The sequence below is a fragment of the Pseudomonas sp. TWR3-1-1 genome, assembly GCF_049896545.1.
Classification (GTDB): domain Bacteria; phylum Pseudomonadota; class Gammaproteobacteria; order Pseudomonadales; family Pseudomonadaceae; genus Aquipseudomonas; species Aquipseudomonas weihenstephanensis.
In genome coordinates this window covers 114,527-171,925 of record NZ_JAFCUO010000009.1, presented here as the reverse complement: position 1 = coordinate 171,925, position 57,399 = coordinate 114,527, and the positions used below count along the sequence as shown (strand labels likewise).

Annotated in this window: 56 protein-coding genes and 1 pseudogene (2 of these 57 only partly in view); 7 read left to right on the top strand and 50 right to left on the bottom strand. The window is 58.6% G+C overall.

Annotation, left to right across the window (positions count from 1 at the left end; all coding sequences use genetic code 11):
• From ACP7A4_RS18830 to idi, 3 genes are all read left to right on the top strand, one after another.
• On the top strand, positions 1–282 hold the 3' portion of the coding sequence (locus ACP7A4_RS18830) for an EscU/YscU/HrcU family type III secretion system export apparatus switch protein (protein WP_048366270.1). 39 nt of this gene lie to the left of the window's left edge; 282 of the gene's 321 nt are visible here — the last part of the coding sequence; its start codon lies off the left edge, out of view; it ends in the stop codon at positions 280–282.
• 682 nt (positions 283–964) lie between these two features.
• The gene (locus tag ACP7A4_RS18825; RefSeq protein ID WP_059763015.1) at positions 965–2,311 is read left to right on the top strand and encodes an FAD-dependent oxidoreductase; all 1,347 of its coding nucleotides are present in this window, start codon (positions 965–967) and stop codon (positions 2,309–2,311) included.
• Entirely contained in the window at positions 2,295–2,861 is a 567-nt protein-coding gene (gene idi / locus ACP7A4_RS18820) for an isopentenyl-diphosphate Delta-isomerase (RefSeq protein ID WP_203302445.1), read from the top strand. Before ACP7A4_RS18825 ends, idi begins: the two co-directional genes overlap by 17 nt.
• A gap of 87 nt (positions 2,862–2,948) precedes the next feature.
• Here idi and ACP7A4_RS18815 read toward each other — a convergent pair whose 3' ends face one another.
• From ACP7A4_RS18815 to ACP7A4_RS18685, 27 genes are all read right to left on the bottom strand, one after another.
• On the bottom strand, positions 2,949–3,341 hold the full coding sequence (locus ACP7A4_RS18815; protein ID WP_048366268.1) for a DUF2802 domain-containing protein: 393 nt from the start codon (positions 3,339–3,341) through the stop codon (positions 2,949–2,951).
• Entirely contained in the window at positions 3,342–3,821 is a 480-nt protein-coding gene (locus ACP7A4_RS18810; protein ID WP_048366267.1) for a chemotaxis protein CheW, read from the bottom strand.
• Positions 3,822–3,905: 84 nt separating this feature from the next.
• On the bottom strand, positions 3,906–4,757 hold the full coding sequence (locus tag ACP7A4_RS18805; protein WP_059763017.1) for a CheW domain-containing protein: 852 nt from the start codon (positions 4,755–4,757) through the stop codon (positions 3,906–3,908).
• 84 nt (positions 4,758–4,841) lie between these two features.
• Positions 4,842–5,630, bottom strand: coding sequence for a ParA family protein (locus ACP7A4_RS18800; protein WP_048366265.1), 789 nt, complete (start codon positions 5,628–5,630; stop codon positions 4,842–4,844).
• A gap of 51 nt (positions 5,631–5,681) precedes the next feature.
• Complete coding sequence (motD, locus tag ACP7A4_RS18795; RefSeq protein ID WP_203302444.1) at positions 5,682–6,572, bottom strand: flagellar motor protein MotD; 891 nt, start codon at positions 6,570–6,572, stop codon at positions 5,682–5,684.
• 15 nt (positions 6,573–6,587) lie between these two features.
• Positions 6,588–7,328 carry a flagellar motor protein gene (locus ACP7A4_RS18790; RefSeq protein ID WP_048366263.1) on the bottom strand — a complete coding sequence of 247 codons (741 nt, stop codon included), beginning with the start codon at positions 7,326–7,328 and terminating at the stop codon, positions 6,588–6,590.
• Positions 7,328–8,467 (bottom strand): protein-glutamate methylesterase/protein-glutamine glutaminase, encoded by a 1,140-nt coding sequence (locus ACP7A4_RS18785; protein ID WP_203302443.1) that lies wholly within the window; start codon positions 8,465–8,467, stop codon positions 7,328–7,330. The genes ACP7A4_RS18790 and ACP7A4_RS18785 overlap by 1 nt, the downstream gene beginning before the upstream one ends.
• 49 nt (positions 8,468–8,516) lie before the next feature.
• Entirely contained in the window at positions 8,517–10,673 is a 2,157-nt protein-coding gene (locus tag ACP7A4_RS18780; protein ID WP_059763020.1) for a chemotaxis protein CheA, read from the bottom strand.
• 11 nt (positions 10,674–10,684) lie between these two features.
• Positions 10,685–11,473, bottom strand: coding sequence for a protein phosphatase CheZ (locus ACP7A4_RS18775; RefSeq protein WP_059763021.1), 789 nt, complete (start codon positions 11,471–11,473; stop codon positions 10,685–10,687).
• A gap of 21 nt (positions 11,474–11,494) precedes the next feature.
• Positions 11,495–11,869: a chemotaxis response regulator CheY gene (locus ACP7A4_RS18770; RefSeq protein ID WP_162207815.1), complete on the bottom strand. Its 375-nt coding sequence runs from the start codon at positions 11,867–11,869 to the stop codon at positions 11,495–11,497.
• A gap of 204 nt (positions 11,870–12,073) precedes the next feature.
• Entirely contained in the window at positions 12,074–12,814 is a 741-nt protein-coding gene (fliA, locus tag ACP7A4_RS18765; RefSeq protein WP_048366258.1) for an RNA polymerase sigma factor FliA, read from the bottom strand.
• Positions 12,811–13,644: a flagellar synthesis regulator FleN gene (gene fleN, locus ACP7A4_RS18760; protein WP_059763022.1), complete on the bottom strand. Its 834-nt coding sequence runs from the start codon at positions 13,642–13,644 to the stop codon at positions 12,811–12,813. Before fleN ends, fliA begins: the two co-directional genes overlap by 4 nt.
• Before the next feature lie 120 nt (positions 13,645–13,764).
• Positions 13,765–15,078 carry a flagellar biosynthesis protein FlhF gene (gene flhF, locus ACP7A4_RS18755; RefSeq protein ID WP_059763023.1) on the bottom strand — a complete coding sequence of 438 codons (1,314 nt, stop codon included), beginning with the start codon at positions 15,076–15,078 and terminating at the stop codon, positions 13,765–13,767.
• 10 nt (positions 15,079–15,088) lie between these two features.
• Positions 15,089–17,218, bottom strand: a complete 2,130-nt coding sequence (gene flhA / locus ACP7A4_RS18750; protein WP_059763067.1) for a flagellar biosynthesis protein FlhA — start codon at positions 17,216–17,218, stop codon at positions 15,089–15,091.
• A 205-nt stretch (positions 17,219–17,423) separates the two neighbouring features.
• Positions 17,424–17,993, bottom strand: a complete 570-nt coding sequence (locus tag ACP7A4_RS18745) for a hypothetical protein (RefSeq protein WP_426247932.1) — start codon at positions 17,991–17,993, stop codon at positions 17,424–17,426.
• Positions 17,994–18,097: 104 nt separating this feature from the next.
• On the bottom strand, positions 18,098–19,234 hold the full coding sequence (gene flhB / locus ACP7A4_RS18740; RefSeq protein ID WP_048366254.1) for a flagellar biosynthesis protein FlhB: 1,137 nt from the start codon (positions 19,232–19,234) through the stop codon (positions 18,098–18,100).
• A gap of 2 nt (positions 19,235–19,236) precedes the next feature.
• Positions 19,237–20,019 carry a flagellar biosynthetic protein FliR gene (gene fliR / locus ACP7A4_RS18735; RefSeq protein WP_059763025.1) on the bottom strand — a complete coding sequence of 261 codons (783 nt, stop codon included), beginning with the start codon at positions 20,017–20,019 and terminating at the stop codon, positions 19,237–19,239.
• On the bottom strand, positions 20,020–20,289 hold the full coding sequence (fliQ, locus tag ACP7A4_RS18730; protein WP_059763026.1) for a flagellar biosynthesis protein FliQ: 270 nt from the start codon (positions 20,287–20,289) through the stop codon (positions 20,020–20,022).
• Between the two features lie 24 nt (positions 20,290–20,313).
• Complete coding sequence (gene fliP / locus ACP7A4_RS18725) at positions 20,314–21,057, bottom strand: flagellar type III secretion system pore protein FliP (protein WP_048366252.1); 744 nt, start codon at positions 21,055–21,057, stop codon at positions 20,314–20,316.
• Entirely contained in the window at positions 21,057–21,497 is a 441-nt protein-coding gene (gene fliO, locus ACP7A4_RS18720) for a flagellar biosynthetic protein FliO (protein WP_059763027.1), read from the bottom strand. The genes fliP and fliO overlap by 1 nt, the downstream gene beginning before the upstream one ends.
• Positions 21,498–21,965 (bottom strand): flagellar motor switch protein FliN, encoded by a 468-nt coding sequence (gene fliN / locus ACP7A4_RS18715; protein ID WP_048366250.1) that lies wholly within the window; start codon positions 21,963–21,965, stop codon positions 21,498–21,500.
• Positions 21,966–22,021: 56 nt separating this feature from the next.
• Positions 22,022–22,990, bottom strand: a complete 969-nt coding sequence (fliM, locus tag ACP7A4_RS18710) for a flagellar motor switch protein FliM (RefSeq protein ID WP_047275940.1) — start codon at positions 22,988–22,990, stop codon at positions 22,022–22,024.
• A 9-nt stretch (positions 22,991–22,999) separates the two neighbouring features.
• Positions 23,000–23,491 carry a flagellar basal body-associated protein FliL gene (gene fliL, locus ACP7A4_RS18705; protein WP_048402406.1) on the bottom strand — a complete coding sequence of 164 codons (492 nt, stop codon included), beginning with the start codon at positions 23,489–23,491 and terminating at the stop codon, positions 23,000–23,002.
• A 247-nt stretch (positions 23,492–23,738) separates the two neighbouring features.
• Positions 23,739–25,073 (bottom strand): flagellar hook-length control protein FliK, encoded by a 1,335-nt coding sequence (locus ACP7A4_RS18700; RefSeq protein ID WP_426247931.1) that lies wholly within the window; start codon positions 25,071–25,073, stop codon positions 23,739–23,741.
• Between the two features lie 77 nt (positions 25,074–25,150).
• The gene (locus tag ACP7A4_RS18695; protein WP_203302440.1) at positions 25,151–25,513 is read right to left on the bottom strand and encodes an Hpt domain-containing protein; all 363 of its coding nucleotides are present in this window, start codon (positions 25,511–25,513) and stop codon (positions 25,151–25,153) included.
• Between the two features lie 31 nt (positions 25,514–25,544).
• Positions 25,545–27,260 (bottom strand): ATP-binding SpoIIE family protein phosphatase, encoded by a 1,716-nt coding sequence (locus ACP7A4_RS18690; RefSeq protein WP_426247930.1) that lies wholly within the window; start codon positions 27,258–27,260, stop codon positions 25,545–25,547.
• Complete coding sequence (locus ACP7A4_RS18685; RefSeq protein ID WP_203302439.1) at positions 27,257–27,592, bottom strand: STAS domain-containing protein; 336 nt, start codon at positions 27,590–27,592, stop codon at positions 27,257–27,259. The genes ACP7A4_RS18690 and ACP7A4_RS18685 overlap by 4 nt, the downstream gene beginning before the upstream one ends.
• Positions 27,593–27,952: 360 nt before the next feature.
• Here ACP7A4_RS18685 and ACP7A4_RS18680 point away from each other — a divergent pair.
• Positions 27,953–28,860: pseudogene (locus tag ACP7A4_RS18680) on the top strand (DMT family transporter).
• On the opposite strand, the gene fliJ reads toward ACP7A4_RS18680, so the two are convergent.
• The 23 genes from fliJ to ACP7A4_RS18565 all read right to left on the bottom strand — a co-directional run bounded on the left by fliJ (position 28,854) and on the right by ACP7A4_RS18565 (position 55,353).
• A complete protein-coding gene (gene fliJ / locus ACP7A4_RS18675; protein WP_048366241.1) occupies positions 28,854–29,303 on the bottom strand; it encodes a flagellar export protein FliJ in 450 nt (149 codons plus the stop codon). The pseudogene ACP7A4_RS18680 and the gene fliJ overlap by 7 nt on opposite strands.
• Before the next feature lie 6 nt (positions 29,304–29,309).
• On the bottom strand, positions 29,310–30,668 hold the full coding sequence (gene fliI, locus ACP7A4_RS18670; RefSeq protein ID WP_048366240.1) for a flagellar protein export ATPase FliI: 1,359 nt from the start codon (positions 30,666–30,668) through the stop codon (positions 29,310–29,312).
• Positions 30,658–31,431 (bottom strand): flagellar assembly protein FliH, encoded by a 774-nt coding sequence (gene fliH / locus ACP7A4_RS18665; RefSeq protein ID WP_059763034.1) that lies wholly within the window; start codon positions 31,429–31,431, stop codon positions 30,658–30,660. The genes fliI and fliH overlap by 11 nt, the downstream gene beginning before the upstream one ends.
• On the bottom strand, positions 31,432–32,454 hold the full coding sequence (fliG, locus tag ACP7A4_RS18660; RefSeq protein ID WP_048366238.1) for a flagellar motor switch protein FliG: 1,023 nt from the start codon (positions 32,452–32,454) through the stop codon (positions 31,432–31,434).
• Positions 32,447–34,231: a flagellar basal-body MS-ring/collar protein FliF gene (gene fliF / locus ACP7A4_RS18655; RefSeq protein WP_048366237.1), complete on the bottom strand. Its 1,785-nt coding sequence runs from the start codon at positions 34,229–34,231 to the stop codon at positions 32,447–32,449. Before fliF ends, fliG begins: the two co-directional genes overlap by 8 nt.
• Positions 34,232–34,246: 15 nt before the next feature.
• Positions 34,247–34,576, bottom strand: coding sequence for a flagellar hook-basal body complex protein FliE (gene fliE / locus ACP7A4_RS18650; RefSeq protein WP_048366236.1), 330 nt, complete (start codon positions 34,574–34,576; stop codon positions 34,247–34,249).
• A gap of 200 nt (positions 34,577–34,776) precedes the next feature.
• Positions 34,777–36,180, bottom strand: a complete 1,404-nt coding sequence (locus ACP7A4_RS18645) for a sigma-54-dependent transcriptional regulator (RefSeq protein ID WP_203302656.1) — start codon at positions 36,178–36,180, stop codon at positions 34,777–34,779.
• 5 nt (positions 36,181–36,185) lie between these two features.
• On the bottom strand, positions 36,186–37,370 hold the full coding sequence (locus ACP7A4_RS18640; RefSeq protein ID WP_426247929.1) for a sensor histidine kinase: 1,185 nt from the start codon (positions 37,368–37,370) through the stop codon (positions 36,186–36,188).
• 160 nt (positions 37,371–37,530) lie between these two features.
• The gene (locus ACP7A4_RS18635; protein ID WP_059763036.1) at positions 37,531–39,006 is read right to left on the bottom strand and encodes a sigma-54 dependent transcriptional regulator; all 1,476 of its coding nucleotides are present in this window, start codon (positions 39,004–39,006) and stop codon (positions 37,531–37,533) included.
• 178 nt (positions 39,007–39,184) lie between these two features.
• Positions 39,185–39,478 (bottom strand): hypothetical protein, encoded by a 294-nt coding sequence (locus ACP7A4_RS18630; RefSeq protein ID WP_059763037.1) that lies wholly within the window; start codon positions 39,476–39,478, stop codon positions 39,185–39,187.
• A 27-nt stretch (positions 39,479–39,505) separates the two neighbouring features.
• Positions 39,506–39,895: a flagellar export chaperone FliS gene (gene fliS, locus ACP7A4_RS18625; protein ID WP_426247928.1), complete on the bottom strand. Its 390-nt coding sequence runs from the start codon at positions 39,893–39,895 to the stop codon at positions 39,506–39,508.
• A 138-nt stretch (positions 39,896–40,033) separates the two neighbouring features.
• A complete protein-coding gene (fliD, locus tag ACP7A4_RS18620; protein ID WP_048366231.1) occupies positions 40,034–41,395 on the bottom strand; it encodes a flagellar filament capping protein FliD in 1,362 nt (453 codons plus the stop codon).
• A gap of 82 nt (positions 41,396–41,477) precedes the next feature.
• On the bottom strand, positions 41,478–41,822 hold the full coding sequence (locus tag ACP7A4_RS18615) for a flagellar protein FlaG (protein ID WP_048366230.1): 345 nt from the start codon (positions 41,820–41,822) through the stop codon (positions 41,478–41,480).
• Positions 41,823–41,893: 71 nt separating this feature from the next.
• Positions 41,894–43,639, bottom strand: coding sequence for a flagellin (locus ACP7A4_RS18610; RefSeq protein WP_426247927.1), 1,746 nt, complete (start codon positions 43,637–43,639; stop codon positions 41,894–41,896).
• 232 nt (positions 43,640–43,871) lie between these two features.
• Positions 43,872–44,798, bottom strand: a complete 927-nt coding sequence (locus tag ACP7A4_RS18605) for a ketoacyl-ACP synthase III (RefSeq protein WP_048366228.1) — start codon at positions 44,796–44,798, stop codon at positions 43,872–43,874.
• Positions 44,799–45,161: 363 nt separating this feature from the next.
• Entirely contained in the window at positions 45,162–46,739 is a 1,578-nt protein-coding gene (locus ACP7A4_RS18600; RefSeq protein ID WP_059763040.1) for a flagellar hook-associated protein 3, read from the bottom strand.
• Positions 46,740–46,753: 14 nt separating this feature from the next.
• Entirely contained in the window at positions 46,754–48,799 is a 2,046-nt protein-coding gene (flgK, locus tag ACP7A4_RS18595; protein ID WP_426247926.1) for a flagellar hook-associated protein FlgK, read from the bottom strand.
• Positions 48,800–48,809: 10 nt separating this feature from the next.
• Positions 48,810–50,078, bottom strand: a complete 1,269-nt coding sequence (gene flgJ, locus ACP7A4_RS18590; protein WP_426247925.1) for a flagellar assembly peptidoglycan hydrolase FlgJ — start codon at positions 50,076–50,078, stop codon at positions 48,810–48,812.
• A 10-nt stretch (positions 50,079–50,088) separates the two neighbouring features.
• Complete coding sequence (locus tag ACP7A4_RS18585; RefSeq protein ID WP_048366224.1) at positions 50,089–51,198, bottom strand: flagellar basal body P-ring protein FlgI; 1,110 nt, start codon at positions 51,196–51,198, stop codon at positions 50,089–50,091.
• A gap of 44 nt (positions 51,199–51,242) precedes the next feature.
• Positions 51,243–51,938 carry a flagellar basal body L-ring protein FlgH gene (gene flgH, locus ACP7A4_RS18580; protein ID WP_048366223.1) on the bottom strand — a complete coding sequence of 232 codons (696 nt, stop codon included), beginning with the start codon at positions 51,936–51,938 and terminating at the stop codon, positions 51,243–51,245.
• Positions 51,939–51,987: 49 nt separating this feature from the next.
• On the bottom strand, positions 51,988–52,773 hold the full coding sequence (flgG, locus tag ACP7A4_RS18575; protein ID WP_048366222.1) for a flagellar basal-body rod protein FlgG: 786 nt from the start codon (positions 52,771–52,773) through the stop codon (positions 51,988–51,990).
• A 44-nt stretch (positions 52,774–52,817) separates the two neighbouring features.
• The gene (locus tag ACP7A4_RS18570; RefSeq protein ID WP_048366221.1) at positions 52,818–53,558 is read right to left on the bottom strand and encodes a flagellar basal body rod protein FlgF; all 741 of its coding nucleotides are present in this window, start codon (positions 53,556–53,558) and stop codon (positions 52,818–52,820) included.
• A 235-nt stretch (positions 53,559–53,793) separates the two neighbouring features.
• Positions 53,794–55,353 (bottom strand): sigma-54-dependent transcriptional regulator, encoded by a 1,560-nt coding sequence (locus ACP7A4_RS18565; protein ID WP_059763043.1) that lies wholly within the window; start codon positions 55,351–55,353, stop codon positions 53,794–53,796.
• 343 nt (positions 55,354–55,696) lie between these two features.
• Here ACP7A4_RS18565 and phhA point away from each other — a divergent pair, with 343 nt between their 5' ends.
• The 3 genes from phhA to ACP7A4_RS18550 form a co-directional block, all read left to right on the top strand.
• The gene (gene phhA, locus ACP7A4_RS18560; protein WP_048366219.1) at positions 55,697–56,488 is read left to right on the top strand and encodes a phenylalanine 4-monooxygenase; all 792 of its coding nucleotides are present in this window, start codon (positions 55,697–55,699) and stop codon (positions 56,486–56,488) included.
• 64 nt (positions 56,489–56,552) lie between these two features.
• Positions 56,553–56,909 (top strand): 4a-hydroxytetrahydrobiopterin dehydratase, encoded by a 357-nt coding sequence (locus ACP7A4_RS18555; RefSeq protein ID WP_048366218.1) that lies wholly within the window; start codon positions 56,553–56,555, stop codon positions 56,907–56,909.
• Positions 56,906–57,399, top strand: partial view of an amino acid aminotransferase gene (locus tag ACP7A4_RS18550; RefSeq protein ID WP_165599925.1) — the start only. Its footprint extends 706 nt past the window's final position; the window shows 494 of its 1,200 coding nt (coding positions 1–494); its start codon is at positions 56,906–56,908; the stop codon falls past the right edge of the window. Before ACP7A4_RS18555 ends, ACP7A4_RS18550 begins: the two co-directional genes overlap by 4 nt.

Sequence of the window (57,399 nt, the reverse complement as noted above, 5' to 3'; positions counted from 1 at the left end):
CTCAAATATGACGGCCAACAGGCTCCCACCCTCACGGCCAAAGGCGACGATGAATTGGCCGAAGCCATTCTCAAACTCGCCCGCGAGTACGACGTGCCGATCTATGAAAACGCCGAGTTGGTGAAACTGTTAGCGCGCATGGAACTGGGTGACAGCATCCCCCAGGAGCTTTACCGAACGCTGGCCGAGATCATTGCTTTTGCCTGGCAGTTGAAGGGCAAGTTCCCGGCGGGATTTGATCCGGATGCGCAGCCGGTAGAACGGGATGTAACGCCGCGATAATTAACGTCACAGGGTCAGCACGAGCCTTCGGCTTCGGGGGGGCAATCGTGTGCGTCAGTTTAATGACTTCAGACCATACATATTGTTCAGCCTCCAGCGTCAGTAGATAACTGAGTTCGAAGGTGGGCGTGATTTGAAATCAGCGGGGCAAGAATGACAAATGGATCACACTGCCTGGCGCCTCATCTGTAATCGTTATGGCCAAGCCTGGCTCGCCCACCATCCGTTCACGATCCCTGCACAACCGGTAGATATAGCCAGGGCTTACATCCGCGCCGAGCACGATCTCAACGTCAATGGCTTGCGTCACCGGGAACTATCGGTGCAAGGGGAACCGCCATTAGTCCAACCCTCATTGAACTCCCGTCATGAGTGATGCGCGCGGTTCTAATAAACCGGCGCATTCAACATTCAAAAGAACACGCTATACAGTGCCCTCTTTTCAGGGCATTGACTCAAATGACGCGTCATGTCGAACGCTGACTATCACTCATTCACTGGCCCCTGAACGACCCTGTTAAAAGCCGCCTCGCGCTGATTATTATCCCGCTGCGCACTTTGCACTACTGTCACTTCTGACAGTGGCGTGCCCGGGTGGCGCCCGTTACAGTCGGGCCATTGTTTGCACAGGCAGTGCTTGAACATGGGGCTCACCTTGCCCCCATTAAGGGAACAAAGCCCAGTGAAAAAAGCCGTGGTGATTGGCGGCAGCCTGTCAGGTTGCCTCGTGGCACAAGTGCTGTCAGAACACTTCAGTGAGGTGGTGATCCTGGAAAAGGATCAATTTGACGCCACGACGGCGCCCCGAAAAGGCGTCCCTCAAGAGCACCATCTGCATCTGGTGCTTAAACAGGGCATGGACATCATTGAAAGTATCTTCCCCGGCATTTCACATGCCCTGAATGCTGAGGGCGGCGTGCCGCTCAATCTGGGCCGCGATCTACGCTGGTTTCAGGGCGGCGAATGGAAAGTCCCCTACCTCAGCGGGCTTACATCCACGGTGTTCAGTCGCTCACTGCTGGACAAAACCTTGCGCCAACGCATCCTCAGTAACCCGCGCGTTACCGTCAGCCGCCATACCAGGGTGAGCGGCTTGATCTGCAATGGCACCCGCGTTGAAGGGGTCACGCTCAGTCGAGATGGGGTTGAGGAAGCACTGCGCTGCGAATTAGTGGTGGACTGCAGCGGCTTTGGCACTAAAACACCGCAGTGGCTAAAGGCCCATGGCTTGGGTGACGTGCAAATCAGCACCCTGAAAAAGCACACCCACTATTCATCGCAGCTTTACCGTTGCACAGGCGTCGTCGACACAAAAGCGGTCATGATCTGGGACCAGGGCAGTAACAAGCACGATGTAGGGCTGCTGTTTCCGATTGAAAAGGACATATGGCTCGTTTCGGCAGCCGGCTGCTTTGAGTCCAACCCCACACATGACGTGACCACCTACAAGGCCTTTATCGGCGCACTCGCGCAGCCCGATATCAGTGACTTCATCGCTCGAGCCGTTCCGGTGTCTGAACTCTCAAACTTTAGATTTGGGGGCAGCACTTGGCGCCACTATGAAAAAATGAGCCACTTCCCGGACGGGTTATTGGTGGTGGGGGCCGCCTTTTGCAACCTCAATCCATACTTTGCCCAAGGCCTGACGATGTGCGCCAGTCACGTCAAGGTTTTACGTGAGCACCTCACTCAAGGGCTGCCCGCACGGGCACTGCAAAAAAAACTGGCACGCGTCTCGCGCACGCCTTGGGACATGGCTGAAGTTGAAGACCTGCGTCACTCGCGCGTCGAAGGCCAGCGCACTCTTTTCAAGCGATTCTTGATGGCCTATGTCGGCATGTTCTACACACTCTCTAACCACAACACGTTCGCCAGGGAACTTCAGCTCAAGGTCATGCATCAAGTCGCATCGCCCTATGCACTCTTTCACCCGTCTATAGTCATGCGCATAGCGGGCATGGCCTGCTTGTCTGCTTGGCGGGCCAAATCATCAGTGCGAAAGGCGTCCTCCCATGACACTCCCCCCTGAAGAATCACTGATTCTAGTGAATGAACAAAATCGCAAGGTGGGCACCGGCTTTAAATTGGACGTGCACCAACGCGGCCTGTTACACCGGGCCTTCTCCATTTTTGTGTTCAATCAGTCAGGCCAATTGCTGCTGCAACAAAGGGCTGAGGGCAAATACCATTCCGGCGGTCTGTGGACGAATACCTGTTGTGGTCATCCACGGCCGGGGGAACTGACGGTCAACGCAGCGCGACGTCGGCTCCAGGAGGAGATGGGTTTCGAATGTCCACTCCTCAAAGTGGGCACATTGACCTATCACGCACGGGTGTCCAACGAGTTGATCGAGCATGAATTCGATTACGTCTATGTAGGGCGATATGAGGCTGAGCCGCGACCTGACCCCAACGAGGCGTGCGCCTGGAAATGGATAGACCTAGAAACCCTGAACGCTCAACTGGCCAGTCAACCCGAGCTATTTACGGTCTGGTTTAAACAGATCATTCAACAACCGGGCGCGCAACTGCACGCCTTGAAAGAGCGCGCAGCCCGCGCACCCACTGCCGCCGGCTAAAACCGCACGCAACAAAAAGGGCCACTGCAACACAGGTTGCAGTGGCCCTTTTCACGTGATCCGTTTACGCAGTTACAGGCTAAAAACTCAGCCTTTGTGCATCTTGCTCATCAACTCGGCCTCAGCCTGGGTCAGGCCACAGGACTCGGTCAATTCGTCGATGCTGGCACCCATGCCAACCAGGCGCGCTGCCTGGGAGAACGACAGGCTGGTCGGGTCGCGCTGTTCCAGTTGCGTGAGTTTTTCAGGCAGCGGCGCCACCACCGCGCGCAACTCGTGCAGGTCTTCACCCATTTGCACGCTGCCGTTCTGGTAGGTGTCCAACCGTCGACCCAGCTCTTTGATGCGCTGATCGCGCAGCGCATCGCCCGCTGCCTGCTGCGCCGCAATCAAGCGCTGGCTGCGTACGTAGGACACGAACATCCAAACCGTCAGCACCCAGAGCAGGCCCAGGACTATTACCGCCACCTCAAGCATCAATCAGATGTTCTCCAGATCCGACCATTCTTCTTCGCTCATCATTTTGTCCAGCTCAACCAGAATCAGCAGCTCGCCGTTCTTGTTGCACACGCCCTGGATAAACTTGGCGGATTCTTCGTTGCCCACATTCGGCGCGGTTTCGATCTCGGACTGACGCAGATAAACCACTTCCGCCACGCTGTCGACCAAAATGCCAACCACCTGTTTGTCGGCTTCGATAATCACGATGCGACTGTTGTCTGTGATTTCAGCGTTCATCAAGCCAAAGCGCTGACGGGTATCGATCACCGTTACCACGTTGCCACGCAGGTTGATGATGCCCAGCACGTAGGAAGGCGCACCCGGAACCGGGGCGATTTCGGTGTAGCGCAGCACTTCCTGTACCTGCATCACGTTAATGCCGTAAGACTCGTTGTCCAGCTTGAAGGTGACCCATTGCAGGATCGGATCTTCGGAACCCTTTGCACTTGACTGATTCATACCCCAAACCCCTGACTAAATACCGCTAAAACGGTGTGTGTGCTGTCTGACCGCGCCATTGGCCCGGCCGTTTGTTTTGTCTGTTTACGCCTGCGGCGCGGGTACAGCTTTGGCCATATGCTTGACCGCACCGCTGGCGATCAACTCGGCCAGCTCCGCTACGTCCAGCAGCGCGCACATGTGTTCAATCACCGTGCCCGCCAACCAGGGACGCTGCCCACGCTGGGTGCGCCATTTGATTTCGTTGGGGTCCAGACGCAGCGAACGGCTGACTTGATGCACTGCCAGGCCCCATTCATAGCCCTGAACCGAAATAACGTATTGCAGCCCTTCGCGAAAGTCATCGCGGTAACGGTCGGGCATGACCCAGCGTGCGGTGTCGAGCACCTTGAGGTTGCCACTCTGGCTCGGCAAGATCCCCAGGAACCATTCCGGTTGACCGAATAGCGGCGTCAGCTCACGCCCGGCCAGCGAATAAATCGACCCCAGGCACACCAGCGGCACGGCCAGCGTCAGGCCCGCCACATCGAACAACAAGCATTCGAACGGTTCGGCTGCCCACGCCGGGCGACCATCACTGAGGGCAGGCAAACGCCCACCGGGCGCCGTCGGCAAATGCACATCGACCAATGGCCGGGCCAATGCTTGCTCGACCTGCACCCCCTCAGGCAACTCAACCGCCAGCGCTGCCGGGGCACGAATGGGCACCACCACTGCGGGTGCGGGTGCAGGCACCGCCGCGTCGCGCACCTGCTCTTCCAGCACCGCCGCCGCAAAATCGTCCAGCGCGACGGTTTCAACCTCTGGCATGAGCAACGGCATGACCGGTTCAGGCTCAGCCGCCAATAGCTCCTCGGTAGCCTCTTGCAACAGGCCGTCGAGGTAGGACTGCAACGCCAATTGCGGGCGCGTCGGTATCAATACAGGTTGCTTCATAGAGTGGCCCACGCCCAGCCTTCACACCCGAGACCTGTAGAGGTTATCGGCCGCACAACTTTGATACTTGAATGCACACCCACCTCACGCCACCTGCGGTGCAAGTTGGCGGCTCAGCAAATGCTTGAGCAAGGCGCGATACGCCACCACACCCCGGCTTTTAGGGTCGAACTGCGACGGCGCAAGACCGGCGCGGCTGGCGTCACGCAAACGTGTATCGACCGGGATATAACCCTGCCAAATCGTTTCGGGATACAGGTCACGCAACACCCGCAAGGTGCTCATGGACGCTTGGGTACGCCGGTCAAACAAGGTCGGCACGATGCTGTACGGCAACTCTTGTTTGCGCGAGCGGTTGATCATCGCCAGGGTGTTGACCATGCGCTCCAGCCCCTTGACCGCCAAGTGCTCGGTTTGCACCGGGATCACCAACTGCTGGCTCGCCGCCAAGGCGTTAACCATCAACACGCCCAGCAACGGCGGGCTGTCGATGATCGCGTAATCGTAGTCTTGCCACAGTTGCGCCAGCGCACGGGCAATCACCAGCCCCAGGCCACTCTGCCCCGGCGACTGGCGCTCAAGGGTGGCCAACGCCGTGCTCGAAGGCAGCAACGAGATACGCTCGTTACTGGTGGCCAGCAACAATTGGGCGGGCATGCCTTCTGGCACCTGGCCCTTGTGCAAGAACAAGTCGTAGTTGCTGTGCTCAAGCGTATCGGGGTCGTAACCAAAGTAACTGGTCATGGAGCCGTGGGGGTCCAGATCGACCACAACCACGCGCTTGCCCGCCTCGGCCAGCAAACCGGCCAGAGCGATGGAGGTGGTGGTCTTACCGACACCACCTTTTTGATTGGCTACTGCCCAGACTCTCATTAGCGTGTTCCTCCCGGCGGCATGACCGCTTGGCCGAGAATTGACATTCAGTTATAGGGCCGGCGACGGAGAATTGACGGCATTCGCCCGAACCGGCGGCTTTGTCACCGGCGGTGCAGTTTGTGTGCCAGCACGCTTCAACGCCGCATCCGGGGTGGCATGCGCAGAGCCGGTGCCGGTCAGACTGCGGCGCACATCGAGGTTGCGCGACACCACCAACACCACGCGCCGGTTCAGCGCCCGGCCTTCTGGCGTGGCGTTATTGGCCACCGGCTGAAACTCGCCGTAGCCGACCGATGCCATGCGCGCCGGGTTGACCCCTTGCATGGCCAGCATGCGCACGATGCTCGACGAGCGCGCCGAGGACAGCTCCCAGTTAGTGGGGTACTGCGCCGTGCGAATCGGCAAATCATCGGTGAAACCTTCAACGTGAATCGGGTTGTCGAACGGCTTAAGGATCGTCGCCACTTTGTCGATGATGTTGAAGGCCACGTCACTGGGCATCGCGTCACCACTGCCAAACAACAAGCTGGAATTGAGTTCGATCTCAACCCACAACTCATTGCCACGCACCGTCAACTGATTGGACGCAATCAAATCGCCAAACGCGTTGGTGATGTCATCGGCGATGGTTTTCAGCGGGTCGCTGGTGATTTGACCAATGCCTGCGTCGGTCTGGTCGCTGTCTTTGACCAGCGGCTCGGCAGGCTTGGTGGTCAACGGCCGCTCATCACCGACCGGAATCGGTTTCATGGTGCGTTCGGCATCGTTGAACACCCCCACCAGCGCCTGGGAGATGATCTTGTATTTGCCTTCGTTGATCGAAGAGATCGAGTACATGACCACGAAAAACGCGAACAGCAAGGTGATGAAGTCCGCGTAGGACACCAGCCAGCGTTCGTGATTGACGTGTTCTTCAGGCTGCCGACGGCGACGGGACATAGCGCAAACTCTCCATTAATCCATGAAGCCCTGAAGCTTCAACTCAATGGAGCGCGGGTTCTCGCCCTCGGCAATCGACAATATGCCTTCGAGCAACATTTCGCGGTAACGCGACTGGCGCATGGCAATCGACTTCAGCTTGCTGGCGATCGGCAACAGAATCAGGTTGGCACTGGCCACGCCATAAATGGTGGCGACGAACGCCACGGCAATGCCGCTGCCCAACTGGCTGGGGTCAGCCAGGTTGCCCATCACGTGGATCAAACCCATCACGGCGCCGATGATGCCAATGGTCGGCGCGTAGCCACCCATGCTTTCAAACACCTTGGCGGCTTCGATGTCGCGGCTTTCCTGAGTCATGAAATCGACTTCAAGAATGCTGCGGATCGCCTCCGGCTCCGCGCCATCGACCAGCAATTGCAAGCCTTTGCGCGAGTAGTCGTCGGGTTCTGCGTCGGCCACGCCTTCCAGGCCGAGCAAGCCTTCCTTGCGCGCCGTCAGGCTCCAGTTGACCACGCGGTCAACGCCGCCAGCCAGGTCGATATGGGGCGGAAAGAAAATCCAGATCACGGTTTGCATGGCGCGTTTGAAGGCGCTCATGGGCGACTGCAACAACGCGGCACCCACGGTGCCACCGATCACGATCAACGCGGCCGGACCATTGGCCAACGCGCCCAGGTGGCCGCCTTCGAGGTAGTTACCGCCGATGATGGCCACAAAGGCCATGATGATGCCGATCAGGCTCAGTACATCCATCAGTGACACGCCTCAACCAAGTGCTTGCCGATGTCATCCAGGCTGTACACCGCGTCCGCCAGGTTGGCTTTGACGATGGCCATGGGCATGCCGTAAATCACACAACTGGCTTCGTCTTGCGCCCAGACACTGCTGCCGCCCTGCTTGAGCAGACGCGCGCCTTCGCGGCCGTCTGCGCCCATGCCGGTCAACACCACTGCCAACACTTTGTCGCCGTAAGACTTGGCCGCAGAACCGAAGGTGATATCCACACACGGCTTGTAGTTCAAACGCTCGTCGCCCGGCAGAATTCTCACCGTGCCACGGCCGTCGATCATCATTTGCTTGCCACCCGGCGCCAGCAGGGCCAGGCCCGGACGCAGAATGTCGCCGTCTTCAGCTTCTTTGACACTGATGCGGCACAGCTTGTCCAATCGCTCGGCAAACGCCTTGGTAAAGGCCGCTGGCATGTGCTGCACCAGCACGATAGGCGCCGGGAAGTTGCCCGGCAGTTGCGTCAACACGCGCTGCAAGGCCACCGGGCCACCGGTTGATGTACCAATCGCCACCAGCTTGTAGGCTTTACGTTTTGGCGCCGGTGAAGACGGCGCGGCCGCAGGCGCACTGCGACTGGCAATCGGCGTGGTGCGTGCCGGGGTTGGCGCAGGCGCCGTGGCGGCAGGTGCAAAACCGCTGACCGCGGGCCGCGAAGGCGCCACTGAAGGTTGCGCCGAGGGCTGCGGTGCGCTGGAAAAACGGCGGTTGCTGCGCGAAATGGTGTGCACCTTCTCGCACAGCAACTGTTTGACCTTATCGGGGTTGCGCGAAATGTCTTCGAAGTTTTTCGGCAAAAAGTCCACGGCCCCTGCGTCCAGTGCATCCAGCGTGACGCGGGCACCTTCGTGGGTCAGTGAAGAAAACATCAACACCGGGGTCGGACACTTCTGCATGATGTGACGCACGGCAGTGATGCCGTCCATCATCGGCATTTCGTAGTCCATGGTGATCACATCGGGCTTGAGCGCCAGCGCCTGATCAATCGCCTCTTTGCCATTAGTGGCAGTGCCGATCACCTGGATCGTCGGATCAGCCGACAGAATTTCCGAGACGCGGCGGCGGAAAAAACCCGAATCATCCACCACCAGGACCTTGACTACCATAAACACTCCGTTAGGCGGCGCGAGACGCTAGCGCCCCGCTCCACCAGATTCAAATACGCCGTGCGGCGTAGCGTTTGAGCATGCTCGGCACATCCAGAATCAAGGCAATACGGCCATCACCGGTAATGGTGGCACCCGACATGCCAGGCGTGCCCTGGAGCATTTTGCCCAACGGTTTGATGACCACTTCTTCCTGACCGACCAACTGATCGACCACAAAGCCGATGCGCTGGGTGCCCACCGAAAGAATCACCACATGCCCTTCGCGCTGCTCTTCATGGGCGGCCGAGGCCACCAACCAGCGCTTGAGGTAGAACAACGGCAGCGCTTTATCGCGCACGATCACCACTTCCTGGCCGTCAACCACATTGGTGCGTGACAGGTCGAGGTGGAAAATCTCGTTGACGTTGACCAACGGGAACGCGAAGGCTTGATTGCCCAGCATCACCATCAGGGTCGGCATGATTGCCAGCGTCAGCGGTACTTTGATCACGATCTTGGAGCCTTGGCCCAAGGTCGAGTAAATGTTCAGCGAGCCATTGAGCTGGGCGATTTTGGTTTTCACCACGTCCATGCCCACGCCTCGGCCCGACACATCGGAAATCTCGGTTTTGGTCGAGAACCCCGGCGCGAAAATCAGGTTGTAGCAGTCGGACTCGCTCAAACGGTCAGCGGCGTCCTTGTCCATCAAGCCTTTTTTCACCGCGATGGCGCGCAACACGTTCGCGTCCATGCCTTTGCCGTCATCGGAGATGGACAGCAAAATGTGATCGCCTTCCTGCTCGGCAGACAGGATCACCTTGCCGCAACGGGACTTGCCTGCCGCTTCGCGCTCTTCCGGGGTTTCGCAGCCATGATCGACCGCGTTACGCACCAAGTGGACCAGCGGATCGGCCAGGGCCTCGACCAGGTTTTTGTCCAGGTCGGTTTCTTCGCCCACCAGTTCCAGGTTGATTTCTTTTTTCAGCTGACGCGCCAAGTCACGTACCAGTCGCGGGAAGCGACCGAAGACTTTTTTGATCGGCTGCATCCGGGTCTTCATCACCGCGGTTTGCAGGTCAGCGGTCACCACATCAAGGTTGGACACTGCCTTGGACATGGCTTCGTCATTGCTGTTGAGGCCCAGGCGCACCAGACGGTTACGCACCAGCACCAACTCGCCGACCATGTTCATGATGTCGTCCAGGCGCGCGGTATCGACCCGCACCGTGGTTTCAGCTTCAGAGGCCGCCGGTTTGTCCGGGTGCGCCGCCGGTGCACGCGCAGGTGCCGCAGGGCGTGCGGGTTCAGGCTTTTTGGCCACCACAGCCGCCGGGGCGGGTGCAGGTTTGGCCGCAACGGCTTGGGTCGCCACTTCAGAGAACTGGCCCTTGCCGTGCAACTCATCGAGCAGCGATTCAAACTCGTGGTCGGTGATGTGATCCGGGCTGGCGGGTTTGGCCGCAGCGCCAGGTTCGGCGGCAGGCGCCTCTAGCGCATCGGCACTGAACGATCCTTTGCCGTGCAACTGATCGAGCAACGCTTCAAATTCGTCATCAGTGATTTCATTGCTGGCCGGCGCCGCAGCAGGCTCTGCGGCGGGCGCAGGTGCAACGGCGTCGGGCGCAAAGCTGCCTTTGCCATGCAACTGATCGAGCAGCGATTCGAACTCTGCATCGCTGATGTCTTCGCTGGCGGCGGGTGCATCGGCTGCGGCCTTGACCGCATTGAGCGAGTCCAGCAACAGCTCGAATTCGTTATCAGTGATATCACCGCCGTCGGCGGTCACGGCGGCTTGCACCACCGGCTCGGGTTCAGGCGCAGCGACCACGGCAGCGGCAGGTTCAGCCAAACGGGCCAATGCCGCCAGCAACTCAGGCGTGGCGGCGGTGACCGGTGCACGTTCGCGCACTTCGCTGAACATGCCGTTGACCGCGTCGAGCGCTTCCAGGATCACGTCCATCAGCTCCGAGTCGACGTGTCGCTCACCCTTGCGCAGGATGTCGAACACGTTCTCGGCGATGTGACAGCACTCCACCAGCTCGTTGAGCTGGAGGAAGCCGGCGCCCCCTTTTACAGTGTGAAAACCGCGAAAAATTGCATTGAGCAGGTCCGCATCATCCGGTCGGCTTTCCAGCTCAACCAGTTGTTCGGATAACTGCTCTAGAATTTCGCCGGCTTCAACCAGGAAATCCTGAAGGATTTCTTCATCGGCGCCGAAGCTCATGTACGTGCTCCTTAGAATCCAAGACTTGAAAGCAAATCGTCTACATCGTCCTGACCGGACACGACGTCATCACGCTTATCGGCATGAATCTGCGGACCTTCACCCTGCGCCAGGTTTTTTTGCGGATTATTTTCTGCCCGCAGTGCTTCGCGGTCATGTTCGATCCCCGCAAAACGGTCAACCTGACTGGCCATCAGCACCAGTTTGAGCAGATTGCTTTCAACTTCTGTAACCAGCTGCGTGACCCGCTTGATCACCTGACCGGTGAGGTCCTGGTAATCCTGAGCCAGCAAAATGTCATTGAGGTTGGCGGCGACCATGTGGCTTTCTTCTTCGCTGCGCGTCAGAAAACCGTCAACCCGACGGGCCAGCTCACGAAACTCCTCAGCACCGATTTCGCGACGCATAAAGCGCCCCCAATCTGCGCTCAGGGCTTTGGCTTCTGCCCCCAGGCCATTGACCAGTGGCGTACTGTTTTCCACCAGGTCCATGGTGCGGTTGGCCGCAGCTTCCGTTAAGCGCACAACATACGACAAACGTTCGGTCGCATCCGTGATCTGCGACACTTCTTCGGCTTGTGGCATGTGCGGGTCGATATGGAAATTGACAATCGCACTGTGCAACTCACGCGTCAGCTTGCCGACTTCCCGATACAAGCCACGATCGCGGGTCTGGTTCAATTCGTGAATCAGTTGCACCGCGTCGCCAAACTGACCTTTTTCAAGGCTGTCGACCAACTCGCGGGCATGTTTTTTCAGGGTCAATTCAAAATCGCCCTGTGTAGATTCTTTATGCTCCATAGCGCCCCCGTGACGACCCCATTAGTGGCCGATACGCTCAAAGATCTTTTCGATCTTCTCTTTGAGAGCCAACGCCGTGAACGGCTTAACGACGTAGCCGTTAACCCCCGCCTGGGCGGCTTCGATGATTTGCTCTCGCTTGGCTTCAGCGGTCACCATCAACACAGGCAGGCTTCTAAGCTTTTCGTCCGCGCGCACGTGGCGCAACAGGTCGATGCCCGTCATGCCCGGCATGTTCCAGTCAGTGACCAGAAAGTCGATGCTGCCGGTGTTCAGGATCGGAATCGCCGTGATGCCGTCGTCGGCTTCCACGGTGTTAGTGAACCCTAAGTCACGCAGCAGGTTTTTAATGATCCGCCGCATCGTTGAAAAATCATCAACGATGAGGATTTTCATATTCTTGTCCAATTCGACCTCCAAGCAGTCTTAAAACGCGCTCAGCACCTGAACGCGCCATTCAATCAATTCGGTTTGTGTTACACGCCATGAACCTGTAGGAGCGAGCGTGCGCGCGATAAAAGCGATGCGGTGTATCCCTCAACACCCATCGCTCGCATCACGCGCACGCTCGCTCCTACAGTAATTAAGCTGCTACAGAAATCAGCGCGCTCGCCACTCGGCCAGTCGCCCGCGCAACCGTGCGGCGCACTGGCTGTGCAACTGACTGACGCGCGACTCACTGACGCCCAGCACCTCACCGATTTCCTTGAGGTTGAGCTCTTCGTCGTAGTACAGCGCCAACACCAATCGCTCACGTTCGGGCAAGTTCGCTATCGCCTCGGCCAATGCGGCCTGAAAGCGCTCGTCTTCCAGGTCTCGCGATGGCTCAAGGTGCGCACTGGCGCCGTCCTCGTGCAGCCCTTCATGCTCGCCGTCCTGTAACAGGTCGTCAAAGCTGAACAGCCGGCTGCCCAAGGTGTCATTCAAAATGGCGTAATAATCATCCAGGCTTAAATTGAGTTCGGCCGCAACTTCGTGATCTTTAGCGTCACAACCGGTTTTTGCTTCAATTGCCCGAATGGCGTCGCTGACCATACGTGTGTTGCGGTGCACCGAGCGGGGAGCCCAGTCGCCTTTTCGCACTTCATCCAGCATCGCGCCACGGATACGAATACCCGCGTAGGTTTCGAAACTCGCCCCTTTGCTCGCATCGTATTTGGTCGAGACTTCAAGCAGGCCGATCATCCCGGCCTGGATCAAGTCTTCTACCTGCACGCTGGCGGGCAATCGCGCCAACAGGTGATACGCGATGCGTTTGACCAAAGGCGCGTAACGTTCGATCAGCTCATATTGGCTGTCACGCGACGACTTGCTGTACATGCGATAGCCGCTGGCTGTCATTGGGCCGTTCCCGCACTGGTTTGCTGCACCAGGCGCTCAACAAAGAACTCCAGGTGCCCACGTGGATTGGCTGGCAAAGGCCAGGTGTCAACTTTTTGTGCAATGGCTTTGAACGCCAGTGCGCATTTTGAACGCGGGAAGGCTTCGTAAACGGCACGCTGTTTTTGCACCGCTTTGCGCACGCATTCGTCGTACGGCACAGCGCCTACGTATTGCAGGGCGACGTCCAAAAAGCGGTCCGTGACTTTGGTCAACTTGGCGAACAGGTTGCGCCCCTCTTGCGGGCTTTGCGCCATGTTGGCCAGCACCCGGAAACGGTTCATGCCGTAATCGCGGTTCAACAGTTTGATCAGCGCATAGGCGTCGGTGATCGAGGTGGGTTCGTCGCACACCACCAGCAGCACTTCCTGGGCGGCGCGCACAAAACTCACCACCGATTCGCCGATACCTGCGGCCGTGTCGATGACCAGCACATCGAGGTTGTCGCCAATTTCGCTGAAGGCCTGAATCAGGCCCGCGTGTTGCGCCGCGCTCAGGTGAACCATGCTTTGCGTGCCCGAGGCCGCCGGCACGATTCGAATCCCGCCAGGGCCTTGCAGCAATACGTCGCGCAGCTCACACCGCCCCTCGACCACATCGGCCAGGGTGTATTTGGGCGTCAGGCCCAACAGAACGTCGACGTTCGCCAACCCCAGGTCAGCGTCCAGCAACATCACGCGCCTGCCCAGCTCGGCTAGCGCCAGCGACAAGTTGACTGAAACGTTAGTTTTACCGACGCCACCCTTGCCGCCGGTCACTGCGATCACCTGTACGGGATGCATGCTGCCCATGATCTTTCTTTACCTTGTCTTACTTAGACGCGGCTACATACGCTGGCTGCGGGTTCCTCAACGGGAACAGGACTGTGCAGACCATCAATGTAGGTACATTGCAACGTAATCGTCACTACCTCAGCCGACCCGTTTGGAGGGGCTGTGATAGATATCAGCGAACATATCGGCCATGGCCTCTTCGCTGGGTTCTTCCTGCATTTGCACACTGACCGCGCGGCTCACCAATTGGTGGCGACGCGGCAGATGGAGGTCATCGGGAATACGCGGACCGTCCGTGAGATAGGCCACTGGCAGCTCGTGACTGATGGCCAGACTCAATACTTCGCCAAGGCTTGCAGTTTCATCCAGTTTGGTCAGGATGCAACCGGCAAGCCCGCAACGTTTATAGCTGTGGTAAGCCGCCGTCAGCACTTGTTTCTGACTGGTGGTGGCCAAGACCAGGTAATTTTTGGCTTTGATACCGCGCCCGGCCAGGCTTTCAAGTTGCAGGCGCAGGGCCGGATCGCTGGCTTGCAGGCCCGCCGTGTCAACCAGTACTACGCGTTTGCGCAACAGGGGTTCAAGGGTTTGGCCCAATGACTGACCCGGCGCCACATGGGTGACCGGCACATTGAGGATGCGGCCCAGGGTTTTGAGTTGCTCCTGGGCACCAATGCGAAAGCTGTCCATGCTCACCAGCGCGATGTTCTGCGCGCCGTACTTGAGCACGTAACGCGCGGCCAGCTTGGCCAGCGTGGTGGTTTTACCCATGCCCGCGGGGCCGACCATCGCAATCACGCCGCCCTCTTCGAGCGGCTCGATTTCCGGGGTCGCGATCATGCGGGCCAGGTGCGCCAACAACATGCGCCACGCCTGACGCGGCTCTTCGATCTCGGCGACTTGCTCCAGCAGATCGCGCGACAGCGGACCCGACAAGCCAATGCGCTGCAAACGACGCCACAGGTTGGCTTGCGCCGGTTTGCTGCCTTGCAACTGGTTCCATGCCAACGAGCCCAACTGCACTTCCAGCAGTTCGCGCAAACCATTGAGCTCAAAGCGCATGGTGTCGAAGGCACGCTGGTCCATGCTCGGCGCGGCGGGCGCAGCCGGACGTGGCGGCTCATCAAAGGTTGGCTCGATCAACGGCTCGGCGGCGGTCAGCGGCAACCCGGCAAACAACTGCCGGCTCACGTCAGCCTCGCCTTCACCGCGCAGGCTCAGTTCGGCCTGGGCCGAAACGATCCGCGACTGGGTCTTGCGCAGCTCTTCTTCAAGCTCAACGTTAGGCACACGCGGTGCCAGCGCGGACAACTTGTAGTCCAGCGCGGCAGTCAACTCAACACCACCGGCAATGCGGCGGTTACCAATAATGGCGGCATCAGCCCCCAGCTCATCACGAACCAGTTTCATGGCCTGACGCATATCGGCGGCGAAAAAACGCTTCACTTGCATAAACCAAACCTCAGCCGTTCGGGCCTACTGTCGCAACGATGGTGACTTGCTTGTTGTCAGGGATTTCCTGGTACGCCAGCACATGCAGGTTAGGCACTGCCAGGCGGCCAAACCGCGAAAGCATGGCGCGTACCGGACCGGCGACCAAGAGGATCACCGGGTTGCCTTGCATCTCTTGGCGTTGGGCGGCATCGATCAAGGAACGCTGCAACTTTTCAGCCATGCTTGGCTCCAGCAGAACGCCCTCTTCCTGACCTTGTCCTGCCTTTTGCAGACTATTGAGCAATATCTGTTCCAACCTTGGCTCCAGCGTGATAACTGGCAGCTCAGACTCAACGCCTACAATGCTTTGGACGATGGCGCGGGACAAACCAACCCGCACGGCGGCCACCAAAGCGGCGGTATCTTGACTCTTGTGCGCATTGTTCGCGACGGCTTCGGCAATACTACGAATGTCGCGTACGGGCACCTGTTCAGCCAGCAGGGCCTGCAAGACCTTGAGCAGTTGCGACAGGCTCAACACCCCCGGCACCAACTCTTCAGCCAGTTTTGGCGAGGCCTTGGCCAGCAACTGCATCAACTGCTGCACTTCTTCATGCCCGATCAGCTCATGGGAGTGCTTGTACAAAATTTGGTTAAGGTGCGTGGCGACCACGGTGCTGGCGTCCACCACGGTGTAGCCCAATGATTGCGCCTGACTGCGCTGGCTGACCTCGATCCACACCGCTTCCAGGCCAAAGGCCGGGTCTTTGGCGGTAATCCCGTTGAGGGTGCCGAACACCTGCCCCGGGTTGATCGCCAGCTCGCGGTCCGGGTAAATCTCGGCCTCGGCCAGAATCACTCCCATCAGGGTCAGGCGATAGGCGCTGGGCGCCAGATCGAGGTTGTCGCGAATGTGCACGGTGGGCATCAAAAAGCCCAAGTCCTGAGACAGCTTTTTACGCACGCCCTTGATCCGCGCCAGCAATTGCCCGCCTTGATTGCGGTCCACCAGCGGGATCAAGCGATAGCCCACTTCCAGGCCGATCATGTCGATGGGCGTCACGTCATCCCAACCCAGCTCTTTGGTGTCTTGTGCACGGGCTGGTGAAGGCAGCAACTCCTGTTGGCGCTGCACTTCTTGCAGGGCCTGGGTCTTGACCACGTTTTGCTTCTTCCACATCAAGTAGGCAGCGCCGCCCGCGACGGCCGCCAAACTCAGGAAGGCGAAGTGCGGCATGCCCGGCACGGCGCCCATCACCCCCATCAAACCGGCCGAGACTGCCAGCGCCTTGGGCGATGCAAACATCTGGCGGCTGATTTGCTTGCCCATCTCTTCGGAGCCAGAGGCACGGGTCACCATGATCGCGGCTGCGGTGGACAACAGCAGGGAAGGCAATTGCGCCACCAAACCGTCACCGATGGTCAGCAAGGCATACACCTTGCCCGCCTCACCGAACGTCATGCCGTGCTGGAACATGCCCACGGCCATGCCACCGATCAGGTTGATAAACAGAATCAACAGACCGGCGATGGCATCACCGCGTACAAATTTGCTGGCACCGTCCATCGAACCGTAGAACTCAGCCTCTTGGGCGACTTCCTGACGGCGCGACTTGGCCTGGTTCTGGTCGATCAAACCGGCGTTAAGGTCAGCGTCGATCGCCATCTGCTTGCCGGGCATGGCATCGAGGGTGAAACGCGCGCTCACCTCGGAGATACGCCCGGCACCCTTGGTCACCACCACGAAGTTGATGATCATCAAAATCGCGAACACCACGATACCGACCACGTAGTTGCCGCCGATCACCACCTCACCGAATGCCTGAATCACCTTACCGGCGGCGCCGTGGCCTTCCTGACCGTGAAGCATCACCACCCGCGTCGAAGCCACGTTGAGCGCCAGACGCATTAGCGTGGCGACCAGCAAAATGGTCGGGAACACCGCAAAATCCAGCGGGCGCAAGGCGTACACACAGACCAGCAACACCACAATCGACAGCGCAATGTTGAAGGTAAAGAACACGTCCAGCAGGAACGCAGGGATCGGCAACATCATCATTGCCAGCATTACCAGCAACAACAGCGGCACACCCAACTGCCCCTGACCCAGACCGGCCAGACCGTTGCGTGCGGTGTTGATTAACTGAGAACGATCCAATGACATTGCAAGAAACCTTTAGCAAACTTTTGACGCCATATGCGCCGTGAAGCCTGCCTTTGCAAGAACCCTTCCAACTTTGGCAAATGGCCACATCAGATTCGAAAAGCCCTCTCCCGCAAGGTGAGGGCCGGGGTGAGGGTCGGGGCTTTTCGCAGGTCTAAGCTGCGTTGGCGTCAAGCACCTCCAACATGCCGCGCCTTACTCAGTTCCAGCGCCACTCACCCAAATCAATCACCAGGCAGGCACTGCTGCTGACGCCGAACACCACATCAATCTTGCGATTAGGCTCATAAAGCGCCGAACCGCACCCACCAATCAAAATATCCCCGCAACGCGGGTCTCGCGTAAAGGGACGGTTCGTCCACTGCGGCACTCTCTCCAACTTCAACGGGAATAAAAGATTGCCCAAGATATGGCTGCGTACACTCATCCCGCTGATGCCTTCGGAACTCAACGACTTGCGCATATAGTCCAGCAGGAGGACGCGGTCTTTTTCACAGCGCTCCAGCACCGCGGCGTAATAGTCTTCGCGCCCGTACCCCTGCGGCACGGTAGGCAAGGAGATCACCGCCAGCAAATTTTTACCTTCGGCACTAAAGCCCACCACATGCTGATCGGGCGCTTGATCCAGCCAAAAAATCGCAAAGGTGGCATCCAGCACGGGAAATGACGGAAACAAGCCCTCCAGCTCCGCCATCGCCAAACCGCGAGACCCACTTAATGCATAGGTTTTGACGCAACCATCAGGGATGAGGGTCAACTCGATAGGCATCGCGCATCTCCATTGCTAACGACGAAACGCCAGGGCGCGCTCTACCCCAAGTTAAGCAGGTTTGCGAAAACTCGATACTGGCAACATTGACAGCCTGTGGCGTGTTATTCGTCGCGACGTAAATCCGGCGGGATCGGCAGATCGCTCAGTGGATCAGGCCGCTTGCCTTTGCCCGCCTGGTGCTGGCGGATCTGGTAGACGTAGGCCAAGACCTGCGCCACGGCCAAGTACAGGCCTGCGGGGATTTCCTGATCCAGCTCGGTGGAGTAGTAGATGGAGCGCGCCAAAGCGGGCGACTCCAGCAGCAGGATGTCGTGCTTGGCGCCAATTTCACGGATCTTGAGCGCCAGAAAGTCGCTGCCCTTGGCCAGCAGCATGGGTGCAGCGCCCTTCTCCGGGTCGTATTTCAGAGCGACAGCAAAGTGGGTCGGGTTGGTGATGATGACGTCGGCATCCGGGATGGCGCTCATCATCCGGCGCTGACTCATCTCGCGCTGGGTCTGGCGGATTCGTTGCTTAACTTCCGGGCGACCTTCCTGATCCTTGTGCTCATCGCGCACTTCCTGCTTGGTCATCAGCAGTTTCTTGTGGCTTTCCCACAACTGCACCGGCACGTCCACGGCCGCAATCAGGATCAACCCGCAGGCCATCCACAAGGCACTCCACGCCACCACTTGCAAGCTGTGGATGACGGCCGATTCTAGGGGTTCGCGGGAGATGCGCTGCAAGTCGTCAATGTCGGACTTGAGCACCAACAACGCCACAATCAAGATGATAAAAAACTTGGCCAACGCCTTGAGCAACTCGACCAGCGCCTTGGCCGAGAACATGCGCTTGATGCCCGCCGCAGGATTCATGCGGCTGAATTTAGGGGCCAGGCTGCCCGCCGCGAACAACCAGCCGCCCAGTGCAATAGGCCCGATCAACGCCGCAATCAACAAGGTAATAAGTACCGGCTGCAACGCCACCAGGGCGATTTTGCCTGAATGCAGGAGGAAGGCGCCCATCGAGTCAGTGTTGAGCAGCACTTCACGGCTGATGCTGAAGTTGTAGCGCATGATTTCCATCATGTCCTGCGCCAGCGCACCGCCGAAGATGATCAGGCCGATGGAGCCAGCGAGCATGATTGCCAGCGTATTGAGTTCTTTAGAGCGTGCGATCTCGCCCTTTTCCCTGGAGTCTTTTTTTCGTTTCTCCGTGGGGTCTTCTGTTTTATCGGCGCCACTCTCGCTTTCGGCCATCGCTAGCGCGCCTGTGCCAAGTCACGTAAAAACTGCAAGGCCTCGGTGGCCAGCGGTTGATACTGATTGAGAATGTCCGCCAGGCTGATCCACAGGATCACCATGCCCAGCACCAGGGTCAGCGGAAAACCAATGGCGAAAATGTTCAACTGCGGGGCCGCACGGGTCATCACACCGAATGCGATGTTGACCACCAACAGCGCGGTGATCGCAGGCAGCACCAGCAGCAAGGCGGCACCCAATACCCAACCGAGCTTGCCGACCACTTCCCAGAAGTGATGCGTCAGCAACCCGCCCCCCACCGGCAAGGTGGTGAAGCTTTCGGTGAGCACCTCAAACACCACCAAGTGCCCGTTCATGGACAGAAACAACAACGTCACCAGCATGGTGAAGAACTGCCCGATGACCGCTACGTTGACCCCGTTGGCCGGGTCGACCATGGAGGCGAAGCCCATGCCCATCTGGATCGCCACAATTTGCCCGGCCACCACAAACGCCTGAAAAAACAATTGCAGCGAAAACCCGAGCAAGGCGCCGATGATGATTTGCTCGGCAATCAACATCAAGCCGCTGAGGTCCAGCGGGTTTACCGTAGGCAGCGGCGGCAGGCTCGGCAGGATGGCCAAGGTGATGGCTATCGACAAAAACAGCTTGATGCGCTTGGGCACCAGGGTGGTGCCGATGATTGGCATGGTGGTCAACACCGCGCCTACCCGGAACAGCGGCAGCATAAAGCTGGCGACCCAGGTACTGATCTGCGCGTCCGTCAGGGCAAGCAGCGACATTTAGCCGATCAACTGCGGAATGCTGCCGTACAACGACAGGATGTATTCCATAAAGGTCTGCACCAGCCACGGCCCCGCCACGATCAAGGTGATCAGCATCACCAGCAAACGCGGCAAAAAGCTCAAGGTTTGTTCGTTGATTTGGGTGGCAGCCTGAAACATGGCCACCATCAAACCCACCAACAAGCTAGGCACCACCAACACAGCCACCATCATGGTGGTCAGCCACAAGGCACTGCGAAACAGGTCAACCGCGACTTCTGGGGTCATTGCGCATTACTCCCGGGCATGGCGTCACACCCCGCCAAAACTGCTGGCCAGCGTACCGATAATCAACGCCCAGCCATCCACCAGCACAAACAGCATGATCTTGAACGGCAGCGAAATAATCAGCGGCGACAGCATCATCATCCCCATGGCCATCAGCACACTGGCCACCACCAGGTCGATGATCAGGAACGGAATGAAGATCATAAAACCGATCTGAAACGCCGTTTTAAGCTCGGAGGTCACAAACGCCGGCACCAGAATGGTCAAAGGTGCCGCATCCGGGGTGGCGATGTCCGTGCGCTTGGACAAACGCATGAACAGTTCAAGGTCACTGGTGCGGGTTTGAGCCAGCATGAAGTCCTTGATCGGGCCTTCTGCCTTAAGGATCGCATCCTGCGCCGAGAGCTTTTCCGCAAGGTAAGGCTGCAAGGCGTTTTCGTTAATTTTGTCGAACACCGGGGCCATGATGAACATGGTCAAAAACAGCGCCATGCCCGTCAAAATCTGGTTTGACGGCGTTTGCTGCAAGCCCAGCGCCTGCCGCAGGATGGAAAACACAATGATGATGCGCGTAAAGCTGGTCATCAGCATGACGAACGCCGGGATAAAGCTCAGCGCCGTCATGATCAGCAGAATCTGCAGGCTGACCGAATATTCCTGCTGCCCGTTGGCACCGGTACCCAAGGTAATGGCCGGGATCGACAACGGGTCGGCGCCGAACGCCAACGGCGCGGCCAGCGCTAACAACAGCGCAATGACTAAACGCATTACGGCTTGTCCTTTTGATTACCCATCAGTTCCATCAGGCGCTTGGCAAACTCCGGCGTTGCAGGCTGCGAAGACTCCGGCAATTGCACCGGCTCCTTGAGCACATGCAGCGGCGTGATACGCCCCGGCGTCAAGCCCAACAAAATTTGCTCATTGCCCACCTGCACCAGCACCAACCGGTCACGCGCGCCCAGCGCACGCGAGCTGATGAGTTCGATCACCTGCCCCTGACGCGGCCCGGCGTGCTGAACCCTGCGCAGCAGCCAGGCCAGACCAAAGATCAGCCCCAGCACCAGCAGCAAGCCCAACACCAGTTGCGTGAGCTGCCCGCCGATGCCACTGCCCACCACGGGCGCGACAGCAGCGGTGGCCGTTGCAGCCGGCTCGGCCGCCAGCACGCTTAAAGGGAACGCCAGTAAAGCGCCGAGTAACCGCTTCACTTAGCGCAGCTTCTTGATGCGTTCGCTTGGGCTGATCACGTCAGTCAGGCGAATGCCGAACTTTTCGTTGACCACCACCACTTCACCGTGCGCAATCAGGGTGCCGTTGACCAGCACATCCAGCGGCTCGCCGGCCAGGCGGTCCAGCTCGATTACCGATCCCTGGTTGAGTTGCAGCAGGTTACGAATGTTGATGTCGGTGCTGCCCACTTCCATGGAGATCGAGACCGGAATATCCAGAATCACGTCCAGGTTGGGGCCGTCCAGCGTCACCGGGTCGTTATTGCGCGGCACGCTGCCAAATTCTTCCATCGGCAAGCGATTGGAAGCCGGGGCCTTGGCCGCATCTGCCGCCAGCAAGGCGTCGATGTCGTGCTGGCCCACTTCGCCAGTTTCTTCCAGCGCAGCCGCCCATTCATCGGCGAGCGCCTGGTCTTCGGCAGAAGTTATATCGTGTTCGTCAGCCATCATTTGTCCTCGGCGGGCAGTCAATCAGTTACATAGCGAATTCTTGAAACCGGCGCTTAACGCCGGTCGATAGGCTCAACCACTTGCAGGGCGAGATTGCCCTTGTGCGAGCCCAGTTTGACCTTGAACGAGGGCACGCCATTGGCACGCATCACCAGCTCGTCCTGCAATTCAATCGGGATCACGTCACCGGGCTGCATGTGCAAGATGTCACGCAGGCGCAATTGACGGCGCGCCACCGTTGCACTGAGCGGCACGCTGACATCCAGCACGTCTTCGCGCAGCGCTTTGCTCCAGCGCTCGTCCTGATCGTCGAGGTCGGACTGGAAACCGGCGTCGAGCATTTCACGCACCGGCTCGATCATCGAGTACGGCATGGTCACGTGCAGATCGCCGCCACCGCCGTCGAGTTCGATGTGGAACGTGGAGACCACAATCGCCTCGCTCGGACCGACAATATTGGCCATGGCCGGGTTCACTTCCGAGTTGATGTACTCGAAATTGACTTCCATGATCGCCTGCCAGGCCTCTTTCAAATCAATGAAAGCTTGCTCCAGCACCATGCGCACCACCCGCAACTCGGTCGGGGTGAACTCACGGCCTTCGATCTTGGCGTGGCGGCCGTCGCCACCGAAGAAGTTGTCGACCAGCTTGAACACCAGTTTGGCGTCCAGGATAAACAGCGCCGTACCGCGCAACGGCTTGATCTTGACCAGGTTGAGGCTGGTGGGCACGTACAGCGAATGCACGTATTCACCGAACTTCATTACCTGTACCCCGCCCACCGCCACGTCGGCGGAGCGGCGCAGCATGTTGAACATGCTGATGCGGGTGTAACGGGCGAAACGCTCGTTGATCATTTCGAGGGTCGGCATGCGCCCACGAACAATACGGTCCTGACTGGTCAGGTCGTAACTTTTGACACTGCCGGGTTCGGCAGCCATTTCGGTCTGTACCAGACCGTCATCAACGCCATGCAACAGCGCGTCGATCTCATCCTGGGACAGCAGGTCTTGCACGGCCATGTCGTGATCCTACTGCAATACGAAGTTAGTAAAGAGCACCTGATCGACGACCACTTTGCCGAGCTCTTTTTGCGCCACGGCCTGCACACTGGCAGTCGCTTTTTGACGCAGCATTTCCTGGCCGACCGGCGTGGCGATGCTGTCGAAGGTCTCACCGGAAAACAGCATCACCAGGTTGTTACGGATCACCGGCATGTGCACTTTGAGTGCATCAAGATCGGCCTGGTTACGGGCCTGCATGGTCATGCTGACCTGCATGTAGCGCTGGCGGCCATTGGCGTTGTAATTGACCACAAACGCGGGCGCCATCGGCTCATAAATGGCCGCGACTTTCACATTAGGGTCGATCACGGCTTCAGGCTTGCTCTGCGCGCTGTGCATGAAATACCAGGTAGCACCCACCGACACGCCAATCGCCAGCAGCAGCGCTACCACGATCAGGATGATCAGCTTGAATTTGCCTTTCTGGGCGGGGTCTTTCACTGCGTCGCTCTTCGCCATGCCAATAATCCGTCACTATTCGATTTTCACAGGTGCACGGCAAGGCAAGAGCAAGTGTTATGCCAGAAGTGAGGGCAACGGTGAAATCGACCTTGCAGGTGCTGCTGCGGGACGAGGCGGCGATCGGGCGCGCAGCGGGCGCAAACCCGGTGAGTGAGGCGCTTCAGGTCTGTGGGGAAATGTGAGTGCGGGCGCAACGCACCCGCTCGCAGCCTCGCACCACTCGTCAGCGACTACCTGACAGGGGTCAGGCGTAATAGTCGACGGCGCTGGAACCCAGAATCACGCTGGGCGCAGCCGCTTCAACGCCGGCCACCGCCCCTTCGTCATCCGCCCCACCGTCAAGTCGCCCGCCATTGCCCGCACCGTTGGTACGGCTCTGGTTCTGCTGCTCTTGACCTTGGCCTTGCCAGTTACGCGACTGATCTGACACGTTGACGTCGACCTGCCCCATCCCCTGCTGCGCAAACATCTCACGCAAACGGAACATTTGGCCTTCCAGGGCTTCACGCACGCCCGCATGCCCACTCATGAAGTTGACCTGCGCAGGCTGGTCAGCCGCCAAGTTGACCCGAATATCCAAACGCCCTAACTCGGCCGGCTCCAACTGGATGTCTGCCGACTTGAGGTTGGCGCTGGAGAGGTACATCACCCGATTGACCACTTCTTCAGACCAGCCGCTCTGGTGCATGGCCAAAGGCTGGTTGACCGGCAGTGCATTCGCCGTTTTGGGCACAGCCGCCTGGGTGAGCGCCGCCAGACGATTGGCGAAGTCATCGACCCGGGTGTCGCTCGACGCACTTTTGAGGTCTTTGAGGCCATCATCCACCAGCCCCTTGAAGGCTTTTTCGCCTCCCTCACCGCTGGCGTCCCCATCAGCCTTGGGCTCAATCAGCATGGCAATGCCGCTGGCCTGGCCCTGGGTTTGAGCCACAGGGCCAGTGGTTTCAGTGGGGGTGTTTTTGACGGGGGTCTGACTGCTGGCGGACACATGCCCACCCTGCTCCATCGCCAGGCGCACCGCTGGCAGGTCGTCAAGCGGGTCCGCCTGCGGATCGAACTGTTCGTCAGCCACCGGCTGCGGCTGAACGGCTTGGGCCGCATTCGCAGCCGCCGCGGCCAGCTGTGGGGTTTGTACCTCGGGCTGAACCGGTACAGCTTCGGGTTGCGGCTCAACCACCGGCACCGTCGGCACCACGGGCGGCGCTACCGCCAGCGGATCGCCAGACGCCGTATCGTCAGTCGGCTTGGCCGCCGTGTCGTCCTGATCGTCACCCGCAGCGTCTTTGCTCTTGCCGCCGGGCAAGGGCTTGCCGCTATCGGCAACAGCTGGCGCCTGGCCACCCACCTTGTCGTTGCGCACATCGGGCTTTGGCGCTGCATCCGCCGCCTTGTCCCGCGCAGGCTTGGCCACTTTGTCAGCCGCACTCGCCGGGTCTTGCGACGCTTTGGCGTACACCTTCGAGAAGTTCTGAGCCCCGGCTTTAGCGGGCTCGGCAGCAGGCTGCGAAGCATTGGCGGCCGCCGCTTTGGACGCAGCAGCGGCAGGAGTCTGAAGAAGCGAGTTGGCGGCAAGAGGCATGTAAAGGTCTCCACTGTACGGCTGGCGTAGGTACAGGTCAGAGAACTAGAGCAAGGTTCGGGCCAGCTTTGGCAAAGTCAATGAGAAACCACACGCTGGCGGGGGCAGCGCTCGAGTTCTTGCACATACAGGCGCCTCACCATTTTGTACTCAGCGGTGACTTTCGAGACCAGTTCGTCTATCCCCACCAACGGACTTTTTTTTGCACGATCTTCAAGGATGCCGCACAACTGCGCCAAACGAATGGCACCCATGTTGCTGCTACTGCCTTTGAAGCTGTGCGCGACCGCCACCAGGGCAGTCGCCTGTTGCGCGCCGATGAGTGCCACAACGCGCTCGTCCGAATCTGCAATAAAGGTATCCAACAGGTCCGCAAACCCACCTTCCATTACGTCACGCAGCGCATTCACTACCGCCTGGTCCATATGAATGTAGGACACTTGTTCACTCCTTGATCAAGAATGGGCCGGATTATGCCAGAGCCTCCCATGAAAACTCTACGCACGCAGTCCGACCATCGTCAGCCCAACGCGCAGAAGGGCACAGTTGGCGCACAAGACTCACGCCGCGGCCCGACAGTCGACCTCGATCCAGTGGCCGCTCCAGCACCCGGCTTACGTCAAACCCCTTACCGCTGTCTTCAACCTGTAGCTGTAAGCGCCCCCCGTTGAGCATAGGCTCAACTCGCACATGCACCCGGACAAAACCCTCGGTAAGCGCCGCCAACCGTTGGTCACGGCACTGGTAGTAGCGGGAAAACCCTTGCGCATCGCGCTTGAGCCGTGAGTCCAGCCCCAATACGCCGTGCTCCAGCGCATTGGCATACAGCTCGGCCAATACCGCGTGGATCACCGCGCCCTGCGCACGCAGCCCATGCACCTCCATGAGCAGTTGCAGCAGGTAAGGTAGCGGGTTGAACTGCTGCAACGAGGGGGCACGAAATTCAAAACTCGCCGACCAGTCCAGCGGGCTGCAACGCCCGCTGTCGGAGTACTGGATGGCAGGCATTCCCAACGCTTGCGGCAGCTGCGAGGTGATGTGCACCATGCTCACGTCATCGCGCTTGCGGCCTTGAAAATCTCGCAGCGCCTGCACCACCTCATCAATCAGCCGCGCAGGCTCAGTGTTGCTGTCAAACACCCGCTGCAACCCTTCAACCCCGAACAACCGCTCCTGCTGATCGCTGGTATCTATCACCCCGTCAGACAGCAAAAACAGGTGATCGCCCGATACCATCGGCAACACCTCGGTGGTGTCGTCAAAAGCCTCGGCCTTTAACACACCCAGCGGCAAGTGCCGCGACGCCAGGGGCGTGCGCACCCCGCTCTTGCGGGCATGAAGATAACCATCGGGCATGCCGCCATTCCACACTTCGACGATGCGCCGCTGAGCACTGACGCACACCAGGACAGCGCAGCAAAACATGTCCACCGGCAGGATGCGCTTGAGCTTGGCATTCATCTCACGCAGCATTTCGGGCAGGCCATAGCCTTTGGCCGTCATGCTGTAAAACACTTCTGCCAAAGGCATGGCGCCAATCGCGGCGGGCAACCCATGGCCGGTAAAGTCGCCGAGTAACACATGGGTATCGCCAGTCGGCGTATACGCGGCAAGTAACAAGTCGCCGTTGAACAACGCATACGGCGATTGCAAATACTGGATATTGGCCGCACTCAAACAGCCCGAGTGCGCCACCCGATCAAACACCGCCTTGGCCACCCGCTGTTCGTTAAGCAAATAACTGTTGTGTTGAGCAATCAGGTTGCGCTGTTGCAGTACCGTGTCTTGCAAACGCCGCAAGCGGTCCATAACGGTGATTTTGGCCGCCAACACCAAGGGGTTATAGGGCTTGATCAACACATCATCGCCCCCTGCCTCCAGCGCCCGTTTCAAGGCGTCGGCGTGTTCAAGCGAGGTCAGAAAAATAATCGGTACCAGCACCTCACCGGCCAGGGCTTTGATCTGGCGCGTCGCTTCAAAACCATCCATCACCGGCATCAAGGCGTCCATCAACACCAATTGCGGACGCTGCTCAATAAACAGCGACACCGCTTCGGCGCCATTACCGGCCAACAGCACCTGATGGCCTTGTTTGCTCACGATGCGCGACAGCAGCAAACGGTCGACCGCACTGTCTTCGGCGATCAACACCGTCAGCGTCTGAGCGTGCGGCAATGGAGTGTTCAACTGATGTCGAACAACTTGTCGAAGTTGGAGATGGCGAGAATTTTTCGCACATCACTGTTGCAATTAACGAGCCTCACATCGGAGTCATCGCCACCGACATAGTCTCGTAACAGCAGCAGCATGCCCAGTGCGGAGCTGTCTATGTAGGTCGTCTCTTTCAGATCAACCACGCACTGCTTGGACTCGGGCTTGGGCTTGGACTTGGGGTCGGATTCGGGCTGTAACTTTTCGTACGCTCGCCTGAAGTCCTGATGTTTGGCGAAATCAAATCGGCCTTTAATACTGATGGTCAGCGTAGTGCCTTGCGACGACAGTTCAGATGTCACGGCCATAAGTACGCATCCTTCTCTGAGTTCGGGTGCTCAGACTATAGACCCGGATTTTGATTTCGCACCTGCCAACGCTGCGCGCTCACCCTGAGCGGATCAAAAAAATCGCAGCCTGCGGCAGTGCCCACAGCGCACAAGTCTAAAAATATAGTTGATTATTCAAACCATTAGCCGCTGCTCTTACATGCGCGCTGTCATCCTTTTCTTAAACAAGACTTATTGGCTGTTTGCAAACCCACAACACCAATGATAAAAAACTTTTCTCAGGCAACCCTGACACTTATTTATTCAATCGACCCATTAATAAAGAGCGTCACCGATTCCTCTTTAGGGTTGTCCCCCAAACCACTATGAGACCTCAGCATGCCACGTCATCTTTCAGGCATTTGTTTTGCTGTATGCGCGGCGGCACTCAATGCAACAATCGGCGCCTTGAGCAAGTTATTAATAAGCGCCGGTTTAACCACCAGCGCAATTGCCTTTTATAAAACAGCCGTCGCGGTCATCGTGGTGTCGTTCGTTTTACTGTTACTTAAACACGCGCCGCGCTGGAGGGGCTGTCGCGCGCAATGGTGGCAAGCAGCAGTGTGTTCAATGCTGGGCATTTTCATGTTGTTCTTCTTTGAAACCCGCGCCTATCAGCACACGGATGCGGCGACCGCCGTGGTGGTATTGATGGCGTCTGCGGCACTGTCAGCCATTGTGCTTGGCAGGTTTTTTTGGGCGATCGCATTGATCGAAACATCCTGCTGGGCGCTGTTCTGGCGATCATTGGAATGGCCGTTATTTTCCAAAAGAACCTGGCAACAGAGTTGAATATTCTTGGGGTGTGGTACGCCGGATTAGCAGGACTGGGGTATGGCGCTTTTTCAGTGTGCATGAAGAAAATGAAGGCTAAAGGCGGACTCTTGTTTACCCGACAACTTTTAGTGTTTGGCGCACTGTATTTAGCGATACCCGCCATCCATGAGCAGGCACTGTCGATCACGTTATCGGTGAACAGCGCGATTATTCTATTACTCTTGGCGATATTTCCCACACTGCTCGGCTTTTTCTGCACCACCAAAGCCATTGAGTTGCTCAAACCCAGTCAAGTGCAAACCATTGAACTGAGTGAACCTCTATTTGCCGGAGTGTTTGCCTTCATCGTTATGGGTGAAGTGCCTGGAATGTCTACATTGTATGGCGGGGTTTTAATTGTGTTGGGGCTGCTTTTTTCCAATCACGTCATACCGCTGTCACGCAAACAGCGAACCCTGCCCTGTCAGTAACTGTCCCTGCGCGGTAATCGCTGGGACAGTTCGTCCATCAGCTTTTGTTCGCGCTTGTCTTCCAGTTGCCGGGCTTCGTCGGCGTAGCGCTGCACCAATTTGCGTAACCCTTCGACCCGGGCATAGGTCTGCTGCCAGGTTTCGCGGGCCTTGTTAAGGTTGTTTTCATGCCACACCAGGCTTTGCCGCTGTTGGGAGACGGCTGTTTCAAGCTGGTTGAGGAAGTACTGGTAGCTGCGCAACCATTGGCCAGACACGCCCTGACTGCCGCGACCAATCCATTGCGACTGGTATTCGGCGCGGAAGTTTTCCAGGTCACCCAGCTTGCTATTGGCCAGATTGACTTGCCCTTGAAAGTGGCCTAGCCGTTGCGCCGCCGCTTTTTCGGCACTCTCGGCCATCTCGACCACGGGCGCCAGACGCGCCGCTCTGCCACTGGCCATAAATGATTAACCGCCCGGCGCCGGAGCAAAGATGGAACCCAGATGACCGCCGCTTTCAGCCAGGCTGATGTTGTCGTTCAAGCCTTGGCGCAAGTACGCCACCATCGCCGGTTGCAGGGCAATCGCCGTGTCGGTTTCGCGATCCCCGCCTGGCACGTAGGCGCCCACGCTGATCAAGTCCCGCGCTTGCTGGAAGCGTGACCACAACTGTTTGAATTGCTGTGCACGGCGCATGTGTTCTTCAGTGACCACCGATGGCATGACCCGGCTGATGGAGGCTTCGATGTCGATGGCCGGGTAATGGCCTTCTTCGGCCAAACGCCGCGACAGCACAATGTGGCCGTCGAGCACGCCCCGTGCCGAGTCGGCAATCGGGTCTTGCTGGTCGTCACCTTCGCTCAGCACGGTATAGAACGCCGTGATCGAACCACCGCCCGCCTCTGCGTTACCGGCACGCTCCACCAGTTTTGGCAGTTTGGCGAACACGGATGGCGGATAGCCCTTGGTCGCGGGCGGTTCACCAATGGCCAAGGCAATTTCCCGTTGCGCCTGGGCAAAGCGGGTCAGGGAGTCCATCAGCAACAGGACGTTCTTGCCCTTGTCGCGAAAGTATTCGGCAATGCGTGTGCAGTACATGGCGGCACGCATGCGCATCAGCGGCGCATCATCGGCCGGAGACGCCACCACCACCGAGCGCTTGAGGCCTTCTTCGCCAAGGATGTGCTCGATGAACTCCTTGACCTCACGGCCCCGTTCACCAATCAGCCCAACCACCACGATGTCGGCTTCGGTGAAGCGGGTCATCATGCCCAGCAGCACACTCTTACCCACGCCAGTACCGGCAAACAGGCCCAAACGCTGACCGCGCCCGACCGTCAATAAACCGTTGATGCTGCGGATGCCTACGTCGAGCGGCACGCTGATGGGGTTACGCTTGAGCGGGTTGATGGTGGGGCCGTCCATCGGCACCCAGTCTTCGGCTTTCATCCCGCCTTTGCCGTCCAGCGCACGGCCCGCGCCGTCGAGCACGCGACCGAGCATGCTCATGCCCATCGGCAAACGCCCGGTATCGGCCAGCGGCACCACGCGGGCACCCGGCGCAATGCCTGCGACGCTGCCCACCGGCATGAGGAAGATTTTGCTGCCAGAAAAGCCCATCACCTCCGCTTCAACTTCGACCGGGTGAAAGCTGTCGTCGTTGATCACCAGGCAGCGGCTGCCCATCGCCGCGCGCAAACCTTCGGCCTCCAGTGTGAGGCCGACCATGCGCAGCAAGCGGCCTTCGACAATCGGCTGACCGGGCAAGGTGATAGCAGGCGCGTAGCCGCTCAGGCGCTTGGCGAAACTGGTGCGTTTAAGGTGCATCCGGCTGGTCCAGGTCGACGTCGATGTCCGGCGCAGACGGGTGCAGCGCCTGTTCGTGAAGTTGGTCGAACAACTGGCTCATGGCCTGTTTGATACGGGTCTCGATGCTCGCATCGATCCGGCTGTGTTCGGTTTCGACGCGGCAGCCACCGGGTTGCAACGTGTCGTCTTCGAGAATCCGCCAACTGGCATCGTGGCGTTCGCGCAGCGCCTTTATCTGTTCGAAGTCTTGCGGATTGATGAACAATCGAATGTTTTCGGCGCCCATCGGCAACAGCTTCAAGCTCTCGCGCAGCACTTGCTCGATCTGGCTGGAATCGGTTTTCAGCTCGCGCTGGATCACCAGCCGCGTCATGTGCTCAACCAACCCCACCATCGCCTTTTCAAGCTGCACATCCTGCTCGGCCAACGGCGCAAACAAGCTGCCCATCAAGCGTTCAAGGCTGCCGAGCTTGGCATTCAAGGCCGCGTCGGCCTCTTGGCGCACCTTGAGCTGGGTACTGTGGAAACCTTCTTTCTCACCCGTGGCGAAGCCTTCGTTGTAAGCCTCCTGACGGATACTTTCGAGTTCTTCAAGGGTCAGCGGCTGGACTTCTTCCAGCGGGACTTCTTCGCTTTCGGGCGGCAGCTCTTCGACCGGCTCAGGCTCCGGCTCCGGTTCTTCACGAAACGGGTCAAAGCTGGGCAAGGACCACACGTCAAAACCGCCGACATCACGGGCGCGGATCACATCACTGGGCGACTCGCCCTTGGCATTGCTCACTTAGATCATCTCTTCGCCGCCCTTCCCGCCGAGAACAATTTCTCCGGCTTCGGCCATACGGCGAGCGATGGTGAGGATTTCTTTCTGCGCTGTTTCGACGTCGCTGACGCGTACCGGGCCTTTGGCCTCCAGGTCGTCGCGCAGCAGTTCGGAGGCACGTTTGGACATGTTTTTGAAAATCTTGTCTTGAACGTTGTCGTCCGAGCCTTTGAGCGCCAACACCAGCACGTCCGAAGACACTTCGCGCAACAGCGCCTGAATGCCACGGTCGTCGACGTCGGCCAGGTTGTTGAACACGAACATGAGGTCTTCGATCTGACCGGACAGGTCTTCGTCGATTTCGCGGATCGAGTCCATCAACTGCCCTTCGGTCGAGCTGTCGAGGAAGTTCATGATATCGGCAGCACGCTTGATGCCGCCCAAGGTGGTACGGGCCGCGTTGGAGTTGCCGGAGAACTGTTTCTCAAGGATCTGGTTCAGCTCTTTGAGCGCTGCCGGCTGCACGGTGTTCAGCGACGAGACGCGCAGGATGATGTCCAGCCGCGCCTTGTGGTCAAAGTGCCCGAGCACTTCGCCCGCCTGATCGGGGTCGAGGTACGCCACCACGATGGCCTGGATTTGCGGGTGTTCGAAGCGGATGACATCCGCCACCGCACGCGGCTCCATCCATTTCAGGCTGTCCAGCCCGCTGGTGTTGCCACCCAACAGGATGCGGTCGATCAGGCCGTTGGCCTTGTCTTCACCCAGTGCCTGGGTGAGCATTTTACGAATGTAGCCGTCTGAACCGACGCCCAGGCTAGTCTGGTCGCCGACAATTTCGACGAACTCGCTCATCACCTGTTCAACCTGCTCGCGGTGCACGTTGCGCATTTGCGCCATCGCCACACCCACGCGCTGCACTTCTTTGGGCCCCATGTGCCGCAGCACTTGGGCCGCGTCAGTTTCGCCAAGCGACAGCAGCAGGATCGCGGCTTTGTCGACCCGGGTCAGCTTGGGATTGGTGGCGGCTCGGTTGTCACTCATCAGCGTTGATCCACTCTTTCACGACCTGAGCCACGCGGCCCGGGTCTTCTGCTACCAGACTCTTGATTGCGTTCAACTGAGCGTCATAGCCTTCGCTTGGGCTCGGCAACAGAATGCTTTGCGGCCCGCCCAGGCTGACACGGTCGTTGGACAGCTCGCCGTCCAGCCCGCCAATGCCACCCAGCTCGGAATCACTGCCCAAGGCCAATTCTTTACTGCGCCCGTGGCCGGTGATGTTGTTCAACACCGGACGCAACACGCCAAACACCAGCACCAGGATGAACAGCACACCCAGCACTTGCTTGACGATGTCCCAGAACCAGGGCTGTGAGTAGAACGGGATCTCGGCGATGACTTCGCCACGCTCGGCCGAGAACGGCACGTTGATCACGCTCACGCTGTCGCCACGGCTGGCATCAAAGCCCACGGCGTCTTGCACCAGACGGGTAAAGCGCGCCAGTTGATCGGTGCTCCACGGCTCACGGGTGATGTCCCCGTTGGCCGGGTTGACCTTGACCTGATCATCGACCACCACGGCAACCGACAGGCGATTGACTTTACCTTGCTGCTGCTTGGTGTGGCTGATGGAGCGGTCAAGCTCGAAGTTTTTGGTCGATTGCGAACGCTTGTCAGCCGGGTACGGCGCAAGCATCGGCTGGCCCGTGGCCGGGTCCATGATTTGCTGACCGTTGGCATCGAGCAGCGGCTGACCCGGCTGCACCATTCCGGCGGCGGCTGTCGCCTGCCCGGTTTGCTGCGGGGCCGACGCAGGCGCAGGCGGCTGATTGCTCAGCGCGCCCGGCACACCTTGCGGGCCATTGCTGGCGGTGCGCTGCTCGCTGGTGGACTGCTCGCTGCGCAAGGCCGGCTGGTCCGGGTTGAACTGTTCGGAGGTGGACTCTACCGCACTGAAATCCACATCGGCCGACACTTCGGCTTTATAGCGGTCGTTGCCCAACACCGGTTGCAGAATGTTGTGCACGCGCTGGGTGAGCATGCTTTCCATGCGGCGGCTGTAATCGAACTGTTTACCGGCCATCGTCAGCTCAGAGTCCTGCGCCTGATCCGACAGCAAGTTACCTTTTTGGTCGACCACGGTGATTTGCGACTTGGTCAGTTCGGGAACACTGGTGGCCACCAGATTGATAATGGCCAGTACTTGGCCCGGCTCCAGTGAGCGGCCCGAATACAACTCCACCAACACCGAGGCGCTGGGTTTGCGCTCATCGCGCACAAACACCGAGCTTTTAGGAATGGCCAGGTGAACGCGTGCGCCCTTGACGTTATTGAGGCTGGAAATGGTGCGGGCCAATTCGCCTTCAAGGCCACGACGATAGCGCGTGGCCTCCATGAACTGGCTGGTCCCCAGCCCTTGGTCTTTGTCCAGAATCTCGAAACCGATGTTGCTGTCGGTCGGCGACACACCGGCGGCGGCCAGTTTGAGGCGCGCACGGGCCACGTCATCAGCCTTGACCAGCAACGCCCCGGAGTTGGGCTCAACGGTGTAAGGAATGTCGGCGCCGGCCAGCGTTTCCATGACCTGCTTGGCATCCATACCGGCCAGGCTGCCATACAGCGGCCGGTAATCGGGCTGTTGCGACCACAACACGACGGCAAAACCAATCGCCACGCTCGCTGCCAGACCGACCATAAGGCCGACCTGACGCAACATGGTCATCTCGGAAAGGTTTTCCAGAAAGGACAGCCCGAACAGTGGCGGCTTGCCATCTGTTGAGCCTGCCTTGGCCGGGACGTTATCAGCAACTGCTTCTGCCATGACCTAATATCGTCCTTAAACCGGCATCTGCATGATGTCTTGGTACGCCTGAACCAGCTTGTTGCGTACTTGGGTCAATGCCTGAAAAGAAACACTGGCTTTCTGCGATGCGATCATCACGTCAGTCAGGTCAACACCGCTTTTGCCGATTTCAAAGGCGTTCGACAACTGGCTCGACGCCTGTTGGGTATCGCTGACCTTATTGATCGCGTTGCCCAGCATGTCGGAGAAGCTGCTGGCGCCCACTTCAGCGGGCGCTTGCACCGCTGATTTCTGGGCCATAGCGTCCATTTGCATGGCCCGCATGTCCAACATCATTCGATTAAATTCAATACCTTGGCTCATGGACTACTCTCTCCGACGGCCCGCAATTTTTTGACACTCACACAGCATCTACTCAGGTGTTAGCAACAAGGGTGCCAGTTGTTTGTTGATCTGGAACAAATTGCGTAACAAAAGGTCGCAGCCAGATAAACGGGATGTTTATAAAATCACCCTCCCTGTAGGCACTGGCGCAACCTGCGCCAGTGCCTGCGGGCATAGGGTCAGCTTGAGGCGAACAGGTACGCTTCAACGTCCATGCCCGCATCGCGCATTTGCGCCAGTTTGTAGCGCAACGTGCGCGGGCTGATGCCCAGGCGCTCGGCCGCTTCTTTGCGCCGTCCGCGCTCTGTGCGCAAGGTGTCAATGATCATCTGAAACTCACGGCGACGCAGGTCATCACCCAGCGCGCCTGCGGACTCACCCGCTGATCCCGCCACACTCTCGACCGGCGCCGACAAACTGGCGCTGCCGATAGCAGGCAGCGGCGCGCACGCCACCGGGCCCGCCAGACAAAAATCCGCCGCCTCGATCAGGCCACCGTGCTGCAAGATCAGGGCGCGCTGAATCGCGTTGTCCAGCTCGCGCACATTCCCCGGCCAGGCATAAGCGGTCAGGCACGCTTGTGCGGCAGGCGAAAAACGCACCGCCGTGTGTTTCATCTTGTTGATGTGCTTGGCCAGCAAACGCTCGGCCAGCGGCAGAATGTCGGCGGTGCGCTCGCGCAACGGACGCCAGGCCAACGGAAACACCGAAAGGCGATAGTACAAGTCTTCGCGAAAGCGCCCCGCCGCCACTTCGCCCGCCAAATCGCGGTTAGTGGTGGCCACCACGCGGATATCCAGGGCAATCGGCTTACGGCCACCCACGCGCTCCACTTCACGCTCTTGCAGCACCCGCAACAACTTGGCCTGCAAGCCCAACGGCATTTCGGAAATCTCGTCGAGCAGCAGCGTGCCACCATCGGCCTGCTCAAACTTGCCCGCTTGCGCCGCAATCGCGCCGGTGAATGAGCCTTTCTCATGACCGAACAACGTGGCTTCCAGCATGTTGTCCGGGATCGCCGCGCAGTTGATGGCGACAAAGGGCTGACGGGTCCGATGCGAATGTTGATGGATATAGCGCGCCAGCACTTCTTTACCCGTGCCGGACTCGCCCGAGATCAACACCGTGGAATCACTGCGCGCTACTCGCGCCGCCAGTTCCAGCAACTGCGCGCTGGCAGGCTCGATGGCCACCGGCCCTTCGGCTTCTGCGACGCCAAGACAACCCAGCGCATGGCGCGCCACCAAATCAAGCAAAGCCTTGGGTTCAAACGGCTTGACCAGATAATCCGCTGCGCCTTGGCGCATGGCATCCACCGCCCGTTCCACCGCCCCGTGCGCGGTCATGAGCAGCACGGGCAGTTGCGGTTGCCGCGCACGCAGCAGACCCAGCAACTGGTGCCCGTCCATGCCCGGCATGTTCACGTCGCTGACCACCAGACTAAAGGGTTCGGCCGCCACCGCCTCCAGCGCTTCTTCAGCCGAGCCGACCGCATGAAAACCATGCCCCGCCAACAACAACGTGTCGGCCAGGGCTTCACGCAGGGAGCGGTCATCTTCAACCAGCAGCACCTTGATTCGCATCACCATCAGTTCACCTCCGCCGCGCCAGGAATCAGCGGCAGGCTGAGCAACGCGCAGGTGCCGCGCCCCAGCCGTGAATGGAATTGCAGCTCGCCCTGATGCGCACGCACCACCGCCTTGACCACGGCCAGCCCCAACCCGGTGCCTGTGGCTTTGGTGGTGAAAAACGGCTCACCCAAACGTTCCAGCACCCGTGGCTCGATGCCACTGGCGCTGTCACTTACGCACAGGCGCAAGGTGTTATCGCGCGCGTACACATGCACCTTGAGGCGCACCTGAGGCGTACCGGCCTGTAACGCGTTTTCAATCAGATTCAGCAGCGCGCCCACCAGCGTGTCGCGATTGCACAGCACCTCACCGGCGTGGATATCGCACTGCCAGCGCATCGCAATACCTTCGACATGGGTCTGCGCAGCAGCTTGCAGCGACTGCATCAGCGCCTTGGGCGTGACCCGATCGGTCAACGGCAACTCGCCGCGCGCAAATACCAGCATGTCGCGCACCTGGTGCTCCAGCTCGTGCAGGCGCTCTTTGAGGCGACCGGCAAAACGCTGCTGTGTTTCGACCGGCAGCACCTGCTCAGTCAAATGACTGGCGTAAATCAACGCGGCCGACAATGGCGTGCGGATCTGGTGCGCCAACGAGGCCATCATGCGCCCCAGCGAAGACAAACGCTCGTGCCGTGCCAACTGGTCTTGCAGGCGCCGGGTTTCTGTCAGGTCGTTAAGCAACACCAACTGCCCAGGTTCAGCATCCAGCGAGCGAGTGGAAATCGACAAGCGCCGACCATCAATCAACGAAATCTCGTGCCCATCGTCTTCACGCGGGGCAAAGCAGCGGGAGATGACGTGACGCCACAGCTCACCCACCAGCGGCAGGCCGAGCAATTCACTGGCCGCAGGGTTGGCCTCGCGCACACGGCCGCGATCATCTATCACGATGACCCCGCCGGGTAACAGATCAAGGAGGTTTTGCAGCCGGTTGGCCAGGCGCTCTTTTTCCGCCAGCTCGGCCATCCGCTGCGCGCTGACCACCGCCAACTCGCCTTTAAGCTCGGTAACCCGTGCTTCAAGCAGGCTGTAGGAATCGGTCAACTGAGTCGACATCTGGTTGAACAGCGAGAACGCTTGCTCAAGCCCTTCCCGACTGGCTTGCTCCACCGAATTGATCGGCGCAGCAACAAGGGACATGGCCTGCCCTGCGAGATCAGGGAGGGAGGACTGCTGGGCGGACTGGGGCATGGTACGTTCTCGCGTGGCTGACCGTCATTAAACGGTTCGTTAGCAGAGACTTAGCAATACCCGTGCCTAAAAAAAATCACTTTAAAATCAGCAGGTTAAAAAACAGGCGTCAATCCTCCGCCTGTTCTTCGCCTTCGCGACGGCTCATGCCGTACTTGCGCATCTTTTCTACCAGCGTGGTGCGGCGGATACGCAGGCGCTCTGCGGCACGCGCCACAATGCCATTGGCGTCGTCCAGCGCCTGCTGAATCAGGCCCTGCTCCAGACCACCGAGGTAGTCTTTGAGGTCCAGACCTTCAGGCGGCAGCATGGCGGTGGCGGAGAAATCCGGCGTCGCGTTATTAATGGCCACGCGCTCTTCCATGTCACTGCGCAAGCTGTCGACCAACTGCTCGTCTTCGTCATCGACGTAACGAAACTTCTTCGGCAGCTCAGCCACGCCGATCACCCCGTACGGGTGCATGATCGCCATGCGCTCCACCAGGTTGGCCAGCTCACGCACGTTGCCCGGCCAGCCGTGACGGCACAACGACATGATGGCGGCAGAGTTGAAGCGGATAGAGCCGCGCTTTTCGTGCTCCATGCGCGAAATCAGCTCGTTCATCAGCAGCGGAATGTCTTCGACACGCTCGCGCAACGGGGCCATTTCAATCGGGAACACATTGAGGCGGTAGTACAAGTCTTCGCGGAAGGCGCCGACTTCAATCATGCTTTCGAGGTTTTTGTGGGTGGCGGCAATGATGCGCACGTCAGCGCATTGGGTTTTGTTGCTGCCCACACGTTCAAAGGTGCGTTCCTGCAATACCCGCAGCAGCTTGACCTGCATCGGTAGCGGCATGTCGCCGATTTCGTCGAGGAACAGCGTACCGCCATTGGCCAGCTCAAAACGCCCGGCACGGCTGGTGATAGCCCCGGTGAAGGCGCCCTTTTCGTGACCGAACAGTTCGCTTTCGAGCAGTTCTGCCGGAATAGCCCCACAGTTAACAGGCACAAAGGGCGCATCGCGGCGCTTGGAATGGTAATGCAGGTTGCGCGCGACCACTTCTTTGCCCGTACCGGACTCGCCCAGGATCAACACACTGGCGTCAGTGTCAGCCACTTGCTGCATCATTTGGCGCACATGCTGAATCGCGCGGCTGGTGCCGACCAGGCTGCGGAACAGATTGGGTTCACGATGACGACCGCGCTCGCGGGCCTGGTCGTACATCTCGCGATAGACCTGGGCACGGTGCAGCGAATCGAGCAATTTGCTGTAGCTGGGGGGCATTTCGAGGCTGGATAACACACGACGGCGCTGGTCTTCCGGCAGGTCTGCCGAAGAAATATCGCCCAAAAGCAGAACGGGAAGGAACTCATCCCACGTGGCCAGGGTCTTAAGCAAGCTCGAGGTACCGCCAGCACTGCTCACGTCACCGACAAGCACGCAGAGGACTTCGCGGCTGGAGGCCAAGGAACCGACCGCCTGCTGCCAATCGTTGCTCGCGCTGGCTAAATTTTCTTCGCCCAGAAAATTTAAAATCACCGCTAAATCGCGGCGGCGGACGCTATCGTCATCGATCAGCAGAATCTTGGTTTCACGCCACATGCAATAGCAACTTCCCTAGTCAACTCAATGCCCTAATGGTGGGGCAAGCTAGACGCCTTGACCCGTTTGGATATCTAAGACGACTGAAATCAGAAAACAGCACTAGTTAAGTCAAAAAACTGTACGCAGTCAATTTTATGGCGCTGCAAAACGCACTTAACCACAAAATTTTTAGGTCTTAACCAAACAGATGGTAAACCTTTGAAGCATTTTTTGCTTGGTTGATCTGTGCCATCTGGTCCACCACGAGCTGGCGTTCCCCGGTGGCAGCCTCCAGCAACATGCGATACACCACCAACAAGCCCTCAAGATTTTCGCGCAGCGTGGCTTCGTCGACCGGCTTTTCGGCCAGCACATTCTCAACGCAATCCCGACAGGCGGTATCCAGTTCGCCGATAGCGTCCCAGTTGCGCTCCGCCAGCGCATCGATCAGCGCTTCACGGGTTTCTTGAATTCGTTGCAATTGGCTCATGGCGCAATCCTCAGGGCGGCGGGCAGCTTATTGCGGCGCGATCGCATCCCAACCACTTTTTACGGTGATCAGCAGGCGGGCGACTTCGTCGATCAGTTCCGGGTCGTTTGCCGCATTGGCCTGGGTCAAGCGTACGGTCATGTACTCGTACAAGCTGTCCAGTTGCTGCAGCGCGTCCTTGTCCTCGGCTTTCTCTTCATCCAGGCCCTGACGCAGACCGGTAATGATGTCGATGGCCTTGGTGATCAGCAGTGCTTTTTGCGGCAGGTCGTTGCGACTCAGCGCGCCTTTGGCTTGTGCCATGCGATCAAGCGCCCCCTCCATCAGCATCTGAATCAGACGATGCGGGCTGGCTTCGGAGATCTGGGCGTGGGAATTAACCTTCTGATACTGACGAAGGGCTCTCATCGGGTTCATGTTTTAACCTCGTAACAGGGGGCAGCCAAAAATAGGTGAGTCTTGATAGGTATGTCGACTGCATCAGCAAAAACTTTAAGAACAACACCCCTGGCTGACCTGATAAGGGTCAGCCTGACCGTGAAGGCTTACCCGTTATCAGCTGGATTTGGGGTTATTGAGCGCATTCAAGGTGGTCATGATGCTGGAGCTGCCGGCGTTGATCTTGGCAATCATGGTGTCCATCGCCGTGTACTTGGCGCTCAAGGCTGTTTGCATGCTGTCCATGCGACGATCCAGATCCAATTTTTGCTTGGTCAAATCGGTCAACTTGGTGTTGATGTCGTTGCTGCGCGTGGCCAGCAGGCCCGTCGAGCCAACGTAAGACTCTGTACTCTTGTTCATCCGCGAAATCAGGCCGTCTTTACCCAAAAACACCTTGGACACATCGCCAGAGTTCTTCTCCATTGCCTTGTTCCAGGCCTTGTCCTCCAGGCTCAGCAAACCTGTTTTCTGGTCTGTGGTAATGCCCATTTGCGACAAAGCCATGACATTGAACGAACCGCTGCCCTGCACCAACTCACCGCGCATGCTGTTGACCAATTGACGCATGGAGGCATCACCGGTCAAGGCACCTGCGGTGGTGGTCGACGCATCGCCTGTGGCCGTGACTTTGGTCTGCGCGTTAATCGTGGTCATCAACGCGTTGTAGGCCGAGACAAACGACTGCACCGAGGTTTTCAGGGTGTCGTTGTTCACGCCCACGTTAATGGTGATCGGGTCTTTGTCGACGCGATTAAGCTCAAGCGTCACACCACTGATCGCTGCGGTGACCTTGTTGCTCTTGGACTCCATTTCGAAGCCATCAATCTTGAACTTGGCATTCTGCGGCGGATCACCGGTGGTAAAGCCTTTGGCCAACTCTGACTCACCGCTCAGGGTGATGTCCGAACCTTCGCCAGTGTCGGTCGAGGTAATGACCAGGCGCGCACCTTTGGCATCACTCAACACGTTGGCGCTGATGCCTTTGGATTCCAGCTGCGTGTTAATGGCCTCACGCGCTTCCTGCATGGTCGCCCCGGCCGGGATCGACACGTTGTAATCCTTGCCCGACTGGGAAATGGTCAACGTGGTCGCCGAATCGCTCGGGTTGACCTTGGCCGAACTGCCGCCTGCAAACACCGCAGAGCTGACTTTGGCTGCCGTGGCCAGCTGCGTGACTTCCAGCTGGTATTTACCGGTCGACGCCGCGTCATCAATGGTGACCTTGGCAGTTTTTTCTTCAGACGAGGTACCGGTCAAACCACTGAAACTGGTCGCGGTGTTGAGCTTGGTCAGCGCAGCACGGTAGGTTTCCAGCGCGACTTTTACCGTCCCCACAGCCGACAGCTGCGTGGTGGCCGTGGTTTGCTGCTTGAGGATTTGCGAGTCTTTGGGTGCGCGTTCCGCCGCCACCAGCGCTTTCACAATACCTTGAGTGTCAAAGCCCGACCCAATGCCGGTAATCGTTGAACTAGCCATCTGTTTTCTCCTTTTCCGCTGGCTGCCGCTTTATTGGCGCACAACGCCGAGTCCGCAGACAGCTTCACAATTCATGCCACCTTCAGGCATTGGTACGAAACAACAGACTGTTGGCGTCTGTCAGGCTCTGCGCCAGTTTCAATGCCGTTTCAGAAGGGAGCTGGCGAATCACCTCACCACTATCGGTGGCGATCACCTTGACCACAACCACGCCCGTGGTGTCATCAATCGAAAAATCCAGCTTGCGCTGAGTAGACTGTACGAATTCGCGTATATCGTTGACGGCCTTTTCAAGCTCTGCGCGCTCAGGTTGTTTACCTGGCTCGGCGTCAACGTCAGCCTTGGGGGGTGCAACGTGCGCAGGCGTCGGGTTGGACTGCCCTGCTGTGGCCGGATAGGCCGCATTCAGCTTGATGCTCATGTCCATGTCATCACCTCAACACTGAAAAAACGAAAGGGCACGTAAACGCGCCCTTCCGTTATCAACCAAGCGCTAGATTACTGAAGCAGCTTCAGTACAGCGGATGGCAGTTGGTTAGCCTGGGACAGGATTGCAGTCGAAGCCTGTTGCAGGGTTTGTTGCTTGGTCAGTTCAGCGGCTTCGGAAGCGAAGTCAGCATCTTGAACACGGCTACGGGCAGCCGTCGAGTTCTCGGTGATGCTTTGCAGGTTAGACACAGTGCTGGTGAAACGGTTTTGTACAGCACCCAGCTGCGAACGCTGAGTGTCGATCTGCTGAATCGCGCCGTCCAGAGCCTGGATGGTTTGTTGAGCCGATTCGGACTTCAGGATGCTCAGATCAGCAACCGAGGTGTCCATTTTCACAGCGGTAGTCGGTGCAGCAGCAGCAGCGGTCAGGCCCAGAGTGGCCAAGCCTTTGCCCGAGCTACCATCAGCAATGGTGATGTCTTTGGTGGAGAACAGCTTCAGGCTGTTGTCCGACTTATCAACGCTGGCAGTCACACCGGTGCTTGCGCTGTTGATGGACGACACGATGTCAGCCATGGTCGAGCCAGCGGTGAACTTGACTTCAGTACCGTTCAGGTTGATAGAGGTGTCCGAAGCCAGCTTGGCTTCAGTGGTACCCGCCGACAGACCCAACTTAGCCAGTGCGCCAGCGCCGCCTTCAGCAACCGGACCTGTACCGTTACCCAACTTGACAGCTTTACCGTCAGTCGAAGTCAGCTCCAGACGGCCTTCGGACGATACAGCGGCGGTCACGCCGAACTTGCTAGCCGTGTTTGCCGTGTTGATTTTGCCCGCGATAGCGGCCAAGTCTTCGCCCGCTGCGAATTTGACGTTGGTGCCATTGATGTTGATCGATGCAGCAGCGTCCAGCTTGCCAGTCACGGCAGGAGTAGCAATCGTCGTTACGCCGCCCGTAGGCGTTGCAGCACCAAATACAGTGTTAGTACCGGTGATATCAATAGCGGAAGCAGAAGTCAGCGTCAGCGTGGTACCTGCTTTAGCAGCAGTTACGCCGGTGATGCCTGCACCTTGAATGGCCAGCAGTGCGGCGTCGATGTCGTCACCGACTTTAACGGTTACATCTTTACCATTGATCTGGAAGGTCTGGTCAGTACCAGTTGGAGCCGTGTAATTAGCACCGGTCTGAACAAAGTTGCTGGTGGTCATAACTGCTGGCTTGGCGCCTGGCAGTTCGATCGCTTTAGCCGTCACAGAGGCCGACAGCTGAGTGGTGTCACCCTTGACGCTGGCTTCGCTGTAAGTACCTTTCAGGCCCGTGGCGCTGATGTCGGTCATGCCGAACGAGATAGTCTGGTTAGCGTCAGAACCGATCTGGAAGCCAACGTTCTGGAACGAACCGTCCAGCAGGTTACGACCACCGAAAGTAGTGGTTTGAGCGATACGGGTCAGCTCACCGGTTTTGGCTGTGAATTCTTGTTGCAGGGATGCACGGTCAGCGTCGCTTTTGTCACCGTTAGCGGACTGCAGAGCCAGTTCACGCAGACGTTGCAGAATGTTGGTCGACTCTTGCATTGCGCCTTCAGCAGTCTGAGCAATCGAGGTGCCGTTGTTGGCGTTCGCGATAGCAACAGTCATGCCTTTAACCTGGGAGGTCAGACGGTTGGCGATCTGCATGCCGGCAGCGTCGTCTTTGGCGCTGTTGATTTTCAGGCCGGAGGACAGACGGTTCATCGAGGTGCTCAAGGCATCGCCGGCTTTGTTCAGGTTCTTCTGAACGCTCAACGAAGTGATGTTGGTGTTTACTGACATGGACATGACGAATTCCTCGTGGGTTGAGTACTGCGGCTTCCGGCCCTGGCAACCGCCGGGTGTGGCCTAGAGAACCTTCGTAATAGTTATCGTCGTGAAAGCAAGTTGCTTGAGGGCTTTTTTGAAATTTTTTACTGGCCGGGTGCCATCCCTTGCATTTCAGGGGTTTACACACCCCGTAGAATGCAAAACGCCCATGGCTTTAGGCCACGGGCGTTTGAGGATTGCGTGAAAAAGCTTACGGGCGATGGATGATCGCCGAACCCCACGACAGGCCCACACCGAAGCCGCTGAGTGCCACGCGCTTCCAGGTGGTGTCCAGTGCGTGTTTTTCGAGCAGCAATGGAATGCTCGACGACACGGTATTGCCGGTCTCGACCATGTCTTTGATGAACTTCTCAGGCTCGCCTTCAAAACGACGCGCCACCGCGTCAACAATTGCCGCACTGCCCTGGTGAATGCAGAACGCGTCGATGTCTTCGGCTTTAAGGTCAGATTCGTCAATCAACTCGTGCAGGTGCGCAGGGACTTTGAGCAGCGCGAAGTTGAACACTTGACGGCCGTTCATGAAGAACACCCCGTCGCTGACTTTCAAGTGCGGCGCACCCGAACCGTCGGTGCCGAACTTGGCTTTGCCCAACTGCCACAGCGCGTCTTCACCCATCCAGGTGGCCGTGGCGGCGTCACCAAACAACATGGTGGTGTTACGGTCTTCAGGGTCGACGATTTTGGAGTACGGATCAGCCGTGATCAGCAGGCCGTTTTTCAGGCCCGTGGCCTCCATGAAGCCTTTCATCGCGTAGAGGCCGTAAACGTAGCCCGAGCACCCCAGCGAAATATCGAACGCAGCCACGTGGGTCGGCAGGCCGAGTTTGTCTTGCACGATGGCCGAGGTATGAGGCAAGCCTTCTTCATCACCGTTTTGGGTGATGACGATCAGCGCGTCGATGGATTCGCGCTTGAGCTGCGGGTTGTTGGCGAACAGCGCGTTGACTGCTTCGACACACAGATCCGAGGTTTCCTGGTCAGCATCTTTGCGCGGCAGGAATGCCGAACCAATCTTGCCCAGAATAAATTCTTCGTCCTTGGAGAACTTCGCGCCTTGGGCGTAGTTGTCTACGCCGTTTGCCGGCACGTAACTGGCGATGCTTTTAATGCCAATCATTGTGGCTTCCCAATACTCAATAGCTGGAGATCACCCGCTCAAGAACGAGGGGCGTTGACAATAAAAGGGCTTCGTCGCGCAAAAAAGCGGCGAAAGTGGATGCCTGAAAATACCCAAAACAGCCTGTAAAAGGCCCGGCATCCGCCCGTATGTTGCACACGATACAGTGAAGATGCGCGTTATGACCCATAGGTCACTCTATTTTGTGTGGTTTATACAAAACGTTTCAAGCCGACTTTCAGATAAGCGAGCACAAAGCTGCGCCACAGCCTTGGGCAGGCGCTGAAAAACAGAGGGGGTCGTTGCGAGCGAAGCCCTGCGCCAGCGCACCCGAAGGTGTCTGGCGCAGGGTTCAGAGCGGGATCAGATTTTGTTGAACAGGCTCAACTGGGAGATTTTCACGAACGCCAGCTGCGAGGCTTCGAGCATGGCCTTTTGGAAGGCCAGGTCAATAGAGGCGCCCGCCATGTCCGTGTTGCCGATGGCCGCCGTGGTGGAGTCGTTGGCCAGGCGCATGCTTTCGTTTTCGTTGGTCTGTACATCCACCGCTTTCAATCGCGCACCGATTGAACCGCGTGCGTTATCCACACCGGCCATGGCGTTTTTAAGGTTGCCCACCGACGCGTTGATAATGTCCGTCTGCTTTTGCTTGGCGGCCGGGTTTTCATCCGTCGGCGTAGCCAATGCCTGGCGCAGCTGACTGATGGTGTCCAGCGCACTCTGGCTCTGGTGGTTATTGCCCTTGACCACAAACTGGTCGCCCGCCTCGCGCGCGCCGGTGAAGTCAAATTTGACCCCCATCGCGGTGATCGAATCGCCGGTCATGGTGCCCTTGGCAATCGACTTGCTGTTGGCCGTCACTGGCTGGGCATAAATTTCGTACTCGGTGTCGCTGGTGAACTTGATCACTGCGCCACTGGCCGGGAAGCTGTCGCCATAAGCCTTGGCGTCATCCACGGTACTGCTGGTGATTTGCGACGTGGACTTATTGCCAGGGCTGCGCGCTGCGCTGAACGAGTCCGGCTTGGCTTCCAGGGTAAAGATGTGCCCCTTGACCGCATCGTCCTGATCCGCTGGTGCGATGTCCTTGAGGTTCAGGTTGATGTCAAACTGCACACCGCGCAGGCTGATGCTGTGCGCCCCTTCCTTGGTGGCATCGAAAGTACCGGTACCGGGCACTTCAGAGGTCACGTCTTTGCCGGTCCGGTCGCGCAGGATGTACTGCGTGCTGCTGGTGAACTCAAGTTCGTACGGCTGACCGTCAGCAAAACTCTTGTTAAACACCGGGCTTGAGGTGATCAAACCTGCCGACACCGAAACCGTGCCATCAGCGGCCAGGGGCGGCTTGGTGGTGAGTTCGGCCTGGGTACGACCGGTGTTGGTCGCGCCTTCGAAGATACTTTTTGCGGTGTCACTGCCCGCAATGGTCAGCGTGTCAGACACTTTGAGGTTCAGTTGCGTGTCATCGCCCTGATAAGTGTAAGTGCCGTCATTGTTACGCGCATATGGCGGGGTGTCGGTCTTGGAACCGGAGAACATGTAGTCGCCGTTGGCGTCTTTGCTGTTGAGCAGGCTGAACACCTGCTCTTCGATGTTGCCCAGCTCGTTGGCAATCGAGGTGCGATCCGCATCACTGACCACGCCACCGCCTGCCTGCAATGCCAGCTCGTAGGCTTTCTGCATGGCGTTGTCGATGCTGGTCAACACTGATTCCTGGTTGGCCAGCGACGATTTGATACCGTTCATGTTGGTGGTGTACTGCGCCAACATGTCTTTTTGCTGCTGCAATTGCAGCAAACGCGCGGCACCCACCGGGTCATCCGCGGCCGATTGAATGCGCACGCCGGAGTCGATCTGGGTTTGGGTCTTGATCACCGAAGCGAAGTTGTTCTGGTATTTGGACGCACTGGTCTCAAAGAACTGGGCAGTAGAAATACGCATCGTCGGCGACTCCCTTAAAGGCTGTTGATCAGCACGCTGAAAGTTTCTTGCGCCGCTTTGATAATTTGCGACGAAGCCGTGTAGTACTGCTGAAACTTGACCAGGTTGGACGCTTCTTCATCCAGGTTGACCTGAGACACCGAGCTGCGGCTGGCAGCCGCATAAGACAGCGCCGCGTTGGTGGCCGTGCCATCAACCGCCGCCTGGCTGGCCTTGCCGCCGACCTTGGACACCAACTGGCTGTACGAGGTGGCCATGCTCACGCCACCGCCGCCGCTGTTTACGCCCACGGTCGGTTTGGTCTGCAAATCCAGCAGCTTGTTGGCGTTGGTGTTGTCCGACTTGCCGTCTTTGTTGAACTTGATGTCGAACGTGTCGCCCTTGCCCGGCGAACCGCTGATGGTGGTATTGAAATCGACGGTTTTCTTCGAGCCGTCCGGGTTGGTCACCGGCAGACCGGCGGCGTCCAGTACCGGCACGTTGATCGTGACCTTGTTGTCCTGCCCCGGCACCACGGTGCCCTTGCCGATTTCGTCGCCCTGCTCATTCAGCACGCGATAACCCTGCACACCGTTGACCGCTTCGTCGAAGGCAATGCGCACCGGCATGGCGCCTTCGATTTCACTTTGCGCCAGGCCCAGGCCCGCGCCGCCATAGATGTTGAGGGCTTGCGTCAGGTCCAGGCCATTGACCACGCCCGTGCCGCTGTTTGAGCCGCCCTTGCTCGCCACCAACGGCCCGGCAAACGCCAATTTGCTGGAGTCGCTCATCTGCACGCCGATGTTGGTCGCGCCGCTGCGGGTGGGGCTGACTTTGAAGCTGTCGCCCTTGTCCAGCGCGCCGCCGTTGAGGCTCATGGTGAAGCCGTCAATCTGGGGCGCAGGCTTCTGATCGAGCTTGAACGAACCCATGTCGGTGCCGTCGGAGCGCCGCACGCTGTAGTCATTGTTGCTGCTGAACGTCACCTGATAGTCGTAGGTGGTCAACGCGCCACTGTCGGTGATCGTGACATCCAGATTGCCCGAGCCAGCACTGTTGCCGGTGGCAGCCAGGCTGCGCTCGCTGATGGCTTTGGCACTGTTGATGTTGTTGAACAGCGAGGCGCCGAACTCGCCGTTGGCATCCAGGCCCTGTCCCAATTGCTTGTTGATGGCGTCTGCCACCACCAGAGCGGTGCGCCCCAGCTCATTGATCGCCGGTGCGAGCACCTCGTCACGGTAGCGAATCAGGCCGCCGATCTTGCCGCCGGACAACGCAGAGGTGACGTCCGAGTTAGAAGACGGGGTGTTGATCTGGATCGTAAATTGGCTTTTATCGGTTTTACCCGGCACCGCCGACAAGGTGTTGCTGGTATTGCCCAGCACCAGTGCCTGACCGGTGCCCAGGGTGATGTCGTACACGTTGTCGTGTTCTTGAACCGTCACACCGACCAGTTCATTGAGCGAGCGAACCGCCTCGTTGCGCGCATCCAGCAGGTCATTGGGGGTGTTACCCGACGTGGTCGCCTGGGCAATTTGCTTGTTCAGCGAGGCAATGGTGGCCGAGTGCTGGTTGACCATCGAGGTCAGGGTTTCAAGCTGGCTATTGACGCCTTCGTTTTGCTGATTGAGCTGGCTGGCAATCGAATTGAAACGGTTGCTCAAGGTTTTGGCGTTGCCCAGCAGCAAATCACGCGCGGACGCATCACCCGGCGCACCCGCCGAGGCTTGCAGCGAAGCGAAGAAGCTGCTCAGGGCCGCCGACACACCCGTGCTTTTATCCGACAGCAATTTGTCGATAGGGCCGATCTGATCGAGATAGGCTTGCGCGTCGCCATTGAGCGAGGTGGTGGTTTGCAACTGGGCGTCGAGGTAAGCGTTGTACACGCGGCGCACGTCCGCCAGCGTGGTGCCGGTGCCAATAAACACACCGCCCGATTGCTGCGAACCCGCCGTGCCCTGCACGATTTGCTGGCGCGAGTAACCCGCCGCGTTCGCGTTGGCAATGTTGTTGCCGACCGTGGCCAATGCCCCTTGGCTGGCGTTCAGCCCCGACATCCCGATGTTGATCAAACTCGCCATGGTTCAAACCTTATAAATGCGTGAGAGAACCTGTCGAGGCATAGCTCTGGTAGGTCTTCATCTGTTTGGCTATTTGCGAAATCTTGCTGGCGTACGCCGGATCGGTTGCGTAACCGGCCTTTTGCAGCTCGCGTACAAATTGTTCTGGTTTATCGGCCGCGTTCAGCACTTCTTTATAACGATTGTTGCTCTGCAACAGCGTCACCAAATCGTGGAAGCTGTCTTGATACGAATCGTAGGAACGGAAGTCCGCCGTCTCCTTGACCATCTGCCCGCCTTTGAACTCACTGGTGATGGCGCGCGCCTGAGCGCCCTGCCAACTGCCCGTGGCCTTGATGCCGAACAGGTTATGACTGCTGGTGCCATCTTGTTGACGCATGACCGACTTGCCCCAACCGGTTTCCAGTGCAGCTTGTGCCACCAGGTACAGCGGATCGACACCAATGCGGTCAGCCGCTTGCTGCGCCATCGGCAACATGGTGGCCACGAAGGCGTCTGGCGACTCGAAGGCTTTTTTCGCCGGTGCCAACGGCGGCTGGGCCACGGCACGGCCGTAGACCTGCATCCGCCCTTGAGCACCCGCCGCACTGAGCATCGGCTGGCGACTGCCTTTAAGCACCGCGTCCATCGAGGCACTGGTGCGCCCCGGCACCGCATCGGTATTGAGCGTGGAGCGCGCCGGGTCGGCCGATGGCACGATGCCAGCCAGCAAGCGGTCGGTGAGCTTGGTCGGCAACGCCAGACGCCGCTGATTGAGCAGCGCCATGTCATTCTGATGCCCGCCCTGCGCGGCGCTCGGTGCCAGCGCCACACGCGAGGCCCACAGCGGTCGCTGACCGTTGGAACGCACGAACGGGCTGTCTGCCGCAGTCACAGCGGCGGTCGGCGTGGCCGCTTTGGCCTCGGCCGTGAGCGCCGTGGCAGGCGGCGTATCGCCCGGCACGGCTGACTTGTTTTTCGACATTTGCCGCATCAATACGTCAGCCAGACCAATGCCACCGCCCTGACGGGACAATGTCACCGACAACTGCTGGTCGTACATTTCCTGATACTGCTTGGCGGCCGGGGTGTTGAGTGGATTGTCCTTACCCAGCACTTCGTTGGCTGAACGCATGGACTTGAGCATTTCGTTGAGGAACAACGACTCAAATTCCTGCGCAACCTTGCGCATATTGCCTTCGCTTTCGCGGTCGCCCACCTTCAAGTTATTCAGACGATTGAGGTCGGTATACGCGCCCGAATCGCTGCCACTGACCACACCACTCTTACGTATATCCATGACGCAGGCCTCAGATCACGATCAGGTCGGCTTGCAAGGCGCCGGCCTGTTTGAGTGCTTCAAGAATCGCCATCAAGTCACCTGGCGCTGCGCCCACCTGATTCACTGCACGCACGATTTCGTCCAGCGTGGTGCCCGGACCAAACTTGAACATCGGCTTGGCTTCTTGCTGAGCGTTAACCCGCGAACGCGGCACCACTGCCGTCTGGCCATTGGACAAAGGCCCCGGCTGGCTGACAATCGGGTCTTCGGTAATGGTCACGGTCAGGCTGCCGTGGGTCACGGCAGCAGGCGACACTTTGACGTTTTGCCCAATCACGATGGTGCCGGTGCGCGAATTGATGATGACCTTGGCCACCGCCTGCCCCGGATCGACTTCGAGGTTTTCCAGAATCGACAGGTAATCGACCCGCTGGCTTGGGTCCAGTGGCGCGGTGACACGCACCGAACCGCCGTCAATGGCTTGCGCCACGCCAGGGCCGAGCAGGTCGTTGATTTTGTCGACCACGCGCTTGGCGGTGGTGAAGTCCGAACGGTTGAGGTTCAGCGTGAGGCTGTTGCCCTGATTGAAGCCACTCGGCACCGCACGTTCAACCGAGGCACCACCGGGAATGCGACCGGCCGACGGCACGTTAACGGTGATCTTGGAGCCGTCGCGGCCTTCGGCATCAAAACCACCGACCACCAGGTTGCCCTGCGCAATGGCGTAGACGTTGCCATCAATGCCTTTCAACGGGGTCAGCAACAGCGTGCCGCCGCGCAGGCTTTTGGAGTTACCAATCGAGGACACGGTGATGTCCACCACCTGCCCCGGCTTGGCAAACGCTGGCAAATCGGCGCTGATCGACACCGCTGCCACGTTTTTCAACTGCACGTTGCCCGAGCCTGGCGGCACTTTGATGCCGAACTGCGAGAGCATGTTGTTGAACGTTTGCAGGGTGAACGGGGTTTGCGTGGTTTGGTCGCCCGTGCCGTTAAGCCCGACCACCAAGCCATAACCAATCAATTGGTTGGTCCGTACGCCCGAAATGCTGGCAATGTCTTTCAACCGCTCGGCGTGGGCGCCAAGGGTTGTGGACAGTAGCAGTACGGCTGCCAGCAGATGCTTGAGGTTGAACATGGTGGGGGCCATCACTTAAAGAGGTGCACTTAAAAAGGGTTCGCTTAGAACGGGAACAGCGGACTCAGGAAGAAACGGTCAAACCAGCCCGGTTGGCTCGCATCGGCAAACGAACCGGTGCCCGAGTAGGTGATGCGCGCATCTGCCACACGGGTCGAGGACACGGTGTTGTCGGTCGAAATATCGTCCGAGCGCACCAAACCGGCGATACGCACCAGTTCATCACCGGTGTTCAAGGTCATCCACTTCTCGCCGCGCACCGCGATGATGCCGTTGGGCAACACATCGGCCACCGTCACGGTCACCGAGCCGGTCAAACTGTTGCCCTGCCCGGCTTTACTGTCGCCTTTGCTGGCGCGGCTGCCGCTGTAACCGGCATTCAAGCTCAAATCACCACTGCCCAGCGGGTTGTTGGTGGTCAGGCCGCTGCCGAACAACGACGTCAGGCCGATGCTGGTGTTGCTGTTCTTGCCGATCTGCGAGTTGGCGTTTTTGCTCGCCTGCGTCCTCTCATTCAGGGTGATGGTGATGATGTCACCCACCCGGAACGCCTTGCGGTCGCTGTACAGGTTCTGCTCAAAGCCTGCCTGATAGATCGAACCGTTATTGGCCGCCGCCGGCAACGGCGTGCGCGGCAACACCGGCGCGTAATACGGATCGTTGGCCCGTGGCGGCGGGCTGACACAACCCGCCAATACGGTGATACCGCCCAGTACCAGAACAGAAAACAAGCGTTTCATGACCTCTCCCGCAGTTGCAGACGACCCTGGGGCCGCCTTGTCGACGTGATTACAGATTTTGCGTGACGAAGGACAGCATTTGGTCAGCGGTGGAGATGACTTTGGAGTTCATCTCGTAGGCACGCTGCGTAGTGATCATGTTGACCATTTCTTCCACGGTGCTGACGTTCGAGTTTTCGAGCATGCTTTGCATGGTCAGGCCAAAGCCATTGAGGCCCGGCGTGCCGATTTGCGGCGCACCGCTGGACGCGGTTTCAAGGAACAGGTTACCGCCCTGCGCCTGCAAACCCGCCGGGTTGATGAAGTCCGCTGTCTGCAAGTTGCCGATGACCTGGGCCGCCGGGTTACCGGCGATGGTCACCGACACAGTGCCGTCCTGACCCACGGTGAAGGTCTGCGCATCCGCAGGCACCACAATTGCAGGTTCCAGGGCAAAGCCATTGGCGGTCACGATCTGGCCGTTGGAGTCCAGGTGGAAAGTACCGTCACGGGTGTAGGACGTGGTGCCGTCCGGCTGCATGATCTGGAAGAACCCACGGCCATTGATGGCCAGGTCCAACGGCTGCTCGGTGGTTTGCAGGCTACCGGCCGCGAAGTTCTTTTGCGTGCCGACGATGCGCACACCCGTACCCACTTGCAGGCCCGATGGCAGCTCGCTGTCCTGAGTCGACTGGGCGCCAGGCTGGCGTTTGATCTGGTAGAGCAAGTCCTGGAACTCGGCGCGATCACGTTTGAAACCGGTGGTCGACACGTTGGCCAAGTTGTTGGAAATGGTGGTCAAGTTGGTGTCTTGTGCAGCCAAACCTGTTTTTGCAACCCAGAGTGCCGGAAGCATGCAGTTCTCCTCGCGCGCCGGTTTTTCGGCGCCGCGTTAAATAATTAGCTGATGGACAGGACGCGCGTCATGGCCTGATCGTCTTCTTTAGCGGTGTTCATCATCTTGATGTGCAACTCGAACTGCTTGGCCAGGGCCAACACCGAGGTCATCTCGTCCACCGCGTTCACGTTGCTGGCTTCCAGAAAGCCCGAGACCACACGCACGTTGGCGTCGGCCACAGCCGGTTGGCCGTCTTTGGTGTGAATCAGACCGTCGAGGCCCTTGGTCATGTTCTTGAGGTCTGGCTGCACCATCTTGATCCGGTCAACTTCGGCCATCACCCGCGGGCCTTCGCCCATGGCGCGGATACTGATGGTGCCGTCTTCACCGACTTCGATCTGCTGCTGCGGCGGCACGGCAATCGGCCCGCCATTGCCCATGATCGGCATGCCATTACCGGCCCGCAGAATGCCCAGGGCATCCACATTCATGCTCGCGGTGCGCACGTAGGCTTCACTGCCGTCAGGCGCCTGCACCGCCAACCAACCATCGCCCTGCACGGCGACGTCCAGGTCACGACCGGTTTCGACCAACGCGCCGGCGGTGAAATCCGTGGCCGGGCGTTCCGACAGTGCAAAGGCACGCGCCGGAAAGCTGTCACCGAACACCGGCATTGAACGCGCCTGCTCCAGGTCACGCTGAAAACCATTGGTTGAGATGTTCGCCAGATTGTTGGCATGCGCCTTCTGCGCCAGTGCGTTCTGGCTGGCGCCGGTCATTGCCACATAAAGGTACTTGTCCACAGTCTTTCCTCTGCCTGACGGACGTTTGCCGCCCACCGCTGTACTGAACTCCTCTAAGCAATTTGCGCACCAACTTTTTTTTGACGGCGAAAAACCCCGGCTTTGCGGGGTTTTGAGGCCCATCAAAGGAAAAGTCGGAAGGCGCGAAAGACGTAAAAACGGCGCGAACAGGCCGAAGGCGGCAAGGCGTGGCCTGTCAGGCGACTGGCCCGCCAGGCCCGCAGGCTGTTACGGATTAATGTGTGGGCTTGAGAATGTCGTACTCGCGCAGCTTGTTGGCGATGGTGGTGTGAGACACACCGAGCCGTTTGCCCAGCAATCGGCTGCTCGGGTACTCGGCGTACAGTTGTTGGAGCACGGTTTTCTCGAAGCGGCCGACAATTTGGTCCAGCCCGCCGTCCATTGAAAACTCGCCCAAGGGCTGGCGCACACCATAATCGGGCAAGCGAATATGCTCAGCCTTGACCACCCCGCCCTCGCACAGTGACACCGCCTGAAACAGCACGTTTTCTAACTGGCGCACGTTGCCCGGCCAATGGTAGTGACTCAAACGGTCCATCGCCGCAGGCGCCAGACGCGGCAGCGGGCAACCGATCTGGCGGCTGGCCTGATCCAGAAAGTGCTCGACCAATGGCGCCAATCCGTCCAGGCATTCACGCAGCGGCGGAATGTGCAGCGACAACACGTTCAAGCGATGGTAAAGATCCTGACGGAACTCACCCTTGGCACACAGCTCGGACAAATCCACCTGCGTGGCACACATCACACGCACATCGAGGTACACCTCTTCATCGCTGCCCACGCGACGAAAGCAGCCGTCCTGCAAAAAGCGTAGAAGTTTGACCTGCAAACGCGGACTCATCTCGCCCACGCCGTCGAGAAACAACGTGCCGCCAGCCGTCAGCTCCAACAACCCGAGCTTGCCCTCGGCCCGCGCCCCTTCAAACGCCCCCGGCCCGTAACCAAAGAGTTCGGTTTCGGCCATCGACTCCGGCAAGCCTGCGCAATTGAGCGCCATTAAAGGAGACTGCCCGCGCGGGCTAGCGAGGTGGCAGGCGCGCGCCAGCAATTCTTTGCCGGTGCCGGTTTCGCCCTCTATTAATAGAGGGGCATCCAGCGGCGCCATACGCCGCGCTTCGCGCACCACGGCGGCCATCACTTTGGAGCTTTGGAAGATGCTGTCAAAACCGCGCAGCTCTTGCTTGCGCACATTGTAGATTTGCTCGCCTACACGGTCGGCACGGTGCAACGTCAGTACCGCCCCCGCCATGGCCTCACTGTCATCGCTGTCCAGTTGCAGCGGCGCGATGTCTGCCAGAAACACGTGCCCTTTGATTTTGACCCGCATGCCGTTGATGCGCGATTTGTTGGCGCGCACCAACTCCGGCAAGTCAAAGTCTTCGGCGTAACGCGCGAGCGCGATGCCGGGCACTTCATCCACACGCACACCGAGCAATTGCGCCGCAGCTCGATTGGCCGCGACGATGGAGCCACCCATGTCGATGGACAGAACCGGAAATTCCAGCGCACCCAGCAAGGCGTTGAGTTCCATGTGCCGACGTTCGCTAGGCATTAAACCTACACGCTTTACACCGAACACCCCGGCGATGGTTTCAAACTTGGGACGCAGGGCCTGGAACTGCAAATTGATCAGGTTGGGGCAATACAGATAGATCGCGTTGCCCTGATCGCCGCCCACCTCGCCACGCTTGACGTTGATGCCATAGGCGACCAGCAGATTGAGAATGTCGCGCAGAATGCCAATCCGGTTTTGACAATGGACCTTGATACGCATGGGGAAAGGCTCAAAAAAGAATTAAACACCACACACCTCCCGCAGGAGCTGCCACAGGCTGCGATCCGCTGACTGTTAAACGCTCGCAACCCGTGCCAGCGCTTGCAAAGAGCGAATATTTGGCGGGCCGCGCATTTCAACGTCACGTTTTTGTGACAGTTTGACCTTCGTCGACCGCAATACTCTCAGCATGGCCCGCAAGTCGTAACGAATAGTTTACGAATATGACGCATCATCCCAGCATTAGTGGCTTTAGGCTAGCTGCACGACGCAATCGCTTGAGGTATCACTTAGTCATCGCCACACACCGAATAATAAAAACGATTTCCTTGCGGAGAGTCCCATGAAGCAAACGAAATACGTCGCCCGCGAGCCTGATGCTGATGGCTTTATCGACTACACACCGGCCGAGCACGCGGTGTGGAACACGCTGATTACCCGCCAACTGAAGCTGCTGCAAGGGCGTGCCTGCCCTGAATACATGGAAGGTATCGACAAGCTGGGCCTGCCCCATGACCGCATTCCGCAGCTGGGCGAGATCAACAAAGTGCTGGCTGAAACCACCGGCTGGCAAGTGGCCCGCGTACCGGCACTGATCCCGTTTCAAACCTTCTTCGAGTTGCTGGCCAATAAGCAGTTCCCGGTAGCGACCTTTATTCGCACGCCCGAAGAACTCGATTACCTGCAAGAGCCGGATATTTTCCATGAAATTTTCGGCCACTGCCCACTGCTGACCAACCCGTGGTTCGCTGAATTTACCCACACCTACGGCAAGCTCGGCCTGCAAGCCACCAAGGAACAGCGCGTGTATCTGGCCCGCCTGTACTGGATGACAATCGAGTTCGGGCTGGTCGACACCCCAGAAGGCCAGCGCATCTACGGCGGCGGTATTCTTTCATCGCCCAAAGAAACGGTTTACAGCCTGTCCTCAGAACCGGAACATCACGCCTTCGATCCACTGGAAGCCATGCGCACCCCGTACCGCATCGATATTTTGCAGCCGCTGTATTTTGTCCTGCCGGACTTGAAGCGGCTGTTCGATTTGGCCCACGAAGACATCATGGGCATGGTCGAAACAGGCATGAAGATGGGCCTGCATGCGCCCAAGTTCCCGCCTAAACCCAAAGCGGCGTAACACGTCTTTTTTGAAACCTTCTTTCTTTTGTACCCATAAGAAAAACTGACTTCAGGAACACACCATGAACGCACTGAACCAAGCCCACTGCGAAGCCTGCCGCGCCGATGCCCCACAGGTCAGCGACGAAGAACTGCCGGTGCTGATCAAACAGATCCCGGACTGGAACATCGAAGTGCGCGACGGCGTGATGCAGCTGGAAAAGGTCTTTTTGTTCAAAAACTTCAAATTTGCACTGGCGTTCACCAACGCCGTCGGCGAGATCGCTGAAGCCGAAGGCCATCACCCGGGCTTGCTCACCGAGTGGGGCAAAGTGACCGTGACCTGGTGGAGCCACTCCATCAAGGGCCTGCATCGCAATGACTTCATCATGGCCGCGCGCACTGATGACGTAGCCAAAACCGCCGAAGGTCGCAAGTGAAGCACTTCGCGGCCATTGGCCGGGTGCCGGGCGACCCGATTCTGGGCCTGATGGACGCCTACAATCAGGACACCAACCCGAACAAATTCGACCTGGGCGTGGGCGTATATAAGGACGCCAAGGGCCTGACGCCGATCCTGCAATCGGTCAAACAGGCCGAACAGCGCCTGGTTGAGCAGCAGCAGACCAAAACCTACATCGGCGGTCATGGCGACAGCCGTTTTGGGCAACTGATCAGCGAACTGGTGCTGGGTGAGGCGTCACCCTTGCTGGCCGACAAACGTGCGGGCGCCACACAGACGCCCGGCGGCACAGGTGCCTTGCGCTTAAGTGCCGACTTTATTGCACAGTGCCTGCCGGGGCGCGGCATTTGGCTGAGCGATCCTACCTGGCCGATCCACGAAACCATTTTCGCGGCAGCCGGTTTGAAGATCAGCCACTACCCGTACGTGGGCAGCGACAACACGCTCAACGTCGCCGCGATGCTGGC

Coding starts and splice junctions, on each gene's coding strand:
- idi (WP_203302445.1), top strand. CDS start 2,295: ATGACACTCCCCCCTGAAGAATCACTGATTCTAGTGAATGAACAAAAT.
- ACP7A4_RS18810 (WP_048366267.1), bottom strand. CDS start 3,821: ATGAATCAGTCAAGTGCAAAGGGTTCCGAAGATCCGATCCTGCAATGG.
- ACP7A4_RS18805 (WP_059763017.1), bottom strand. CDS start 4,757: ATGAAGCAACCTGTATTGATACCGACGCGCCCGCAATTGGCGTTGCAG.
- ACP7A4_RS18800 (WP_048366265.1), bottom strand. CDS start 5,630: ATGAGAGTCTGGGCAGTAGCCAATCAAAAAGGTGGTGTCGGTAAGACC.
- motD (WP_203302444.1), bottom strand. CDS start 6,572: ATGTCCCGTCGCCGTCGGCAGCCTGAAGAACACGTCAATCACGAACGC.
- ACP7A4_RS18790 (WP_048366263.1), bottom strand. CDS start 7,328: ATGGATGTACTGAGCCTGATCGGCATCATCATGGCCTTTGTGGCCATC.
- ACP7A4_RS18785 (WP_203302443.1), bottom strand. CDS start 8,467: ATGGTAGTCAAGGTCCTGGTGGTGGATGATTCGGGTTTTTTCCGCCGC.
- ACP7A4_RS18780 (WP_059763020.1), bottom strand. CDS start 10,673: ATGAGCTTCGGCGCCGATGAAGAAATCCTTCAGGATTTCCTGGTTGAA.
- ACP7A4_RS18775 (WP_059763021.1), bottom strand. CDS start 11,473: ATGGAGCATAAAGAATCTACACAGGGCGATTTTGAATTGACCCTGAAA.
- ACP7A4_RS18770 (WP_162207815.1), bottom strand. CDS start 11,869: ATGAAAATCCTCATCGTTGATGATTTTTCAACGATGCGGCGGATCATT.
- fliA (WP_048366258.1), bottom strand. CDS start 12,814: ATGACAGCCAGCGGCTATCGCATGTACAGCAAGTCGTCGCGTGACAGC.
- fleN (WP_059763022.1), bottom strand. CDS start 13,644: ATGGGCAGCATGCATCCCGTACAGGTGATCGCAGTGACCGGCGGCAAG.
- flhF (WP_059763023.1), bottom strand. CDS start 15,078: ATGCAAGTGAAGCGTTTTTTCGCCGCCGATATGCGTCAGGCCATGAAA.
- ACP7A4_RS18745 (WP_426247932.1), bottom strand. CDS start 17,993: ATGCCTATCGAGTTGACCCTCATCCCTGATGGTTGCGTCAAAACCTAT.
- flhB (WP_048366254.1), bottom strand. CDS start 19,234: ATGGCCGAAAGCGAGAGTGGCGCCGATAAAACAGAAGACCCCACGGAG.
- fliR (WP_059763025.1), bottom strand. CDS start 20,019: ATGTCGCTGCTTGCCCTGACGGACGCGCAGATCAGTACCTGGGTCGCC.
- fliQ (WP_059763026.1), bottom strand. CDS start 20,289: ATGACCCCAGAAGTCGCGGTTGACCTGTTTCGCAGTGCCTTGTGGCTG.
- fliP (WP_048366252.1), bottom strand. CDS start 21,057: ATGCGTTTAGTCATTGCGCTGTTGTTAGCGCTGGCCGCGCCGTTGGCG.
- fliN (WP_048366250.1), bottom strand. CDS start 21,965: ATGGCTGACGAACACGATATAACTTCTGCCGAAGACCAGGCGCTCGCC.
- fliM (WP_047275940.1), bottom strand. CDS start 22,990: ATGGCCGTGCAAGACCTGCTGTCCCAGGATGAGATCGACGCGCTGTTG.
- fliL (WP_048402406.1), bottom strand. CDS start 23,491: ATGGCGAAGAGCGACGCAGTGAAAGACCCCGCCCAGAAAGGCAAATTC.
- ACP7A4_RS18700 (WP_426247931.1), bottom strand. CDS start 25,073: ATGCCTCTTGCCGCCAACTCGCTTCTTCAGACTCCTGCCGCTGCTGCG.
- ACP7A4_RS18685 (WP_203302439.1), bottom strand. CDS start 27,592: ATGGCCGTGACATCTGAACTGTCGTCGCAAGGCACTACGCTGACCATC.
- fliJ (WP_048366241.1), bottom strand. CDS start 29,303: ATGGCCAGTGGCAGAGCGGCGCGTCTGGCGCCCGTGGTCGAGATGGCC.
- fliI (WP_048366240.1), bottom strand. CDS start 30,668: ATGCACCTTAAACGCACCAGTTTCGCCAAGCGCCTGAGCGGCTACGCG.
- fliG (WP_048366238.1), bottom strand. CDS start 32,454: ATGAGTGACAACCGAGCCGCCACCAATCCCAAGCTGACCCGGGTCGAC.
- fliF (WP_048366237.1), bottom strand. CDS start 34,231: ATGGCAGAAGCAGTTGCTGATAACGTCCCGGCCAAGGCAGGCTCAACA.
- fliE (WP_048366236.1), bottom strand. CDS start 34,576: ATGAGCCAAGGTATTGAATTTAATCGAATGATGTTGGACATGCGGGCC.
- ACP7A4_RS18645 (WP_203302656.1), bottom strand. CDS start 36,180: ATGCGAATCAAGGTGCTGCTGGTTGAAGATGACCGCTCCCTGCGTGAA.
- ACP7A4_RS18640 (WP_426247929.1), bottom strand. CDS start 37,370: ATGTCCCTTGTTGCTGCGCCGATCAATTCGGTGGAGCAAGCCAGTCGG.
- ACP7A4_RS18635 (WP_059763036.1), bottom strand. CDS start 39,006: ATGTGGCGTGAAACCAAGATTCTGCTGATCGATGACGATAGCGTCCGC.
- ACP7A4_RS18630 (WP_059763037.1), bottom strand. CDS start 39,478: ATGAGCCAATTGCAACGAATTCAAGAAACCCGTGAAGCGCTGATCGAT.
- fliS (WP_426247928.1), bottom strand. CDS start 39,895: ATGAACCCGATGAGAGCCCTTCGTCAGTATCAGAAGGTTAATTCCCAC.
- fliD (WP_048366231.1), bottom strand. CDS start 41,395: ATGGCTAGTTCAACGATTACCGGCATTGGGTCGGGCTTTGACACTCAA.
- ACP7A4_RS18615 (WP_048366230.1), bottom strand. CDS start 41,822: ATGGACATGAGCATCAAGCTGAATGCGGCCTATCCGGCCACAGCAGGG.
- ACP7A4_RS18610 (WP_426247927.1), bottom strand. CDS start 43,639: ATGTCCATGTCAGTAAACACCAACATCACTTCGTTGAGCGTTCAGAAG.
- ACP7A4_RS18605 (WP_048366228.1), bottom strand. CDS start 44,798: ATGATTGGCATTAAAAGCATCGCCAGTTACGTGCCGGCAAACGGCGTA.
- ACP7A4_RS18600 (WP_059763040.1), bottom strand. CDS start 46,739: ATGCGTATTTCTACTGCCCAGTTCTTTGAGACCAGTGCGTCCAAATAC.
- flgK (WP_426247926.1), bottom strand. CDS start 48,799: ATGGCGAGTTTGATCAACATCGGGATGTCGGGGCTGAACGCCAGCCAA.
- flgJ (WP_426247925.1), bottom strand. CDS start 50,078: ATGGATATACGTAAGAGTGGTGTGGTCAGTGGCAGCGATTCGGGCGCG.
- ACP7A4_RS18585 (WP_048366224.1), bottom strand. CDS start 51,198: ATGTTCAACCTCAAGCATCTGCTGGCAGCCGTACTGCTACTGTCCACA.
- flgH (WP_048366223.1), bottom strand. CDS start 51,938: ATGAAACGCTTGTTTTCTGTTCTGGTACTGGGCGGTATCACCGTATTG.
- flgG (WP_048366222.1), bottom strand. CDS start 52,773: ATGCTTCCGGCACTCTGGGTTGCAAAAACAGGTTTGGCTGCACAAGAC.
- ACP7A4_RS18565 (WP_059763043.1), bottom strand. CDS start 55,353: ATGCGTATCAAGGTCCATTGTCAAAACCGGATTGGCATTCTGCGCGAC.
- phhA (WP_048366219.1), top strand. CDS start 55,697: ATGAAGCAAACGAAATACGTCGCCCGCGAGCCTGATGCTGATGGCTTT.
- ACP7A4_RS18555 (WP_048366218.1), top strand. CDS start 56,553: ATGAACGCACTGAACCAAGCCCACTGCGAAGCCTGCCGCGCCGATGCC.